51 protein-coding genes (2 of these 51 running past the window's edge) are annotated in these 56155 nt (G+C 75.3%); 16 read left to right on the top strand and 35 right to left on the bottom strand.

From position 1 onward, the window contains the following. Positions 1-432, bottom strand: partial view of a serine/threonine-protein kinase gene (locus tag OU787_RS27960; RefSeq protein ID WP_051818022.1) — the start only. It extends 1191 nt beyond the left edge of the window; 432 of the gene's 1623 nt are visible here — the first part of the coding sequence; its start codon is at positions 430-432; its stop codon lies off the left edge, out of view. 411 nt (positions 433-843) lie between these two features. Continuing rightward, positions 844-1767: a helix-turn-helix domain-containing protein gene (locus OU787_RS27955; RefSeq protein WP_107066592.1), complete on the bottom strand. Its 924-nt coding sequence runs from the start codon at positions 1765-1767 to the stop codon at positions 844-846. A 99-nt stretch (positions 1768-1866) separates the two neighbouring features. Here OU787_RS27955 and OU787_RS27950 point away from each other — a divergent pair, with 99 nt between their 5' ends. Further along, on the top strand, positions 1867-2853 hold the full coding sequence (locus OU787_RS27950; protein WP_030461390.1) for a LacI family DNA-binding transcriptional regulator: 987 nt from the start codon (positions 1867-1869) through the stop codon (positions 2851-2853). 52 nt (positions 2854-2905) lie between these two features. Further along, entirely contained in the window at positions 2906-4069 is a 1164-nt protein-coding gene (locus OU787_RS27945; protein WP_030461389.1) for an alpha-hydroxy-acid oxidizing protein, read from the top strand. 162 nt (positions 4070-4231) lie between these two features. Here OU787_RS27945 and OU787_RS27940 read toward each other — a convergent pair whose 3' ends face one another. After that, positions 4232-4669: an ATP-binding protein gene (locus OU787_RS27940; RefSeq protein ID WP_268661010.1), complete on the bottom strand. Its 438-nt coding sequence runs from the start codon at positions 4667-4669 to the stop codon at positions 4232-4234. A 205-nt stretch (positions 4670-4874) separates the two neighbouring features. Here OU787_RS27940 and OU787_RS27935 point away from each other — a divergent pair, with 205 nt between their 5' ends. After that, on the top strand, positions 4875-5837 hold the full coding sequence (locus tag OU787_RS27935) for a TrmB family transcriptional regulator (RefSeq protein WP_030461387.1): 963 nt from the start codon (positions 4875-4877) through the stop codon (positions 5835-5837). Between the two features lie 17 nt (positions 5838-5854). On the opposite strand, the gene OU787_RS27930 is transcribed toward OU787_RS27935, so the two are convergent. Beyond that, on the bottom strand, positions 5855-6337 hold the full coding sequence (locus OU787_RS27930) for an Lrp/AsnC family transcriptional regulator (RefSeq protein ID WP_030461386.1): 483 nt from the start codon (positions 6335-6337) through the stop codon (positions 5855-5857). A 111-nt stretch (positions 6338-6448) separates the two neighbouring features. Between OU787_RS27930 and OU787_RS27925 the strand changes: the two genes are divergently transcribed. Then, positions 6449-7600 (top strand): trans-sulfuration enzyme family protein, encoded by a 1152-nt coding sequence (locus OU787_RS27925; protein WP_268661009.1) that lies wholly within the window; start codon positions 6449-6451, stop codon positions 7598-7600. 41 nt (positions 7601-7641) lie between these two features. Here the strand turns inward: OU787_RS27925 and OU787_RS27920 are convergent, their stop codons facing one another. The 5 genes from OU787_RS27920 to OU787_RS27900 all read right to left on the bottom strand — a co-directional run bounded on the left by OU787_RS27920 (position 7642) and on the right by OU787_RS27900 (position 11447). Next, entirely contained in the window at positions 7642-8466 is an 825-nt protein-coding gene (locus tag OU787_RS27920; RefSeq protein ID WP_030461383.1) for a DUF1028 domain-containing protein, read from the bottom strand. A gap of 291 nt (positions 8467-8757) precedes the next feature. After that, positions 8758-9069, bottom strand: a complete 312-nt coding sequence (locus tag OU787_RS27915) for a GNAT family N-acetyltransferase (protein ID WP_030461382.1) — start codon at positions 9067-9069, stop codon at positions 8758-8760. A gap of 18 nt (positions 9070-9087) precedes the next feature. Next, complete coding sequence (locus OU787_RS27910; protein ID WP_030461381.1) at positions 9088-9711, bottom strand: FMN reductase; 624 nt, start codon at positions 9709-9711, stop codon at positions 9088-9090. Beyond that, positions 9708-10799: an LLM class flavin-dependent oxidoreductase gene (locus OU787_RS27905; RefSeq protein WP_030461380.1), complete on the bottom strand. Its 1092-nt coding sequence runs from the start codon at positions 10797-10799 to the stop codon at positions 9708-9710. The genes OU787_RS27910 and OU787_RS27905 overlap by 4 nt, the downstream gene beginning before the upstream one ends. A 66-nt stretch (positions 10800-10865) precedes the next feature. Next, positions 10866-11447, bottom strand: a complete 582-nt coding sequence (locus OU787_RS27900; RefSeq protein ID WP_268661008.1) for a PadR family transcriptional regulator — start codon at positions 11445-11447, stop codon at positions 10866-10868. A gap of 306 nt (positions 11448-11753) precedes the next feature. Here OU787_RS27900 and OU787_RS27895 point away from each other — a divergent pair, with 306 nt between their 5' ends. After that, positions 11754-12629, top strand: a complete 876-nt coding sequence (locus tag OU787_RS27895) for a S1 family peptidase (RefSeq protein WP_268661007.1) — start codon at positions 11754-11756, stop codon at positions 12627-12629. Positions 12630-12699: 70 nt separating this feature from the next. On the opposite strand, the gene OU787_RS27890 is transcribed toward OU787_RS27895, so the two are convergent. After that, positions 12700-14706: an NADPH-dependent 2,4-dienoyl-CoA reductase gene (locus OU787_RS27890; RefSeq protein ID WP_030461377.1), complete on the bottom strand. Its 2007-nt coding sequence runs from the start codon at positions 14704-14706 to the stop codon at positions 12700-12702. Between the two features lie 96 nt (positions 14707-14802). Here OU787_RS27890 and OU787_RS27885 point away from each other — a divergent pair, with 96 nt between their 5' ends. Next, a complete protein-coding gene (locus tag OU787_RS27885) occupies positions 14803-15195 on the top strand; it encodes an RNA-binding S4 domain-containing protein (RefSeq protein WP_030461376.1) in 393 nt (130 codons plus the stop codon). Between the two features lie 18 nt (positions 15196-15213). Here OU787_RS27885 and OU787_RS27880 read toward each other — a convergent pair whose 3' ends face one another. After that, on the bottom strand, positions 15214-15708 hold the full coding sequence (locus tag OU787_RS27880) for a hypothetical protein (RefSeq protein ID WP_268661006.1): 495 nt from the start codon (positions 15706-15708) through the stop codon (positions 15214-15216). Between the two features lie 167 nt (positions 15709-15875). Here OU787_RS27880 and OU787_RS27875 point away from each other — a divergent pair, with 167 nt between their 5' ends. Beyond that, positions 15876-16298 (top strand): YchJ family protein, encoded by a 423-nt coding sequence (locus tag OU787_RS27875; protein WP_035955949.1) that lies wholly within the window; start codon positions 15876-15878, stop codon positions 16296-16298. Positions 16299-16355: 57 nt separating this feature from the next. Here OU787_RS27875 and OU787_RS27870 read toward each other — a convergent pair whose 3' ends face one another. The 5 genes from OU787_RS27870 to OU787_RS27850 form a co-directional block, all read right to left on the bottom strand. Next, a complete protein-coding gene (locus OU787_RS27870) occupies positions 16356-17375 on the bottom strand; it encodes an NADPH:quinone reductase (protein ID WP_268661005.1) in 1020 nt (339 codons plus the stop codon). 55 nt (positions 17376-17430) lie between these two features. Continuing rightward, a complete protein-coding gene (locus OU787_RS27865) occupies positions 17431-18324 on the bottom strand; it encodes an aldo/keto reductase (RefSeq protein WP_268661004.1) in 894 nt (297 codons plus the stop codon). Next, positions 18321-18878, bottom strand: a complete 558-nt coding sequence (locus tag OU787_RS27860) for a TetR/AcrR family transcriptional regulator (RefSeq protein ID WP_051817167.1) — start codon at positions 18876-18878, stop codon at positions 18321-18323. The genes OU787_RS27865 and OU787_RS27860 overlap by 4 nt, the downstream gene beginning before the upstream one ends. A 119-nt stretch (positions 18879-18997) precedes the next feature. Next, on the bottom strand, positions 18998-19879 hold the full coding sequence (locus tag OU787_RS34915; protein ID WP_442788571.1) for a GNAT family N-acetyltransferase: 882 nt from the start codon (positions 19877-19879) through the stop codon (positions 18998-19000). A 191-nt stretch (positions 19880-20070) separates the two neighbouring features. Further along, complete coding sequence (locus OU787_RS27850; protein ID WP_268661002.1) at positions 20071-21009, bottom strand: polysaccharide deacetylase family protein; 939 nt, start codon at positions 21007-21009, stop codon at positions 20071-20073. 235 nt (positions 21010-21244) lie between these two features. Between OU787_RS27850 and OU787_RS27845 the strand changes: the two genes are divergently transcribed. Continuing rightward, a complete protein-coding gene (locus OU787_RS27845; RefSeq protein ID WP_268661001.1) occupies positions 21245-23734 on the top strand; it encodes an ATP-dependent Clp protease ATP-binding subunit in 2490 nt (829 codons plus the stop codon). A 39-nt stretch (positions 23735-23773) separates the two neighbouring features. Next, positions 23774-25090 (top strand): NAD(P)/FAD-dependent oxidoreductase, encoded by a 1317-nt coding sequence (locus tag OU787_RS27840; protein ID WP_030461367.1) that lies wholly within the window; start codon positions 23774-23776, stop codon positions 25088-25090. A gap of 52 nt (positions 25091-25142) precedes the next feature. On the opposite strand, the gene OU787_RS27835 is transcribed toward OU787_RS27840, so the two are convergent. The 9 genes from OU787_RS27835 to OU787_RS27795 all read right to left on the bottom strand — a co-directional run bounded on the left by OU787_RS27835 (position 25143) and on the right by OU787_RS27795 (position 38544). Then, positions 25143-26252 carry a PRC and DUF2382 domain-containing protein gene (locus tag OU787_RS27835; RefSeq protein WP_268661000.1) on the bottom strand — a complete coding sequence of 370 codons (1110 nt, stop codon included), beginning with the start codon at positions 26250-26252 and terminating at the stop codon, positions 25143-25145. A 190-nt stretch (positions 26253-26442) separates the two neighbouring features. Beyond that, the gene (locus OU787_RS27830; protein ID WP_035955946.1) at positions 26443-26637 is read right to left on the bottom strand and encodes a hypothetical protein; all 195 of its coding nucleotides are present in this window, start codon (positions 26635-26637) and stop codon (positions 26443-26445) included. 79 nt (positions 26638-26716) lie between these two features. Then, positions 26717-28069, bottom strand: a complete 1353-nt coding sequence (locus OU787_RS27825) for a DUF2252 domain-containing protein (protein WP_030461365.1) — start codon at positions 28067-28069, stop codon at positions 26717-26719. 105 nt (positions 28070-28174) lie between these two features. Then, positions 28175-29581: a dihydrolipoyl dehydrogenase gene (gene lpdA / locus OU787_RS27820; RefSeq protein ID WP_030461364.1), complete on the bottom strand. Its 1407-nt coding sequence runs from the start codon at positions 29579-29581 to the stop codon at positions 28175-28177. Further along, positions 29578-30987, bottom strand: coding sequence for a M1 family metallopeptidase (locus OU787_RS27815; protein ID WP_268660999.1), 1410 nt, complete (start codon positions 30985-30987; stop codon positions 29578-29580). The genes lpdA and OU787_RS27815 overlap by 4 nt, the downstream gene beginning before the upstream one ends. A 34-nt stretch (positions 30988-31021) precedes the next feature. Beyond that, positions 31022-34840, bottom strand: coding sequence for a Pls/PosA family non-ribosomal peptide synthetase (locus tag OU787_RS27810; protein WP_268660998.1), 3819 nt, complete (start codon positions 34838-34840; stop codon positions 31022-31024). A 310-nt stretch (positions 34841-35150) separates the two neighbouring features. Continuing rightward, the gene (locus OU787_RS27805; RefSeq protein ID WP_268661938.1) at positions 35151-37109 is read right to left on the bottom strand and encodes an APC family permease; all 1959 of its coding nucleotides are present in this window, start codon (positions 37107-37109) and stop codon (positions 35151-35153) included. 190 nt (positions 37110-37299) lie between these two features. Next, positions 37300-37869 carry a DUF421 domain-containing protein gene (locus OU787_RS27800; protein ID WP_030461360.1) on the bottom strand — a complete coding sequence of 190 codons (570 nt, stop codon included), beginning with the start codon at positions 37867-37869 and terminating at the stop codon, positions 37300-37302. A 96-nt stretch (positions 37870-37965) separates the two neighbouring features. Next, complete coding sequence (locus tag OU787_RS27795; RefSeq protein ID WP_030461359.1) at positions 37966-38544, bottom strand: O-methyltransferase; 579 nt, start codon at positions 38542-38544, stop codon at positions 37966-37968. 269 nt (positions 38545-38813) lie between these two features. On the opposite strand from OU787_RS27795, the gene OU787_RS27790 reads away from it, so the two are divergent. Continuing rightward, complete coding sequence (locus tag OU787_RS27790) at positions 38814-41075, top strand: PP2C family protein-serine/threonine phosphatase (protein ID WP_268660997.1); 2262 nt, start codon at positions 38814-38816, stop codon at positions 41073-41075. Between the two features lie 151 nt (positions 41076-41226). Beyond that, positions 41227-42009 (top strand): VOC family protein, encoded by a 783-nt coding sequence (locus OU787_RS27785; RefSeq protein WP_030461357.1) that lies wholly within the window; start codon positions 41227-41229, stop codon positions 42007-42009. Positions 42010-42172: 163 nt separating this feature from the next. Here the strand turns inward: OU787_RS27785 and OU787_RS27780 are convergent, their stop codons facing one another. Beyond that, positions 42173-43075, bottom strand: a complete 903-nt coding sequence (locus OU787_RS27780; protein WP_268660996.1) for a M56 family metallopeptidase — start codon at positions 43073-43075, stop codon at positions 42173-42175. Next, complete coding sequence (locus OU787_RS27775; RefSeq protein WP_030464520.1) at positions 43072-43452, bottom strand: BlaI/MecI/CopY family transcriptional regulator; 381 nt, start codon at positions 43450-43452, stop codon at positions 43072-43074. Before OU787_RS27775 ends, OU787_RS27780 begins: the two co-directional genes overlap by 4 nt. Positions 43453-43606: 154 nt before the next feature. Between OU787_RS27775 and OU787_RS27770 the strand changes: the two genes are divergently transcribed. Together OU787_RS27770 and OU787_RS27765 are read left to right on the top strand one after the other, a co-directional pair. Next, positions 43607-44629, top strand: coding sequence for a C40 family peptidase (locus tag OU787_RS27770; RefSeq protein ID WP_030464521.1), 1023 nt, complete (start codon positions 43607-43609; stop codon positions 44627-44629). 125 nt (positions 44630-44754) lie between these two features. Then, positions 44755-45966, top strand: a complete 1212-nt coding sequence (locus tag OU787_RS27765; RefSeq protein ID WP_268660995.1) for an aminotransferase class V-fold PLP-dependent enzyme — start codon at positions 44755-44757, stop codon at positions 45964-45966. Positions 45967-45980: 14 nt separating this feature from the next. Here OU787_RS27765 and OU787_RS27760 read toward each other — a convergent pair whose 3' ends face one another. The 6 genes from OU787_RS27760 to OU787_RS27735 all read right to left on the bottom strand — a co-directional run bounded on the left by OU787_RS27760 (position 45981) and on the right by OU787_RS27735 (position 51370). Further along, positions 45981-46391, bottom strand: a complete 411-nt coding sequence (locus tag OU787_RS27760) for a DUF3224 domain-containing protein (protein WP_268660994.1) — start codon at positions 46389-46391, stop codon at positions 45981-45983. Positions 46392-46449: 58 nt separating this feature from the next. Next, positions 46450-47115 (bottom strand): signal peptidase I, encoded by a 666-nt coding sequence (lepB, locus tag OU787_RS27755; RefSeq protein ID WP_268660993.1) that lies wholly within the window; start codon positions 47113-47115, stop codon positions 46450-46452. Between the two features lie 159 nt (positions 47116-47274). After that, entirely contained in the window at positions 47275-48087 is an 813-nt protein-coding gene (locus tag OU787_RS27750) for a hypothetical protein (RefSeq protein ID WP_327059429.1), read from the bottom strand. 545 nt (positions 48088-48632) lie between these two features. After that, positions 48633-49037, bottom strand: a complete 405-nt coding sequence (cutA, locus tag OU787_RS27745; protein ID WP_268660992.1) for a divalent-cation tolerance protein CutA — start codon at positions 49035-49037, stop codon at positions 48633-48635. Positions 49038-49306: 269 nt separating this feature from the next. Then, entirely contained in the window at positions 49307-50185 is an 879-nt protein-coding gene (locus OU787_RS27740) for a dioxygenase family protein (RefSeq protein ID WP_030464711.1), read from the bottom strand. Positions 50186-50509: 324 nt separating this feature from the next. After that, on the bottom strand, positions 50510-51370 hold the full coding sequence (locus OU787_RS27735) for a helix-turn-helix domain-containing protein (RefSeq protein WP_030464710.1): 861 nt from the start codon (positions 51368-51370) through the stop codon (positions 50510-50512). 381 nt (positions 51371-51751) lie between these two features. Here OU787_RS27735 and OU787_RS27730 point away from each other — a divergent pair, with 381 nt between their 5' ends. From OU787_RS27730 to OU787_RS27720, 3 genes are all read left to right on the top strand, one after another. Then, the gene (locus tag OU787_RS27730; protein ID WP_268660991.1) at positions 51752-52417 is read left to right on the top strand and encodes a hypothetical protein; all 666 of its coding nucleotides are present in this window, start codon (positions 51752-51754) and stop codon (positions 52415-52417) included. Next, a complete protein-coding gene (locus OU787_RS27725; RefSeq protein ID WP_268660990.1) occupies positions 52351-52977 on the top strand; it encodes a hypothetical protein in 627 nt (208 codons plus the stop codon). Before OU787_RS27730 ends, OU787_RS27725 begins: the two co-directional genes overlap by 67 nt. 268 nt (positions 52978-53245) lie before the next feature. Beyond that, the gene (locus OU787_RS27720) at positions 53246-54388 is read left to right on the top strand and encodes a glycosyltransferase family 4 protein (RefSeq protein WP_030464339.1); all 1143 of its coding nucleotides are present in this window, start codon (positions 53246-53248) and stop codon (positions 54386-54388) included. Between the two features lie 19 nt (positions 54389-54407). Here OU787_RS27720 and OU787_RS27715 read toward each other — a convergent pair whose 3' ends face one another. Beyond that, on the bottom strand, positions 54408-55079 hold the full coding sequence (locus OU787_RS27715) for a response regulator (RefSeq protein WP_030464338.1): 672 nt from the start codon (positions 55077-55079) through the stop codon (positions 54408-54410). Continuing rightward, a protein-coding gene (locus OU787_RS27710) for a sensor histidine kinase (RefSeq protein WP_268660989.1) crosses the window boundary here: on the bottom strand, positions 55073-56155 show its 3' portion. It continues 174 nt past the right edge of the window; only the last 1083 of its 1257 coding nucleotides appear in the window; its start codon lies beyond the right edge, outside the window; its stop codon occupies positions 55073-55075. Before OU787_RS27710 ends, OU787_RS27715 begins: the two co-directional genes overlap by 7 nt.

Genomic DNA, 56155 nt, shown 5'->3' with positions numbered 1-56155 from the left:
GAAGTCGATCAGCCGCGGCCCGTCCAGCGCCAGCAGCACGTTCGACGGCTTGACGTCCCGGTGGACCAGCCCCAGCCCGTGCACGGCTTCCAACGCGTCGGCCAGGCCCGCGCCCAGCGCCCGCACCGTGTCCGGCGGCAGCGCGCCGAACCGCCGCACCGCCTCCGCCAGCGAGGGCCCCGCGACGTAGCCGGTGGCCACCCACGGCTGCGGCCCCTCCGTGTCGGCGTCCAGCACCGGCGCGGTCCACCGCCCGCCGACCCGCCGCGCCGCGGCCACCTCCTGCCGGAACCGCTGCCGGAACTCCCGGTCCGCGGCGAACTCCTGACGGACCGTCTTCACCGCCACCGTCCGCCCGCCCGCCGTCCGACCGAGGAACACCTCCCCCATCCCGCCGGCCCCCAGCCGCCCGAGCAGCCGGTACGGCCCCACGGCATGCGGATCGCCATCGCCGAGAGTCTCCAACGTTCCGCGCTCCTAGGCCACGTGCCGAACCATCAGGAAGCCCCCGGCACCACACACGGGATCTTCACGACGCACCCTAGGGCCTCCGCCACCCCCGCCGACACACCTCCCCCACTTCCGGACCGGATCGGAACCTCCCGGTTACTCCCCCACAACACACCCCGCCCCCGAGGAACCCCACACCCCACCCACCCCCGCACCGATCCCACCCCCACCGGAAACGCCCTCACCCCACCTGCGACAACTTCCCCTCCCGCCCCCGCACCGCTTCTCCCCCACCTCCCTCACCCCCGCCGGAGGCGCCCTCACTCCGCCAGCGGCAACTCCCCCTCCCGCTCCCCGCACTGCTTCTCCCCCTCGCCCCCGCCGGAGGCACTCTCACCCCACCTGCGGCACCTCCCCTCCCACCCCCCGCACCGCCGTGCGGAAGGCGATCGGGGTGGTGCCGGTGCGTTGGTGGAAGAACTTGGCGAAGTTGGCGGCGTCGGCGAAGCCGAGGTGGTCGGCGATCCGGGCGGCGGAGCTCTCGCTGTGGGCGAGCAGGCGTTTGGCCTCGAGGACGACCCGGCGGTCGACGAACTCCTTGGCGCCGACGCCTGCCGCGGCGATCGTCGCGCGGGAGAGCGTGCGCGGGGAGTAGCCGAGGAGCCTGGCGTAGTCCTCGACCCGGCGGGTGCGGGTGAAGTGGTGTTCGACGGCCTGCCGGAAGCGCCGGTAGGTCTCGCCGGGTTCGGTCGCGGTGCTGCCGCACGGCACGGCCGGGTTGGCGAGGCGCAGCAGGAGCGCGGCGAGCAGGTGGCGCAGCAGGGCGTGGTGGATGTCGGCGGGCAGGTCCGCGCCGGAGGCGTACTCGCGGTGGAGGTGGCGGACGGCGTGCCGGAGCGCTTCCCGGTCGGTGCCGTCGGTGTGCAGGACGGCGGCGGCGAAGGGGTCGTCGAGCCGGGCGGCGGCGACCGTGGCCGGGTCGGGGAAGCCGGGTTCGAAGAGGACCAGGGTGCCGTCCGCGTCGCCGAGTTCGCCCCACTGCTGGACCTGGCCGGGCCGGACCCACAGCCAGCTGCCGGGTTCGACGGTGTGCGCGGTGAAGTCGACGGTGTGGCGCAGGCTGCCGCGTTCGAGGGTGAGCAGGTGGTGGAAGGCGGGGCGCTGGGGGCGGTGGAAGTCGCCGTCGGTGGCGGCGGCCCGGCGGGCGCGCAGTTCGGCGAGGGTCAGGACTTCGACGCCGGCCGGTGCGCCGGGTGGCGCGGTGAACGGGACCTCGGGGATCGCCGTCCCGGACGCCTGGGGTTGGTTCGCTCGCATGGTCACCACATCCGCTGCCAGGCTACCTCCGGTTGATCTTCTTCCGGGAGCCCGGGCGGTACGGTCGGGGCAGCGGAGGAGGGAGTCCGGGTGTCGGGGATGGAGCGTCGGCCGACCTTGCACGACGTGGCGCGCGAGGCGCAGGTGAGTGCGAAGACGGTGTCGCGGGTGCTGAACGGGGAGGGGCCGGTCGCGGCGGCGACCCGGGAGCGGGTGCTGGCGGTGGTGGCGCGGCTGGGGTTCCGGCCGAACCTGATGGCGCGCAGCATCCGGACCGGTGGGCCGGATTCGACGGTGGGGCTGGTGCTGCCGGAGCTGGGCAACCCGTTCTTCGGGGCGCTGGCGGACGGGGTGGAGGAGGCGGTGCGCGGGCGCGGGCTGACGGTGCTGCTGGGGTGTTCGGGCGGGGACCGGGCGCGCGAGGCGGAGGTGGTGGGGGCGTTCCTGGCGCGGCGGACGAGTGCGCTGCTGGTGGTGCCGGCGGGTGGCGGGGGGACGCTGGCGGCGGCGGCCGGGGCGGGGGTGCCGCTGGTGTACCTGGACCGGCCGGGGCCGGGGGCGGACTGCGTGGTGTCGTCGAACCGGGCGGGGGCGCGGGCGGGGGTGGCGCACCTGGTGGCGGCGGGGCACCGGCGGATCGGGTTCCTGGGCGACCTGCCGGCGTCGATGTACACCCGGCGGGAGCGGCTGGCGGGCTGGCGGGAGGCGCTGGCGGCGGCGGGGCTGCCGGCCCCGGACGCCCTGGTGGCGGGGGCGCGGACGGCCGCGGCGGCGGAGCGGGCGGCGCTGGCCCTGCTGGCGCTGCCGGAGCCGCCGACGGCACTGTTCGCGTCGAACGTGAACGCGGCGACGGGCGCGCTGCTGGCGCTGGGGCGCTCGGGGCGGCGGGACGTGGCGCTGCTGTCGTTCGACGACCTGCCGTTGGCGGAGGTGCTGGAGCCGCCGCTGTCGGCGGTCGCGCAGGACCCGGCGCTGCTGGGTGCGACGGCGGCCCGGCTGGCGCTGGCCCGGCTGGACGGGGACGCGACGCCGCCGCGCACGGAGACCGTGGCGACCCGGCTGGTGCTGCGTCCGGCCCGCCCTTGACTACCGGCCGGTAACCGTTGGAACGTGGCCTCCCCCACCCGAAGGAGCGCGGATGTCCCCCCAGTTCGGCGACTACCAGAACGAGGTCTACTTCGAGGCGCTGTTCGGCGTCGCCCCGAAGTTCCCGATGACGTACGAGGGCCTGGCCGAGCGGGCGCGGCACGCGCTGGCGCCGGAGCTGTGGTCGTACGTGGCGGGCGGGGCGGGCGACGAGCACACCCAGCGGGCGAACGTCGCGGCGTTCGAGCGGTGGGGGCTGGTGCCGCGGATGCTGGTCGGCGCGAAGGAGCGGGACCTGCGGGTGGAGCTGTTCGGGCTGGAGCTGGCCTCGCCGCTGTTCCTGGCCCCGGTGGGGGTGGTGGGGCTGTGCGCGCCGGACGGGCACGGGGACCTGGCGACGGCCCGGGCGGCGGCCCGGACGGGGGTGCCGATGGTGGCGTCCACGCTGTCGGTGGACCCGATGGAGGCGGTGGCGGCGGAGCTGGGCGGCACGCCGGGGTTCTTCCAGCTGTACACGCCGACCGACCGGGCGCTGGCCGAGTCGCTGGTGCACCGGGCGGAGGCGGCCGGGTTCAAGGCGATCGTGGTCACCCTGGACACCTGGGTGACCGGCTGGCGGCCGCGCGACCTGGGCAGCGGGAGCTTCCCGCAGCTGCGCGGGCACTGCCTGGCGAACTACACCTCGGACCCGGTGTTCCGGGCCCGGCTGCAGGATCCGGACGGGGATCCGCGCGGCGCGGTGATGGACTGGGTGCAGATCTTCGGCAACCCGCTGACCTGGGACGACCTGCCGTGGCTGCGCTCGCTGACCAGCCTGCCGCTCGTGCTGAAGGGCCTGTGCCACCCGGAGGACGTGCGCCGGGCCAAGGACGGGGGCGTCGACGGGGTGTACTGCTCGAACCACGGCGGGCGGCAGGCGAACGGCGGGCTGCCGGCGCTGGAGTCGCTGGCCGAGGTGGTCGAGGCGGCGGACGGCCTGCCGGTGCTGTTCGACTCGGGCGTGCGCAGCGGCGCGGACGCGGTGAAGGCGCTGGCGCTGGGTGCGACGGCGGTGGGCGTGGGCCGGCCGTACGTGTACGGGCTGGCGCTGGGCGGCGAGGCGGGGGCGGTGCACGTGCTGCGCTCGCTGCTGGCGGAGGCGGACCTGCTGATGGCGGTGGACGGGTACCCGTCGCTGGCGAGCCTGCGCGCGCCGGGCGCGCTGCGGCGCTGCTGAGCGCCCCCGTCCTGCCGCACACTCCGCCTTATTGCGACTTACTTGCAATAACAGAACGCATGCAGGAGAGTGGAGCCGCGGGGTCGTCCGACGATCGTCTTCCCAACCGGCGTCCGCCGGGACACGGCGCCGGCCCCGCGCCGACTTCCCGCCCGGGAGCGCTCAGCGCTCGACCGGGAGCCGCACCAGCATGGTCTTGCCGCCGCCGTCCGGGTCGGCGACGGTCTCCGTCGCGCCGCCGGCCAGCGCGGCCAGCTCGTGCACCAGGCCCAGGCCCCAGCCGCCGCTGCCGTCCTGGTGCGGCACCACGGGGCGCTGCGGACAGTGCGGATGGCGGTCGTGCACCCCGACCGTCAATCCGCCCGCGCAGAAGTCGAGTTGGAGCGTGACCCGGGGTGATCGCGGCGCGGCGTGGCGGACGGCGTTGGTGACCAGTTCGCTGACCACCAGCAGCACGGTGTCGGTCAGCGGGTGGTCCGCGTCCAGTCCGCGGGCGGCCAGTTCGGTGCGCACCGCGCGGCGTGCCTCGGGCACGGACGCGGGCACGGTGGCCAGGCTCAGGCAGTAGCGCACGGTCTGGGGTGGGTCCGCGACAGCCATGGTCGGTCCCTTCACAACGGGGGCGACCGGGTGGGAGCGGAAGAACGCCGTCGTCCGGCCGCGTCGGGGCTCGGCAGCCCTGCCCCGTCCGAACGAACCGGACAGATTACCGATACTCAGTACGGTAAGGCCGAACGGGCCCAACTGCGGCGGCGGATGCTGGACAGTGGCCACAACTCGCCAACGCGCCCATATCCTGGGGATCATGTCCGACGACCTGCTGGAACCCCTCGGCCTCGGCACCCTGGAGAGCGCACTGTACCTGCGGGTGCTGGCCACCCCGCGCGCCACCTCCGCCCGGCTCGCGGAGTCGCTGGACGCCCCGCCCAGCGCGCTGCGCACCGCCCTGCACCGGCTGGTGGCCAGCGGCCTGGTGACCAGGCTGGCCGGCAGCCCGACCAGGTACACCGCCGCCCCGCCCGAGGTCGCGGTGGACGCGCTGGCCACCCGACGCCAGCACGACCTGGACCAACTGCGGGTGAAGGTACGGGAGTTGGCGCTCTCGTACGCCGACCTGGGGCCGTCCGTCTCCAGTGAGCTGGTCGAACTGGTGGAGGGCCAGGACGCCCTGCGCCACCGCGCCGAGCAGCTCCAACTCGGCGCCCAGCAGGAGATCCTGGCGATCGACTGCCCGCCGTACTTCGACTCCGCGACGGACAACCCGATCGAGTTCCAGCTGCTCGCCCGGGGCGTGGAGTGCCGGGTGCTGTACGACGCGCCGGGCCTGGAGAGCTCCGACAAGCGGGAGTTCGTGCTGCGCTGCGTGGACGCCGGGGAGCAGGCCCGCAGCCTGCCCTCGGTGCGGATGAAGATGCTGGTCGCGGACCGGCGGTGCGCGATGATCCCGCTGAGCTTCGAGGCCACCGAGTCGACCGCCGCGCTGTGGATCCGCCCCTCCCCGCTGCTGACCGCCCTGGTCACCTGCTTCGACCTGCTGTGGGAGCGCGCCACCCCGCTCGCCGCCGACCGGCCCGCCAGCGAACTCGACGACAAGGACCGGGAGTTGCTCGCCATGATGGCCGCCGGCGCGAAGGACGCCGCGATCGCCCGCAGCCTCGGCATCACCCAGCGCACCATGACCCGCCGGATCGCCCAGCTGATGGCCGAGCTGAACGCGCAGACCCGCTTCCAGGCCGGACTGCAGGCCGCCAGGCGCGGCTGGCTGTAACGGGAGCAGACGCGGCGTCAGATCGGCGAGCCGGCCCCGGGGATGCGTTCGAAGACCAGGTTGGTGCGGGTCTGCGCGACCGCCGGATGGGTCGTCAGGTGGTCCACCACGAAGCAGCGCAGCTGCTCCGGCCCGGCCACCGCCACGTGCAGCAGGTAGTCGTCGCTGCCCGCCATGTGGAACACCGCCAGCACCCCCGGCAGCCCGGGCGCGGCGGCCCGGAAACTGCTGTTCTGCTCCCGGGTGTGCGCCCGCAGCCGCACCGAGATCATCGCCTGCAGCGGCAGCCCGACCGCCGGCAGGTCCAGCTCCGCGTGGTACCCGGCGATCACCCCGCGCTCGCGCAGCGCCCGCACCCGCGCCAGGCAGGTGGACGGCGCCACCCCGACCTGCTCGGCCAGCGCGTTGTTGGGCGTCCGGGCGTCGGCCAGCAGCACCCGGACGATCGCCCGGTCGACGGCGTCCAGCTCCGCCGCGCGGGCCCGTGGAATGTTCGGCACTCCCCCAGCCTGCCGGGCTGCGCCGAACATCCGCAAGGGTGCCGCCGCCGCGGCCGAATCATCTGCCGTCACTCTGGCCATTCGACGCCCACCCGTTCACCATCGAGCGCCATGAGCCGACTCGACACCCGAGCCGTGCACGCCGGCCGCGACGACCTCGCCGGACTCGGCACGCACGTCCCCCCGCTCGACCTGTCCACCACCTACCCCGTGCCGGACCTCACCACCGGTGGCGACGCCTACCAGGCGCTGGCCACCGGCGGACGCCCGCCCGCCGAGGGCGGCCTGGTCTACCAGCGGCTGTGGAACCCCACCGTCGCCCGCTTCGAACAGGCGCTGGCCGAACTCGAGGGCTGCGCCGAGGCGGTGGCCTTCTCCTCCGGCATGGCCGCGCTCTCCGCCTGCCTGCTCGCCGCCGCCGCCGAGGGCCGCCGGCACGTGGTGGCGCTGCGCCCGCTGTACGGCGGCTCCGACCACCTGCTCGACTCCGGCCTGCTCGGCACCGAGGTCACCTGGGCCGCCCCCGACACCCTGGCCGCCGCCCTGCGCCCCGACACCGGACTCGTCCTGGTCGAGACCCCCGGCAACCCCACCCTGGACCTGCTCGACCTGACCGCGATCGCCGAACGCTGCGGCGACGTGCCGCTGCTGGTCGACAACACCTTCGCCACCCCGGTGCTCCAGCAGCCCGCCCGGCACGGCGCCACCCTCGTCCTGCACTCCGCCACCAAGTCGATCGGCGGCCACGGCGACGTGCTGGCCGGGGCCGTCGCCTGCACCGCCGACTGGGCGGCCCGGCTGCGCCGGGTCCGGGCCGTCACCGGCGCGATCCTGCACCCGCTGGCCGGCTACCTGCTGCACCGCGGCCTGCAGACCCTCCCGCTGCGGGTGCGCGCCGCCTCCGCCACCGCCGCCCGGCTCGCCGACTGGCTGGCCGAACAGCCCGAGGTCGCCGCCGTGCACTACCCCGGCCGCTCCGGCTCGCCCCTGCTCGGACGCCAACTCCTGGGCGGCGGAAGCACCCTGGCCTTCGAGGTGGTTGGTGGCTTCGCGCACGCCGCGGCGATCGCCGAACGCTGCGAACTGATCACCCACGCGGTCTCGCTCGGCGGCGTCGACACCCTGATCCAGCACCCCGCCTCGCTCACCCACCGCCCGGTCGCCGCCGCCCACAAGCCCGCCGAGGCCGTCCTGCGGCTGTCCGTCGGCCTGGAGGACCCGGACGACCTGATCGCCGACCTCGCCAAGGCCCTCCCCCGCTGACCCCGCCGGGCCACCGCCGGGACGTCCCGGAGCCGGGAGCGCTACCCGGCCGCCCGGCGCGCCTCGGCGGTGGTCCGCAGGTGGGCCAGCACCAGCGGGTCCACCTTCCCCTCCACCAGACGGCCCTCCAGGTTCTCCACGCCCGCCCAGCGGTCCAGCGAGCCGTAGCCGAGCACCGCCAGCAACTGCCGCACCTCCTCGGCCAGTTCCCCCTCCAACGGGAGCAGCTCGGCCGGGTCGGGCGTCCCGTGCAGCACCTCGTGGACGCCCAGCAGGCGGCGCAGCTCGGCCACCGGGTCCGGGTGGTCGTCCACCCGCAGGTCGTACGCCAGGTCGCCCCAGCCGCCGACGCCCCGCCCCGGGTCCACCACGTACAGCGCGGCACTCTGCCGGCCCCGGGCGTCCCCGCCCGCCGCGTCCCCGGCCGCGAGCGCGGCCACCAGCCGGTCGGCGAGCGGCAGCCCGGCGGAGGACAGCCAGGCGTCCGCCATGTCCCGCACCACCTCGGGCCCGGTCAGGATGTTCCCCTGCACCGCGTACCCGTCCCCGGCCAGCCCCCCGGCCCAGGGCAGGCACTCCTCCCCCGTGTACGTCTCCGCCCGCCCGTCCGGCCCGACCACCCCCACCTGCCGGTGCGCCCGCCGCCCGTCGGCGGCCAGCAGCGCCGCCACTGCCTCCCCCGGCGAGGCCCCGCTGCGCAACATCGCCATCCCCTGCGGCCGGAACGCCAGATTGGCCCACGCCTGCGTGGCGAGCGCACCGACACCGACCTCGGCCGCGGGCACCAGCGCACCGACCGAAAGGAACTTGCTCGCCACAGCCACACCGAGAGCGGTGCCCTGCCGAGCCACGATGGAGAACGTCACGACCCGCGACGATAGCCCGCCCCCGGCAGTTCGTCCACGCCCCGCCCCCACCCGGCAAACTCCGTCAAACCCCCGGACGAAACCGCTGCGCGCCCACCCGGGCGAAAGCAGGGGCGCGGGAAGAACTGCCGCGCCAGGCCCTGCACAAGCAGGGGCGCGGGGAACTGCGCGGCCAAGCAAGCACCCACAGCCAGATCGCCTCGCAGGACAGCCACTTGCACTGTCCCGCGACCGCACCGACGTGCGACTCCCGCCGCGCGCAGTTCCCCGCGCCCCTGGCTTTCGCTCCGCTCAGAGCTCGAACTTCGCCCGCTTCTCCTCCGGCACCAGCGCCACGTACTCCGGGTGCTTGGCGATCCACCCGCGGATGAACGGGCAGTACGGCAGGACCGCGGCGCCCCGCTCGCGGACGGCGTCCAGCGCGGCGCGGGCCAGCTTGCCGCCCAGCCCCTGGCCCTCGAACGCGGGGTCGATGACGGTGTGCACGAAGGCGACCGTCCGGCCCTCGTCGCGGAGCTGGTACTCGGCGAAGCCGGCGAGTCCGGCGTCGGTGCTGATCTCGAAGCGGGACTCTTCGGTGTTGTCGCGGACCTGGGGTTCCATGGTGGTGACTCCTGGGTGTCAGTGGGCGCGGAGCGCCGCGAGCTGCTGGGCGAAGGGGACGACCTGCTCGGCCGCCCGGGCCCGAGGGGTGGCGGGCCGGCCGGCGAGGCTCTCGGTGAGTTCGCCGGCCGCGCGGGCGATCCGTCCGGCGAGCGAGCCGTCGGTGCCGTTGGCGCCCCAGTCCTCGGAGGCGGCGAAGACGGCGGTGGGGACGACGACGGCGCGCAGGTAGGCGAACAGCGGCCGCACGGCGTGTTCGAGGGCGAGGCTGTGCCGGGCGGTGCCGCCGGTGGCGGCGATCAGTACGGGCTTGCCGGTGAGCGCGTCCTTGTCGAGCACGTCCACGAAGGACTTGAACAGCCCGCTGTAGGACGCGGAGAAGATCGGCGTGACGGCGATCAGCCCGTCCGCCTCCTCCACCGCCCGCACGGCGTCGCGCAGGGCGGGCGGCGGGAAGCCGGTGACCAGGTTGTCGGCGATGTCCCGGGCGAGGCCGCGCAGTTCGACGACCCGGACGTCCACGTCCCGTCCCGCCTCGCGCAGGTCGCGGGCGGTGGCTTCGGCGAGGCGGTCGGCGAGCAGCCGGGTGGAGGACGGGACGCTGAGCCCGGCCGTCACCACGACGAGCTTGAGGGTGCTCACTTGGACGCCACCTCCGTCTCCCGGAGGGCCACCCGGGCCGCGTGCGTGGGCCCGTCGGGGACGTCCGCCGGGCGGTTCTTGGCGAACTCGGCGCGCAGCACGGGGACGACCTCCTCGCCGAGCAGGTCGAGCTGCTCAAGGACGGTCTTGAGCGGGAGTCCGGCGTGGTCCATCAGGAACAGCTGGCGCTGGTAGTCGCCGAAGGTGTCGCGGAAGGCGAGGGTCTTCTCGATGACCTCCTGCGGGCTGCCGACGGTGAGCGGGGTCTGCTCGGTGAACTCCTCCAGCGAGGGGCCGTGGCCGTAGACGGGGGCGTTGTCGAAGTACGGGCGGAACTCGCGGACGGCGTCCTGGGAGTTCTTGCGCATGAAGACCTGCCCGCCGAGGCCGACGATCGCCTGCTCGGGGGTGCCGTGGCCGTAGTGGGCGTAGCGCTCCCGGTAGAGGTTGATCAGCTGCTGGAAGTGCTCCTTGGGCCAGAAGATGTTGTTGGCGAAGAAGCCGTCGCCGTAGTAGGCGGCCTGCTCGGCGATCTCGGGGCTGCGGATGGAGCCGTGCCAGACGAACGGCGGCGTTCCGTCGAGCGGGCGCGGGGTGGAGGTGAAGGACTGCAGGGGGGTGCGGAAGCGGCCCTGCCAGTCGACGTTCTCCTCGCGCCAGAGCTGGTGCAGCAGCGCGTAGTTCTCGACGGCGAGCGGGATGCCCTGGCGGATGTCCTTGCCGAACCAGGGGTAGACCGGGCCGGTGTTGCCGCGGCCCATCATCACGTCGACCCGGCCCTCGGCGAGGTGCTGGAGCATCGCGAAGTCCTCGGCGATCTTCACCGGGTCGTTGGTGGTGATCAGCGTGGTGGAGGTCGAGAGGATCAGCTTCTCGGTCCGGGCCGCGATGTAGCCGAGCATGGTGGTGGGCGAGGACGGGACGAACGGCGGGTTGTGGTGCTCGCCGGTGGCGAACACGTCCAGCCCGACCTCCTCGGCCTTGAGCGCGATGGCCACCATGGCCTTGATCCGCTCGTGCTCGGTCGGGGTCCGCCCGGTGGTGGGGTCGGTGGTCACGTCGCCGACGCTGAAGATGCCGAACTGCACCGTTCTCAACTCCTTCGAGGTTGATTCAACATTCAACCACCTGCGACAACGGCACGCCACCCCGCCCTATTCCCTGCCCTCCGGGCCGCCCGCCGACCCGCCCGCCGGTCTGCCTTCCGGCCCGCCCCCGACCCCTTCGAGCGCCTCGTCCAGCCAGGCCAGCCAGAACGACTCCAGCTGGATGCCGCCGCGCAGCACCAGGTGCTGCAACCGGTTCTCCCCGGCCGCCGCCTCCGGCGGGAAGTCCCGCCGCTCGATCTCCAGGTACTCCGCCAGCTGCGCCCGGTGCAGCGCCCGGTGCCGGGCCAGCTCCTCCTCCAGCCCGTCCAGACCCAGCACGGCGGCGGCCCGCAGCCGCAGCAGCAGCGGGTCCCGGACCGGCTTGGGGTCCTGCGCCAGGCCGGTCCAACGGGCCAGCTCGGCCCGCCCGTCCGGCAGCACCTCGTACTCCTTGCGCTGCCCGCGCCCCGCCCCCGGCCCGGACGCCCGGACCAGGCCCTCGCGCTCCAGCCGCCCCAGCTCGCGGTAGATCTGCTGGTGGGTGGCCGACCAGAAGAACCCGATCGACCGGTCGAACCGCCGGGTCAACTCCAGCCCCGAGGACGGCTTCTCCAGCAGGGCGGTGAGGATCGCGTGCGGCAGTGACATGCGGCGATCGTACGGGCCGCCCCGCCCGGGCCCCCGCCGACCGGCCCGTCCCGGCCGGGGCGGGCTCCGGTCCGCACGCTCCGCCGGAGTGTCAATTCCCGCTCTTTGCCGTCACTTTGACGATCTATCACCCACACGGAAAGCGCTTACCGGGTCTTGCGCGGCTCCGCCGGGTGTCCGCATACTCCCGAATAGCGCCTGTCAGGACCAGATCAAAACCGGCCCATCAGGCCGGCCCGGTCCGTGCCTGCCCGCGCCTCACGGCCCCTACCCCAGGGCCTCTCCCACTCCCCCAGGAGGAGATCTGTGAGGACCACGCGCACCACTTCCCGTCCGCGCCGCGCCGGCGGCCGCCTGCTCGCCGTGGCCGCCGCCCTCGCGGCCGCGACCGCCCTCGCGGTGCCCGCCGCCGGGGCCGCCACCGCGGCGCCCGACGCCGCCACCCTGGCCCGGGTCAGCGACTCGGTCCAGCTCAGCGGCGTCAACGGCATCGCCTGGCACACCGACCCGGCCAGCGGTCGGGTGGTCGTGACGGCCGACAGCACGGTCACCCCGGCCGCGCTCGCCCGGCTCACCAAGGCCGCCGGGGCGGACGCCGCCCGGCTCAAGGTCGAACGCACCTCCGGCGCCTTCACCCCGCTGCTGTCGGCGGGCGCCGCGATCTACGGCGGCGGCTACCGCTGCTCGCTGGGCTTCAACGTGGTCAAGGGCAGCACGTACTACTTCCTGACCGCCGGCCACTGCGGCAACATCGCCAGCACCTGGTACACCAACTCCGGCCAGAGCACGGTGGCCGGCACCACCGCCGGCTCCAGCTTCCCCGGCAACGACTACGCCCTGGTCCGCTACACCAACACCTCGCTCAGCCACCCGGGCGGCTACACGGCCGCCAACGCGTACGTCGGCGAGGCGGTCAAGCGCACCGGCTCCACCACCGGCACCCACAGCGGCAAGGTCACCGCCCTGAACGCCACCGTCCGCTACTCCGACGGCGGCACCGTCAGCGGCCTGATCCAGACCACCGTCTGCGCCGAGGGCGGCGACTCCGGCGGCCCGCTCTACGACGGCACCAAGGCCCTCGGCCTGACCTCCGGCGGCAGCGGCAACTGCACCACCGGCGGCACCACCTTCTTCCAGCCCGTCACCGAGGCCCTCTCCGCCTACGGGGTCTCGATCTACTGACCCGCCCCGCCCCCACAGGTGCCCACCGGAGCCCCCCGACCACGGCCCCGGTGGGCACCGGCGCGCCCGCTCAGAGCGCCGCGGCCAGCCGGGTGCCCTGGTCGATGGCGCGCTTGGCGTCGAGTTCGGCGGCCACGTCGGCGCCGCCGATCAGGTGCGGTTCGACGCCGCGTTCGCGCAGCGCGTCGAGCAGGTCGCGGCGCGGCTCCTGCCCGGCGCACAGCACCACGGTGTCGACGGGCAGGACCTGCTCCTGGCCGTCGACGGTGACGTGCAGGCCGGCGTCGTCGATCCGGCGGTACTCGACGCCGGGGACCATCAGCACGCCGCGGTGGCGCAGTTCGGTGCGGTGGATCCAGCCGGTGGTCTTGCCGAGCCCGGCGCCGACCTTGCCGGCCTTGCGCTGGAGCAGGAAGACCTGGCGCGGGCCGGCGGGCCGCTCGGGGGCGGCCAGGCCGCCGGGGGCGGTGTGCTCGCGGTCGACGCCCCACCGGGCGAGGAAGTCGGGGGCGCCCGCGCCCGGGTCGGTGAGGTACTCGGCGACGTCGAAGCCGATGCCGCCCGCGCCGATCACCGCGACCTTCTCGCCGACCTTCGCGCCGTCGCGCAGCACGTCCAGGTAGCCGAGCACGCTGGGGTGGTCGACGCCGTCGATCTGCGGGGTGCGCGGGGTGACGCCGGTGGCCAGCACGACCTCGTCCCAGCCGGTCAGCTCGTCCGCGCCGACCACCGCGCCCAGGCGCAACTCGACGCCGGTGCGGGCGAGTTCGTGCCGGTAGTAGCGCAGCGTCTCGTCGAACTCCTGCTTGCCGGGCACCTGCCGGGCGACGTTCAGCTGCCCGCCGACCTCGGCCGCGGCGTCGAACAGGGTGACGCGGTGGCCACGGTCGGCGGCGGAGACGGCGAAGGCGAGGCCGGCCGGTCCGGCGCCGACCACGGCGATCCGCTTGGCCCGGCGGGTGGGGGCGAGGACGAGTTCGGTCTCGTGGCAGGCCCGCGGGTTGACCAGGCAGGAGGTGATCTTCGCGTTGAAGGTGTGGTCGAGGCAGGCCTGGTTGCAGCCGATGCAGGTGTTGATCGCCTCGGGGGTGCCGGCCGCGGCCTTGTTGACGAAGGCGGGGTCGGCGAGCATCGGCCGGGCCAGCGAGACCAGGTCGGCGTGCCCGGTGGCGAGCAGTTCCTCCGCCAGGTCGGGGGTGTTGATCCGGTTGGTGGTGACCAGCGGGACGCCGACCTTGCCCATCAGCTTCCTGGTCACCCAGGCGAAGGCGCCGCGCGGCACCGAGGTGGCGATGGTGGGGATCCGGGCCTCGTGCCAGCCGATGCCGGTGTTGATGATGGTCGCCCCGGCCGCCTCGACCTCCCGCGCGAGCCGGACCACCTCGTCGAAGGTGGACCCGCCGGGGACGAGGTCGAGCATGGACAGCCGGTAGATCAGGATGAAGTCCGGCCCGACCCGCTCGCGCACCCGCCGGACGATCTCGACCGGGAAGCGCATCCGGTTCTCGTAGGAGCCGCCCCACTCGTCGGTGCGGTGGTTGGTCTGCGCGGCGGTGAACTCGTTGATCAGGTAGCCCTCGGAGCCCATCACCTCCACGCCGTCGTACCCGGCGGAGCGGGCGAGTTCGGCGCAGCGCGCGAAGTCCTCGATGGTCCGCTCGATCTGCTCGGCGGTCAGCTCGTGCGGGACGTACGGGCTGATCGGGGCCTGCAGGGCGGACGGGGCGACCAGGTCCTCGTGGTAGGCGTACCGGCCGAAGTGCAGGATCTGCAGGGCGATCTTCCCGCCCGCGGCGTGCACGGCGTCGGTGACGGCGCGGTGCTCGGCGGCCTCGTCCTCGGTGGTGAGCTTGGCGCCGCCGCCCCAGGGCCGGCCGGCCTCGTTGGGGGCGATGCCGCCGGTGACGATCAGGCCGACGCCGCCGCGGGCGCGCTCCGCGTAGAAGGCCGCCATCCGCTCGAAGCCGTGCTCCGCCTCCTCCAGGCCGACGTGCATGGAGCCCATCACCACCCGGTTCGGCAGGGTGGTGAAGCCCAGGTCGAGCGGGGCCAGCAGGTGGGGGTACGCAGCAGTCATCGACGCCTCCGGTCAGGATTTGTTACCCAACGGTAGGGCGCGGCGGACCAGCTGTGCAACTAGTTGCAAAAACGTGAGCGGGACTACAGTCGTGCCATGAGTACGGACGAGGCGAGCGTGCGGATCGACAGCTGGATCTGGGCGATCCGGCTGATCAAGACCCGCTCGGCGGCGGGCGCGGCCTGCCGGGCCGGGCACGTCAAGGTGAACGGGGCCACCGCGAAGCCCGCGCAGCACGTCAAGCCGGGCGACGACGTCCGGGTGCGGGTCGAGGGCCGGGAGCGGATCGTCCAGGTGGTCCGCCCGATCGCCAAGCGGGTCGGCGCCCCCGTCGCCGAGACCTGCTACGTCGACCACAGCCCCCCGCCGCCGCCCCGCACCGAGCGCCCGGCCGCCGTCGCCCAGCGCGACCGCGGCGCCGGGCGCCCGACCAAGCGCGAGCGGCGCGACCTCGACAAGCTCAAGGACGGCTACCGCCCGTACTTCTGAGCCCCCGTCACCCCGCCCTCATCCCTCCGCCGCCTTCTCCTTGGCGATCCGCACCTGCTCGGCGAACTGCTCGGCGGAGATCCGCTCCACCGGAGCGCCGTACTTCGCGGCCAGTTCGTCGGCGGGCTCGGCCTGGTGCTCGACCAGGTCGACCACCAGCAGCGCCCGGCCGTTGCCGACCCGCGAGGAGAGCACGATCAGGCCCGCGCCGCCGTCGGTGATCTCGGCCTGCTCGGCGGCGTTGCCGATCGCCGCGCCCGCCGCGAAGCCCAGCAGCACGCCGATCGGCCCGCCGAGCAGCCCGACCAGGCCGCCGACCAGGCCGGAGCCGACGGTGGGGACGCCCGCGCCGCGGATGTGGCTCTCCGGGATGTCGACGATGCCCTGCTCGTCGCGCTCCAGCACCGCGACCTGCCGGAGTCCGGGCAGGTGCATCGCGTCCTCGTAGGCCAGGCGGCACTGCGCCCGGTCGTCGAAGCCGAGCAGCAGCACGTTGTGGTGGTGGTCGCTCATCGCGGTTCCCTTCGCCCTCGCCGACGGTCCTCCCGCCCCGGCGCCGCACCGGACGCGGCACGCGCCCATCCTGCCCGCGCCGCCCGGACCCATGCCCGCGCCGCGCCGCGGGGACCGGGCGGAGGCGGTCGGCCGCCCCGCCGGGCCGGGGTGCCGGGCGCGCGATAATGGACCCCATGGCCCGCCGACGCACCCCCGCCCCCGCCGCCCCCGCCGACTGCCCGTGCGGCCTGCCCGCCCGGTACGCCGACTGCTGCGGCCGCCTGCACCGCGGCGAGGCCGCCGCGGGCAGCGCCGAGCAGCTGATGCGCTCCCGGTTCAGCGCCTTCGCGGTGCGCGACGAGCCGTACCTGCTGCGCTCCTGGCACCCGGACACCCGGCCCGCCGAGGTGGACTTCGACCCGGCGCTGCGCTGGGAGCGGCTGGAGATCCTCGGCGCGGGCGAGGGCGGCCCGTTCCACACCGAGGGCACCGTCGAGTTCCGCGCCCACTACCGGGAGGGCGGCCGGGCCGGCTCCCTGCACGAGCACAGCCGGTTCGTCCGCCACCGGGGCGAGTGGGTCTACCTGGACGGCGACGTCAAGTCCTGACGCTCCGTCAACTTCCTTCCCCCGCACGGTGATCGGGATCCGGCGGGCGGCCGGCCGTCAGGGGGCGACGTCCACCAGGACCTTGCCCACCGCGCGGCCCTCGACCGCCCGGTGCGCGTCGGCGGTGCGGTCGAGGGGGAAGCGGACCAGCGGGAGGCCGTGCTCCTCGCCGACCGGCAGGGCGCCGTCGCGCACCGCGGCGGCGACGTCCTCGACGGCCGCGGCCCGCGCCCGGGGTCCGGCCGTGTAGAGCACCAGGAACTGGAGGCGCGCGTTCAGCACCATGGTCCGCGGCACGTCCAACTCGACCGGCCGGCCGCCGTCGTTGGCGTAGGTGGAGATCGTGCCGCGGGTCCGCAGGACGGCCAGGTCCAGCGCGAGGTTCGCGCCCAGGGCCACTTCCGCGACAACGTCGACGCCCTGCGGGGCGATCCGGCGGATCTCGGCGGCCGGGTCGCCCCGGCGGTAGTCGACCACGTGGTGGGCCCCGGCAGCGGTGGCCAGCCGGGCCTTCGCCGGGCTGCTGACCGTGCCGACCACGGTGGCGCCGGCCCATCGGGCGAGCTGGATCACCGCGTGCCCGACCGCTCCGGCCCCGCCCGCGGCGAGCACCACCTTCCCCTCCAGCGCCCCGGGCCGCAGCCGGTCCGGCCCGTCCTCGGCGACGGTGAGCGCGCGGTGCGCGGTCAGCGCGGGGACGCCGAGCGCGGCGCCGAGGTCGAACCCGGCCCCGTCGGGCAGCGGCACGGCCTGTTCGGCGGGCACGACGGTGAACTCGGCGGCGGTCCCGGTGGGGCGCCCGGCGGCGGCCAGGAACAGCCAGACCCGCTGGCCGACCCGGCCGCGGTCGACGCCCTCGCCGACGGCGTCGACCGTGCCGGCCCCGTCGAGGTGCGGAGTGACCTCGGCGAAGCGCTTGGGGTGGCCGAGGCCGGAACGGGCCTGCCAGTCGGTCGGGTTGACCCCGGAGACGGCGATGCGCACCCGGACCTCGCCCGGGCCGGGCTCGGGCCGGTCGCGGTCGACGAGCCGGAGGACGTCGGGGGTACCGGTGTCGCGGTAGACGATGGCTTTCATGATCCGTCCTGGGGAGCTGGTCCAGCGGGGCAGGGGGCGGCCGGGTCGGTTCCGGTCAGCCGATGGGCACGTCGTTGGAGCGGGACGCGATGCCGTCGAGGGCGGCGAGGGCCGCGGCGTCGAGGGTGATCGCGCCGGCCGCGAGGTTGGCCTCCAGGTGGGCGGCGTCGGCGGTGCCGGGGATCAGCAGGACGTTCGGGGCGTGGTGCAGCAGCCAGGCGAGGCCGACCTGGGACGGCGTGACGCCCAGGGACTCGGCCACGGCGTGCACCGCCGGCTCGTCGGTCGCCTTGGGCAGGCCGGGGAAGGACCCGCCGAGGGGGAAGAACGGCACCCAGGCGATGTCCTCGGCCGTGCACAGCCGCAGCAGGTCCTCGTCCTCGCGGGAGACGAGGCTGTAGGCGTTCTGCACGCAGACGACGCCGGCGGGCAGGGCGCGCCGCAGGCCGTCGAGGGTCACGCTGCTCAGGCCGATCGCGCCGATCTTGCCCTCGTCGCGCAGCGCGGTCATCACCGCGAGCTGGTCGTCGAGGTCGACGACCTGGTCCCCGTCGGGGCGCAGTCCGGGGCCGGTGTCCAGCCGGCGCAGGTTGACGACCTCCAGCCGGTCGGCGCCGAGGCTGCGCAGGTTGTCCTCGACGCTGGCGCGCAGCTGCTCGGGCCGCTGCGCCAGGCGCAGCGGCAGGCGCCCGCCCGGGTCGGGGTCGGCCCCCACCTTCGTGACGACCAGGACGCCGTCCTCGGGGCGCAGCGCCTCGCGGATCACCTCGTTGGCGAACCCGAAGCCGTAGAACTCGGCGGTGTCCACGTGGTCGACGCCCAGCTCGACCGCCCGGCGCAGCAGCGCGACGGCCTCGTCGCGGCGGCCGTGCAGGCGCTCCAACTGCAGGGCGCCGTAGCCGATCCGGGAGACGGTGCGGGTGGCGAACCGGGCGGTCCCGATGGTCATGAGGCCGTCTCCTCGTCCGTGGTGCGCAGGGCGGTGTACAGCAGTTCGGCCTGGTAGAGCGCCATGACCCGGTGGGCGATCGGCGCGGCGAGCTCGCCCGCCCGGTCCGGCTCGTGGTGCTCGACCTTGACGAGCCAGGCCGTGACGCAGTCGTGCAGCATCGTGCGCATCCGCTCGGTCGCGTCGACGATGATGTCGCGGACGGCCGGGTCGGTGGTCGCCTCGCTCCAGGTCTGCACGCCGACCCGGGCCTCGGCGGGGTCGATCGCGGCGGTCAGCCGGGCGAGCAGTTCGTCGGGGCCGGGCGGGACGTCGGCCGCGGCGTACTCGCCTATGGTCGCGGCCCGTCTGGAGAGCATCTCGCGGGCGGCGGCCCGGACCAGTTCGGCCTTGTTGCGGTAGTGCGCGTAGATCGAGCCGACCGACAGCCCGGACTCGGCGGTGATGTCGGCGATCGAGGTCCGTTCCAGGCCGTTGCGGCTGAAGCAGCGCACGGCGGCCTCGGCGATCTGGGTACGCCGGAGTTCCTTGCGCGCGTCGGTGAGCCGGGGCACCGCACCTCCCACAAAAAGAATGGCTGTTCTGCTTACGTGGGAGACGCTAGCAGAACCGCCGTTCTTTTTGCACCGGGAACCTCACCCGGACAGGCCCGGACCGCACCACCGCCCTCCCGTCAACCCCCGCCCGCCAGCCGGTGCTTGAGGGCGAGCAGCGCCCCGCCCGGGCCGCGCGGCCGCAGCCAGCCGGTGTCCGTGCGGTCGACCGCCCCGAACCGGTACTTGTACGGTTCGGCGCCGCGCAGGAAGTCGAAGGTGCGCACGCCCTCGGCCGCGCAGTTGCGGACCGCCGCGTCGACCAGTGCGGTGCCCAGCGAGTCGGCGGCGAACCGCGGGTCCCAACCGGTCTGGTAGTAGGCGAACCGGTCGGCCCAGCGGAAGCCGTACAGCACGCCGACCACCTCGCCGCGGCACCGGGCCAGCTGGAAGGCCGGGCCGCGGCCGGGCGCGGCGCCCTGCACCAGCAGCCGGTGCAGCGGCAGCCGGTCGGCCCCGAAGCTGCTGGCCCCGCCCGCGGCGGCCTCCGGCGCAGCCGGTGCAGTCGCAGCAGTTCGTCCAACAACCCGGCCGTCAGGGCGGGTTCGGCACTGCCGGGCGGCAGCCAGTGGAAGTCGACCCCGGCGGCGGCGAGCCGCCGGCGGGCCCGCCGGTTGGCGGCCCGGAAGTCCCGCGAGCCGAGCCGGTCGGGCCCGTCGGCCAGGTCGGCGCGCGGGCAGGCGGACCGGGTGACGGGGCGGGCGCCGGCCGGCGGCAGGTCCGCGTGCGCGGCGTCCAGGTTCGGCAGCCAGAGCGTCTCGCGCCGGGCCCGCCCGGCCAGCCAGGCGGCCACCTCGGCCCGCCGGTGCGGGCGGACGGCGGGCCCGCAGTGGTCGGCGGCCCCGGGCCCGGACCCGAGCAGGGTGAGCACCGGCAGCTCGACCGGCACCCGCCGGTGCACCCGCAGCCGGGCCGTCCCGAGCGGCAGCACCGCCTCGGCCCGCCCGTCCGGGCCCCGCCACACCGCGATCTCCCCGGCCTGCCCGGCCCCCAGCGTCCGCCACCAGGCGAGCACCCAGTCCGGCCCGGCGAACCAGGATCCGTCCGGGTCCTCGGCCACCAGCTCCCGCCAGTCGTGCACGAGTTCGCCGTCCAGTTCGGGCGTGCGACGGATCTCCGGCACTCCCCCGCTCCTCTCTCGTCCCGGTGCCGCTCAGCTGCCGCCGCGCAGCCGGTGCACGGCCGGGTGCAGTCCGGACAGGATGGTGTCGAAGCGGTCCCGGCCGGTGTGCGAGTTGACCCGCAGGCGGCTGATCCGCAGCCGGTGGGCCGGGGCCAGGTCGGCGTGCCGGTGGTCGAAGAGGAAGCCGGTGCGGTAGCCGAGGGTGCGCAGGACCCGGTCGGCGCGCGGGTCGTAGTTGCCGTTCGGGTAGGCGAAGGAGGTCGGCGGGCGGCCGGTCAGTGCGGTCAACCGGTCGTGCGCGCGGACGAGTTGGGTGTCGAGGTCGGCGTCGGTGCAGCGGTCCAGGCAGGGGTGGGAGGCGGTGTGGCTGCCGATCGCCAGCCCGGCGTCGGCCAGGGTGCGCAGTTCGGCGCTGCTCAACTGCCGCTGCCGGGGCGCCTGCCGGGCCGCGGTGGCGCGCAACTCGGCGAGGGCGCGCCGCCGTTCGGGGTCGGGCAGCGACTTGAGGCGGCGGACGGCGGCGGTCGGGCCGAGCCCGCGCAGCGGTTCGGCCCGGGCGCCGTGGGCGACCAGGTGGGCGGCCTCGGTCCACCAGTACGGGTGGTCGCTGTCGATCAGGTCGGTGATCACGTAGACGGCGGCGGGGATGCCGAGCCGGGCCAGGACGGGCAGCGCCTCGGTGAGCACGGTGCGGTCGCCGTCGTCGAAGGTGACCAGCACGCTGCGGGCGGGCAGCGGGCGGCGGTGCTCGGCGGCCCGGGCGACCTCCTCCAGCCCGACCGGGCGGGCGGTGCGGGCCAGGCGCTCCATCTGGGCGCGGAAGGCCACCGGGTCGTCGATGCCGTGGTAGCCGAGGACGGCGAGGCGGCGGGCGGCGCGGGCCCGGAACACCGGCTGGAACGGGGAGCGCCGCAGCAGGGCGTCGAGGTTGCGCCGCCGCCGCGCGGTGGCACGGTCCGTGGTCGGCATGGCCGCTCCCCCTCCGGTGGCGCACGCGGGCGCCGCGCGGGCGGTCGGCCCGGGGTGCCCGCTGGAGTTCCAGGTCATCAGAGTCCCATGAACGGGTAATGGCTGTCCCAAATTCTCCGAAGCCCGCCGGGCCGCGGGCACCACCTGTCCGGATCACACCGCTTAGCGGCTGATATCACGCATTGGCATAGTTCGGGGGGACCGCTGCCCGCCCGCCCATGGGAGTGCCCGCACGATGACCATGCCCGGCTTCGGCTCCTTCGGCTCCGACGACGCCTTCTCGGAGCTGCTCAACCGCTTCTTCGGCCTCAACCCGGCCGCCTCCCCGCCCGCCGTCCAGCGCGTCCCGATCGGACGGCTGCTCACCGAGTCCGCCCGCGACCTGATCGCCCGCGCCGAGCTGCGCGCCCAGGAGGACGGCAGCACCGACCTGGACACCCCGCACCTGCTGTGGGCCGCCACCCAGGTCGACCCGTCCCGCGGCCTGCTCGCCCAGGCCGGCGCCGACCCGGACAAGCTGGCCGCCACGATCGAGCGCAGCCTGCCGGCCGGCGCGGCCGACCCGTCCGTCGACCCCGGCCTCACCCCGGCCGCCAAGCGCGTGCTGATCGGCGCGCACGCCCGCTCGCAGGCCGCCGGCGTCTCCTACATCGGCCCCGAGCACGTCCTGGCCGCCCTGCTGGACGACCCCGACTCGGCGGCCGGCCGCCTGCTCGGCGCGCAGGGCGCCGACGCCTCCCGCCTCCAGCGCGGCGCCGAGGCCGCCGCCCGGGGCGAACGCGGCCAGGCCAAGGCCGAGAGCCGGACCCCGACCCTGGACGAGTACGGCCGCGACCTCACCGAGGACGCCAAGCTCGGCAGGCTGGACCCGGTGGTCGGCCGGGCCGAGGAGATCGAGCAGACCGTCGAGATCCTCTCCCGCCGCTCCAAGAACAACCCGGTGCTGATCGGCGAGCCCGGCGTCGGCAAGACCGCGATCGTCGAGGGCCTGGCCCAGCGGATCGTCTCCGGCGACGTCCCCGCCACCCTGAAGGACCGGCGGGTGGTCTCGCTCGACCTGTCCGGGCTGGTCGCGGGCTCCAAGTACCGCGGCGAGTTCGAGGAGCGGCTGAAGAACGTCATCGACGAGGTCCGCGAGGCCGCCGACTCCACCGTCCTGTTCATCGACGAGCTGCACACCGTGGTCGGCGCGGGCGCCGGCGGCGAGGGCGCGATGGACGCCGGCAACATGCTCAAGCCCGCGCTGGCCCGCGGCGAGCTGCACGTCATCGGCGCCACCACCATCGACGAGTACCGCAAGCACATCGAGAAGGACCCGGCGCTGGAGCGCCGCTTCCAGCCGGTGCTGATCCCCGAGCCCTCGGTCGAGGAGACCGTGCAGATCCTGGAGGGCCTGCGCGACTCCTACGAGGCCCACCACCAGGTCCGCTTCACCGACGAGGCGCTGCGCGCCGCCGCCGACCTCTCCGACCGGTACGTCTCCGACCGCTTCCTGCCGGACAAGGCGATCGACCTGATCGACCAGGCCGGCGCCCGGGTCCGGCTGCGCGGCCTGGGCCGCTCCACCGAGGTGATCGGCCGCGAGGACGAACTCGCCAAGCTGCGCCGCGAGAAGGACGAGGCGGTGGCCGCCGAGGACTTCTCCCGCGCCTCCGAGCTGAAGACCCGGATCGCCGACCTGGAGGCGCAGAGCGCCGAGATCGAGGAGCGCCGCGAGGGCGTGGTCTCGGTGACCGTCGACGACGTCGCCGACGTGCTCTCCCGGCAGACCGGCATCCCGGTCTCCCAGCTCACCGAGGACGAGAAGGCCCGGCTGCTCAAGCTGGAGGACGAGCTGCACGCCCGGGTGATCGGCCAGGACAAGGCGGTGGTCGCGGTCTCCGAGGCGGTCCGCCGCAGCCGGGCCGGCATGGCCGACCCGAACCGCCCGGTCGGCTCCTTCCTGTTCCTCGGCCCGACCGGCGTCGGCAAGACCGAACTCGCCAAGGCCCTGGCCGAGTTGATCTTCGGTGACGAGGACCGGCTGGTCCGCTTCGACATGAGCGAGTTCCAGGAGAAGCACACCGTCTCCCGCCTGGTCGGCGCCCCGCCCGGCTACGTCGGCTACGACGAGGCCGGGCAGCTCACCGAGGCGGTCCGCCGCCGCCCGTACAGCGTGCTGCTGTTCGACGAGGTCGAGAAGGCCCACCCGGACGTCTTCAACGCGCTGCTGCAGGTCCTCGACGACGGGCGGCTGACCGACGCGCAGGGCCGCACCGTCGACTTCCGCAACACCGTGGTGATCATGACCTCCAACATCGGCTCGCAGCTGATCCTGAGCCACAAGGGCGAGACCGAGGAGATCCGCGACCGGCTGATGGAGGAGCTGCGCGGGCGCTTCCTGCCCGAGTTCCTCAACCGGATCGACGACATCATCGTCTTCGACGCGCTGGACGCCGACGACCTGCTGCGGATCGTCGACCTGATGCTCGCCAACTCCGAGCGCCGGGTGAAGGCCCAGGGGATGGAGCTGGAGGTCACCGCCGCCGCCAAGGACTGGCTGGTCGGCAAGGGCCACCAGCCCGAGTTCGGCGCCCGCCCGCTGCGCCGCACCATCCAGACCCAGCTCGACAACCGCCTCGCCACCATGCTGCTCGGCGGCGACCTGCGCCCGGGCGACACCATCGTCGCGGACGCCGAGGACGGCGAGCTGATCTGCTCGATCGGTCGCCCGAACCCCTCCTGACCAGCCCCTTCTCCCCCACCACCGGCCCGGAGCGTGCCCATGCCCCGTCCCCGCGTCCTCGTCATCGGCGCCGGCTTCGCCGGTGTGGAGTGCCTGCACCGGCTGGAGCGGACGCTCAAGCCCGAGGAGGCGGAGCTGGTGGTGGTCTCCCCGCACGACTACCAGCTCTACCTGCCGCTGCTGCCGCACGTGGCGGCGGGCGTCGTCACCCCGCAGTCGGTGGCGGTGTCACTGCGGCGGCGGCTGCGCCGCACCCGCTACGTGCCGGGGTTCGCCCTGGGGGTGGACACCCGGCGGCGGCAGGTGACCGTGCGCACCGTCGAGGGCGCCGAGTGGGAGATCGGCTACGACCACCTGGTGCTGGCCGCGGGCAGCACCACCCGGCTGTTCGACATCCCGGGCGTCACCGAGCACGCGCTCGGGATGAAGACCCTCGCCCAGGCCGCGTACCTGCGCGACCACGTGATCGGCCAGCTGAACGCGGCCGCGGTCACCAACGACCCCGAGGAGCGGGCCGAGCGCCTGTGCTTCGTGGTGGTGGGCGGGGGCTACGCGGGCACCGAGACGGCCGCCTGCCTGGAACTGCTCACCCGGGAGGCGATCCGGCGCTTCCCGCACGTGGACCCGGCCCTGCTCAGCTGGCACCTGGTGGACATCGCGCCGCGGCTGCTGCCGGAGATCGGCGAGCGGCTCGGCGCGGCCGCGATGGCGGTGCTGCGCGGCCGCGGCCTCGAGTTCAGCCTGAACACCAGCGTGACCCGGGTGACCCCCCGGACGGTCGAGCTCACCGACGGCCGGACGCTGCGCACCCGGACCCTGGTGTGGACGGCCGGCGTGGCGGCCAGCCCGCTGGTGCACACCGTCGACACCGACCTGGTGCGGGGCCGGCTGGCGACCACCGCGGAACTGACCGTGCCCGGCGCGGACGGCGTGTTCGCGGTCGGGGACGCCGCCGCCGTCCCGGACCTCGCCAAGGCGGACGGCAGCATCACCCCGCCCACCGCGCAGCACTCGCAGCGCCAGGGCAAGGCGGTGGCCTTCAACGTGGCCGCGCGGCTGCGGGGCACCGCGATGCGGCCGTACTTCCACCGCGACCTGGGGCTGGTGGTGGACCTGGGCGGCGGCTACGCGGTCTCCCGGCCGCTGGGCGTGGAGCTGAGCGGCCTCCCGGGGCAGGCGGTGGCCCGCGGCTACCACCTGATGGCGCTGCCGACCGTCACGGCCCGCACCCGGGTGCTGGTCAACTGGGCGCTGAACGCCACCACCGGCAGCGACTTCGTCAGCACCGGCTTCCAGCACGGCCGCCCGGCCACCCTGCCCGACTTCGAGCACACCGACGTCTACCGCCCGGCCTGACCCGCCCCCGCCCGCGGGGCCCGGCCGGAGGGCCGGGCCCCGCGGGGCGGTGTCACCGGTGGCGCCCCTGGCCGGGGGTGTCCTTGCCGGTGTTCGGCGGCAACTTCGCCTTGCCCTCCGGCAGTTCGGCTTCGATGCGCTCCTTGCGCACCTCGCCGGTGACGGTCCGCTCCTCGACGTGCTCCTCGGTCACCAGCCGCACCCGCTCCACCGGGACGGCCTCGGTGCGCACGACCGGACGCTCCCCGTGCAGGGTCACGTCGTACTCGGCCTCCGAGATCGGCTCGCCGGACAGCGCCTCGTGCCGGTTCGCCTCGGTGATCGGCTCGCGCTCGACCCGGACCTCCTCGTGCCGCACCGGCACGGTCTGCTGCTCCTCCTCCGTGACGACGTACTTGCGCAGCCGGGCGTGCCCGGTCTCGTACCGTTCGATGCCGACGTGCATCCGCTCCTCCGAGCGGGTCATCGCGTCGTCGCCCCGCTCCGGCCGGCCGGTGCCCCGGACGGCGGGGCCGGGCGCGGCGGCCGCGGAGCCGGTGCGGGCGCCCTGCCGGCCGCCCGCCGTGGCGCCGGCGGCTCCGGCCGTACCCGCCAGGCCGGCGGTCCCGGCCATGCCGGCGGTCCCGACCGTGCCGGTGGTTCCGGCGGCCCCGATGTCGGAGGGGCCGGTACCGGCGGAACCGCCCGTCATCGGCCTGGTCCGCGACGTTCCGGCCGCACCCGCGGCGCCCGCCGCCCCGGCGGCACCAGCCGCTCCGGCCGCGCCCGCCGCGGTGCCCGTTCCGCCCTCCCGGTGGGCCCAGCCGCCCTCACCGGGCTGGTTGGCGGCCTTCCAGGCGTCGTCCCAGGCGATGCCGTAGTGGCGGTACAGCCGGCGCTCCTCCTGCTCGGACAGGTGTCCGCCGCTGTCCACGTCCACGTTCGGCGCGTCCTTGACCTTGTCCTTGTCGTAGGGCACCTGGAGGTGCCCGTCGATCACGTGGGCCTCCCGGACCGGGACGAACGACTCACTCGAACCGAACCATCCGGTCTTCACGCTGACCCACTCGGGCTTGCCGGTGGCGTCGTCGAGGAAGAGGTGGTCGGCCTTGCCGATCTTGTTGCCCTGGGCGTCGTGGACAGGGTGGTGCAGCATGGAACGGATCTGTTGTTCGGTGATCATTGCTCACGCCTCCTTCACATTCCGGCACTGGGGCGCGTGGCCAGCTCAGCCGGACTGAAACGCCCTCCGGGGAGACATTCACCCACCGTGACGGAGATCGGCCGAACTCGACGGATCCGCTCACGCTGCGTCCCCGGATCGGCATATGCCACACCGGGGACGCCATGTGACGTGCACACAGGAGAACGGGCTACACCGCGCCGTCCCCGTCCCCGTCGCCGTCCCCGTCGCCTTCGCCCTCGGGGTCCGGGTCCAGGCCGACCTCCGCGCGGTCCTCCTCGGTGCGCTCCTCCAGTTCGCTCTCGTCGGGCCGCCGCGGCAGGCCGCCGCCGTGGCCGGTGTCCGGGTCGCCCTCGACCGCCTTGTTCGACTTGTGGTGGGTCACGGTTGCCTCCGGCAGTGGTGCGGATGTTCGCTGCCTCCATCACCCCCCGGGGCGGGGCGGGGCGCAAACGGGGGGCGGGTCAGGCGTCCTCGGACTGCACCTCGCCGGCGGCGATGGCGGCGGCGAGGCGGGCGTGGTCGGCGGTGTTGAGCCCCGCGTAGTGGTGGGCGAAGGCGGCGACCGCCCGGTCGAAGGTGTCGGTGCGGCCCAGGTAGGCGGCGATGGCGATCCGGTCGCCGGAGCGGGCGTGGGCCCGGGCCAGGGCGGCGCCGCACAGGGCCGCGTAGGCGCGCAGGCCGCGGGTGGTCATCTCGCCGACCTCGGCGGAGCCCTTCATGTCGCGCAGCTGGCGCCAGTAGAAGTGGCGTCCGGCGGGGCCGGTCATCCAGCCGAGGAAGATGTCGCTCGCGGCCTGGGTGAGCCGCTGCCCGGCGACCACCCGCTGCCCGTGGTGGTCGTACCGGCTGGGCCCGGCGTAGGGCTCCAGGACGGACGCCTGGGCCTCCTTGACCTGCAGCACCAGCGGGTCGTCGGCGTCCCGGCCCTGGAGCAGGACGACGAAGCAGCGGGTGCCGACGCTGCCGACGCCGACCACCTTGCGGGCGGTGTCGACGTACCGGTAGCGGTCGAGCAGCCGGCCGCGCTCCTCGGGGAGGGTGGCCCGGTAGTCGGCGAGCAGCGAGCGGACCTCGTCGGTGTCGAAGCCGACGTGCTCGATCAGCGGGGGCTGGTCCTTGAAGCGGCGGCGTCCGCTCGCGGTGGTCTCGGTGAGCTTTCCGGCGGCCTGGAGGCTGTCGCGGCGGCGGGCGGCGGCGAGGTCGGCGGCGATGCGCTGCCGGGGCTTGCCCTTGAGGCTGGTGAGCAGCTCGTCGGCGTCGATCCGCCGGTACCAGACCGGGAGTTCGCCGAGCCCGGCCAGCTGCCGGATCCGCTCCCGGTAGGCGCGGACGGCCTCCAGCACCACCCGGTGGGCGCTCTCCGGGCTCTCGCCGTTCTCCTGCGCGGCCACGGCCAGGCTGGCGGCGAGGCGCTGGACGTCCCACTCGAACGGGCCGGGCAGCGTCTCGTCGAAGTCGTTCAGGTCGAACAGCAGGGCGCGTTCGGGCGAGGCGAACAGCCCGAAGTTGACCAGGTGGGCGTCCCCGCAGAGCTGGACGGTCAGGCCGCTGTCGGGGGCGGTGGCGAGGTCGCCGGCCATCACGGCGGCCGCGCCGCGCAGGAAGGCGAACGGGGAGGCGGCCATCCGGCCGTTGCGGATCGGCACCAGGTCGGGGAGGCGGCTCTCCGCCTGGGCGCGCAGCACCGCGAGCGGGTCGGGGCGGTCGGCGGCGGGCCGCCAGTGCCCGGCGGTGGAGCGCGGGGCGCGCTTGCGGGCGGCGCGGCCCACCTCGGTGCGTTCCGCGACGGTCAGGTAGGGGGCGGGGGTGTCCATCGGGCGGGCTCCTCACGGCGTCGGGGCCGGAAGACGTACCGCCCCGGTGCGCCGCCGTACCAGCGGCGGGCACCGGGGCGGCGGTCGCTCACCCGAAGGGCCGCACTACATGTTGATCATGTGCCCGGCCAGGCCGTGGACGGCCTCCTTGACGGCCTCGCCCAGCGTCGGGTGGGCGTGCACGTTGCGGCCGACCTCGTGCACCGTGAGGTCCCACTGCTGGGCCAGCGTCAGTTCCGGCAGCAGCTCGGTGACCTCGGGGCCGATCAGGTGGGCGCCGAGCAGCTCGCCGTGGGTCTCGTCGCAGATCACCTTGACGAAGCCGACCGGGTGCCCGATGCCGTGCGCCTTGCCGTTCGCGGTGAACGGGAACTTGGCGACCTTGACCGCGTACCCCTTCTCCCGGGCCTGCGCCTCGGTGTACCCGAAGCTGGCGACCTGCGGCTGGCAGTAGGTGGCGCGCGGGACCATCACGAAGTCGATCTCCATGGTCTCGGCCCCGGCGATGGTCTCGGCGGCGATCACGGCCATCGCCTCGGCGGCGTGCGCGAGCATCAGCTTCGCGGTGACGTCGCCGATCGCGAAGATGTGCTCGACGCTGGTGCGGCCCCGCCCGTCCACGGCGATCGCGCCGCGCTCGGTGAGCTGCACGCCGGTGTTCTCCAGGCCGTAGCCCTGCACCCGCGGCACGAAGCCGATCGCCTGGAGCACCTTGTCGGCCTCCAGCACCTCCTGCTTGCCGTCCCGGGTGACGGTGACCTTCACCGGCTTGTTCGGGTCGGAGTCGTCGATCGTGTCGACCCGGGTGGAGGTGAGCACCTGGATGCCCAACTTGCGGTACTGCTTGGCGAGTTCGGCGGACACCTCGGCGTCCTCCAGCGGCACCATCCGGTCCAGGAACTCGACGATGGTGACCTTCACGCCGTAGTTGTGCAGCACGTACGCGAACTCGACGCCGATCGCGCCGGCGCCCGCGATGACGATCGACTCCGGCAGCTGCTCGGTGAGGATCTGCTCCTCGTAGGTGACGACCCGTTCGCTGAGCGAAGTGCCGGGCAGCAGCCGGGTGGTGGCGCCGGCCGCGACGACGCAGTGGTCGAAGGTGACCATCTCGAAGCCGCCCGAGGCGAGCTTGACCTGCAGCGTGTGGTCGTCGACGAAGGTGCCCCAGCCGTCGTACTCGGTGATGCCGTTCTTCTTCATCAGGTAGTGGACGCCCTTGACCCGGCCGTCGGCGACCTGCCGGGAGCGGCTGAACGCCTTGCCGTAGTCGAAGGACACCTTGCCGTCGACCTCGATGCCGTACAGCCCGGCCTCGTTCAGCACGGTGTGCGCGAGCTCGGCGTTGCGCAGCAGGGCCTTCGAGGGGATGCAGCCGACGTTGAGGCAGACGCCGCCCCAGTACTTGCCCTCGATCACGGCGGTGCGCAGGCCGAGCTGGGCGGAGCGGACGGCGGCGGTGTAGCCGCCGGGGCCGGCGCCCAGGACGACCACGTCGTAGTGCGTGCTCATGTGCCTCGATCCTTCAGGAAGCGACGGACGGCCTCGCGGCCCGTGCCTCCCAGTACACCAGGCCGGGGCGCGGGAGAAGGCTCCGGCACCGGCAGGTCGGGCAGCGCGCCCCGGTGCAGCCAGGCGTCGAGCAGCGGGCCGAGCGGGCGGTCGGTGTAGCGGGCGGCGTGTGCGGCGAAGTCGGCGGTGGTGACGACGGCGTGCCGGTAGGCGGTGGCCCAGTCGCGCAGCAGCCGGAAGAACTCGGTGTCGCCGAGGGCGCAGCGCAGCGCGTGCACGGTCAGGCCGCCGCGCTCGTAGACCCGGTCGTCGAACATGTGTCGCTTGCCGGGGTCGCCGATCGCCAGGTCCTGCGGCAGGCCGCGCAGCTGGAGGTGGGCGTCGGCGGCCCTGCGCTGGGCGGTGGGGCCGCCGGTGCGCTCGGACCACAGCCACTCGGCGTACTTGGCCAGGCCCTCGTTGAGCCAGATGTGCCGCCAGTCGGCGACGGTGACGCTGTTGCCGAACCACTGGTGGGCCAGCTCGTGCGCGACCAGGCGTTCCCAGCCGCGCCGCCCGTCGACGTGGTTGCGGCCGAAGGTGGCCATGCCCTGCGCCTCGACCGGCACGTCCAGGTCCTCGTCGACCACGGCGACGGTGTACCCGTCGAACGGGTACGGGCCGAACAGCTCCTCGAACAGGCGCATCATCTGCGGCTGCCGGGCGAAGTCGTGCTCGAACCGGGCGGTCAGCGGCTGCGGCACCCAGCCGCTCTGCGGGACGGTGCCGGGGGCCCGCTCGGTCAGCGGGACCTGGCGCAGCGGGGCGATCGCCAGTCCGACCAGGTAGGGCGCGGTGGGCGCGGGCTGCTCGTACACCCAGGTGGTGGCGGAGGAGCGGGTGGTGCGGCTGAGCAGCCGGCCGCCGGTGACCACGGCGTAGGGGGTCGCGGTGGTGACGGTCAGCTGGTAGGCGGCCTTGTCGGCGGGGCGGTCGTTGCAGGGGAACCAGGACGGGGCGCCGGTGGGCTGGGAGGCGACCAGCGCGCCGTCGGTGATCTCCTCGAAGCCGAGGCCGCCCCAGGGGCTGCGGACCGGGCGCGGGTTGCCGGACCAGTGCACCTCGCAGGTGAACACCGCCCCGGCGGCGGGGGCCTTGGCGGGCTTGATCCGCAGCTTGCCGTCCCGGTGGGCGTAGTGCGCGGGCCGGCCGTCGACCAGCACCTTGCCGATCCGGAAGTCGGCGAGGTCGAGGGTGAACTCGCGCAGCGGCTCGGGCCCGGCGATGGCGGCGATCCGGGCGGAGGCGGCCAGCCGGTTGGGGCCCGGCCGGTAGTCGAGGGCGATCTCGTAGCGGTGGGCGCGGTAGCGCGGGTCCCCGTGCCGGGGGAAGTACGGGTCGGCGGCGGGGGCCTGCTTGGGGCTCACCGGTGGGGTTCCTCCTGGCGCGGGGGCGGACACGTCATTGCTGCCAGGCTTCGATGGGGTTGCCGAGCCAGCGGGTGTCGGCGGGCACCGTCTCGGCGCGCATCACCAGGGAGGCCGGGCCGAGGGTGGAGCGCTCGCCGACGGTGCTGCCGGGCAGCACGATCCCGCCCGGGCCGAGGGTGGCGCCCGCGCGGAGCTCCACAGTATCCAGTCGCATGATCCGGTCGTGGAAGAGGTGGGTCTGCAGCACGCTGCCGCGGTTGACGCTGACGCCGTCGCCGAGGGTGACCAGGTCGGCCTCGGGCAGCCAGTAGCTCTCGCACCACACGCCGCGGCCGATCTTCGCGCCGAGCGCGCGCAGCCACAGGTTCATCAGCGGGGTGCCGGCGGTGCGGCCGACCAGCCAGGGCACGGCGAGGACTTCGGTGAAGGTGTCGGCGAGCTCGTTGCGCCACACGAAGCCGGACCACAGCGGGTGCTCGACGGCCCGGAACCGGCCGACCAGCAGCCACTTGGCGGCGGCCGAGACCAGGCAGGCCGCCAGGCCCGCGCCGAGCAGCACGAAGCCGGACAGCAGCGGCTGCCCGAGCGCGCACAGCGCGGCGGCGGTGAGCACGGCCAGCGCGGCGGAGGCGAACACCGGGACGATCCGGGCCAGTTCGGTCAGGCCGCGGGCCCAGCGCAGCCGGGCGGGCGGCTCGTAGGTGAGCGCGAGGTCGGCGGTGTCGGCGGCCCGGGGCAGCTTGACCGGCGGCATGCCCAGGTAGGAGCTGCCGCGCTTGGCCTTCTTCGGCGTCGCGGACAGCACGCCGACCAGGCCCCGGTCGGGGACGGCCCGGCCGGGCGCGGTCATCCCGGAGTTGCCGAGGAAGGCCCGCTCGCCGATCTCGGCCCGCCCGATCCGCACCCAGCCGCCGCCCAGCTCGTACGGGGCGATCAGGGTGTCGTCGGCGAGGAACGCGCCGTCGCCGACCTTGGTCAGGCTGGGCAGCGCCAGCACGGTGGAGACCTCGGCGCCCTTGCCGATCCGCATGCCGAGCAGCCGCAGCCACACCGGGGTGATCAGTCCGGCGTACAGCGGGAACAGCGTCTCGCGGGCCAGGTCCATCAGCTGGCTGACCGTCCACGCCTGCCAGCCGACCCGGCCGTGCAGCGGGTGGTAGCCGGTGCGCAGGCCGAGCGAGAGCAGCCGGACGCCCGCCAGGACGAGCGCGGCGTAGGCCAGCCCGTAGGCGAGGGTGGCGGGGACGAGGGCGGTCAGGGCGCCGCGCAGGGCCTGGGCGAGGCCGTCGCCGGGGTGGACGAACCGCCCGGCGATCAGCAGCGCGGGCAGGGCGGCGAGCAGCGGCAGCAGGGTGAGGGCGAAGCCGGTGGCGCCGTAGGCGGCGGCCCAGCGGGCGGTGCGCGGCGGGCGCTGCTTGGGCCAGCCGCGTTCGGCCTTGCCGGTCTTGACGGCGGGGGCGCCGGCCCAGCGCTGGCCGGTGGGGACGGAGCCGGTGACGCCGGAGCCGGGGGCGATCTCGGCGCGCTTGCCGATCTTGGCGCCGGGCAGCAGGGTCGAGCGGGTGCCGACCACGGCGCCGGCGCCGATCCGCAGCGCGCCGATCTCCAGCCGGTCGCCGTCCAGCCAGTAGCCGGACAGGTCGACCTCGTTCTCGACGGCGCAGCCCTTGCCCAGGCGCAGCAGGCCGGTGACGGGCGGCAGGGCGTGCAGGTCGACGTCGGGGGCGACCCGGCAGCCGAGCGCCCGGGCGTAGCGGATCAGCCAGGAGCCGGAGAGTCCGGTGGCGCCGGAGGCTTCGGCGAGCCGTTCGGCGGCCCACAGCCGCAGGTGGACGGAGCCGCCGCGCGGGTAGGTGCCGGGGCCGGTGCCGCGCAGCAGCAGCCGGGCGCCGCCCGCGGCGATCGCCAGGCGGCCGGGCGCGGAGTACAGCAGGACGGCGCCGGCGGCCAGCAGCCACCAGGGGGCGGTGGGGGCCCACGGATAGTCGCCGAGCAGGTTGAGCAGGGTGCCGAGGGCGCCGAGGGCGAGGCTCCAGCGCAGGCCGGTGAGGGTGGCCAGCGGCAGCATCAGCAGCAGTTGCAGGGCCTGGGCGCGGCGGGGGGTGGGGGCGACGGTGCGGGCCGGGCCCTCGGCCTGGGCGGACTTCTCCAGCAGCCGGGCGAGCTTGCGCAGGGTGGGCTGCTGGTAGATGTCGAGGACGGAGGCGGCCGGGTAGCGGGTCCGCAGCAGGGTGGTGAGCCGGGCGGCGGCCAGCGAGCCGCCGCCGATCGCGAAGAAGTCGTCGCCCGCGCCGCGGGGCGGGGCGCCGAGGATCTGCGCCCACTGCTCGGCCAGCCACGCCTCGGTGCCGTAGAGCTGCTCGGCGGGGCCGGAGGCCTCCAGGTCGGGCAGCGGCCAGGGCAGCGCGTCCCGGTCGACCTTGCCGGAGGTGCGGGTGGGCAGGTGGTCGACGGTGGCGAGCAGCGGGACGAGGGCGGCGGGCAGTTCGGCGCGCAGCCGGGCGACGGCGGCGTCCCGGTCGAAGCCGTCCTGGGCGACCAGGTAGCCGACCAGCAGCTGGTTGCCGCCGCGGGCGGTGCGGACGGCGGCGGCCGCGCCGGAGACGGCGGGCAGCGCCTGCAGCGCCGCGTCCACCTCGCCGAGCTCGATCCGCCGTCCGCCGAGCTTGATCTGCTCGTCGGCGCGGCCGAGGAAGACCAGGCCCTCGGGTTCGGCGCGGACCAGGTCGCCGGAGCGGTAGGCGCGCTCCCAGCCGAGGGATTCCAGCGGGGCGTACTTCTCGGCGTCCTTGGCGGGGTCGAGGTAGCGGGCCAGGCCGACGCCGCCGATCACCAGCTGGCCGCTGGCGCCCATCGGGACCACCTCGCCGGCCTCGTCGACGACGGCGAGCTCCCAGCCGTCCAGCGGCAGGCCGATCCGGATCGGGGCCTGCCCGGTCAGCAGGGCGCCGCAGGCGACCACGGTGGCCTCGGTGGGGCCGTAGGTGTTCCAGACCTCGCGGCCCTCGGTGACCAGGCGCTCGGCGAGTTCGGGCGGGCAGGCCTCGCCGCCGAAGATCAGCAGCCGGACCTCGTCGAGCGCCTCGGCGGGCCAGAGCGCGGCCAGCGTGGGGACGGTGGAGATCACGGTGATCTCCTGCTCGGCCAGCCACGGGCCGAGGTCGGCGCCGGAGCGGACCTGGGAGCGCGGGACGGGCACCAGGCAGGCGCCGTGCCGCCAGGCCAGCCACATCTCCTCGCAGGAGGCGTCGAAGGCCACCGACAGCCCGGCCATCACCCGGTCGCCGGGCCCGATCGGCTCGTCCTGGAGGAACATCGCGGCCTCGGCGTCGACGAACGCGGCGGCGCTGCGGTGGCTGACGGCGACGCCCTTGGGCTTGCCGGTGGAGCCGGAGGTGAAGATGATCCAGGCGTCCTGCTCCGGGCCGGGCGCCTGCGCCTCGCGGCCGGAGGGCTTGACCCGGTCGAGGGCGTAGTCGGCGCCGATCACCGCGTTGACGTCGGCCTCGCCGAAGACCAGCTCGGCCCGCTCGTCCGGGTCCTCGAAGTCGACCGGCACGTAGGCGGCGCCCGCGGCGAGCACCGCCAGGATCGCCACGTAGAGCTGGTTGCCGCCGGAGGGGACCCGGATGCCGACCCGGTCGCCGAGGCCGACGCCCGCCCTGGCCAGGTGGCGGCGGACCTTCTCGACCTCGGTGAGCAGTTCCGCGTAGCCGAGCGTCTCGCGCCCGTCGTCCAGCGCCGGCTCCTGCGGGTGGGCGGCTGCGGTGGCCGCGAGCACGTCGACCAGGGTGCGCGGTCCGGGCGCGGCCTGGGCGCGGAACAGCGCGGTGGCGGGGGCGGTGATCATGGCTGCAACGGTCCTCGTCCTGGGTTCCCCGGCAGTCAACCGAAGGCGTCGAAAGCGCGACAACCTGGGCAAGTTTACCGGTCAGGGCGGGTGGACGGCCGGAGGCGAGGGCGCCCGGGGCCGCCGGGCGGCCGGTGCGCGAGGGGCGGCGCGAGCCGACGGATCATCAGCTCGCGCCGCTGCGGGGCAGGTTGCGGGGGTCGGCCGGGCGCCCCGACTGACGGCGGGTCAGGTTCCCGACACGCCGGTGTATTCCGGGAGTTCACCCACTGTTCACGCACCCGCCTTCTTCGCGTGGCCGCCCGGTCGGTCAGCGGCCCCGGGTGGGTTCGCCGCGGCGGACGGCGCCGGGGGCCCGGCGGGCCGGGCGGTCGGCGCGCCCGGCCGAAGTCGGCTGCCAGGGCACCGAGATGACCATCACGCCGGGGGTGAACAGCAGGCGGCTCTTGAGCCACAGCGCGGACTGGTTGTGCAGCAGGTTCTCCCACCAGTGGCCGACCACGTACTCGGGGATGAAGACCGCCACCGCGTCGCCGGGCTGAGCGGACGTCAGCTCCCGGACGTGCGCGACGACCGGCTTGGTGATCTCCCGGAACGGCGAGTCGAGCACCCGCAGCGGCACGTCCAGGCCGCTGCCGTCCCACTGGGCGCGCAGGTCGGCGGTGGCCTCGGGCTCGACGTCCGCGGTGACGGCCTCCAGCGTGTCGGGCCGGAACGCCTGCGCGTAGCCGATCGCCCGCAGGGTGGGCCGGTGCAGCTTGGAGACCAGCACCACGGCGTGCACCTGCCGGGGGCGGGGCGCCGGCTCCTCGTCCTCCGCCGCCAGTTCGGCGGCGACGGCGTCGTAGTGACGGCGGATGCCGCGCATGGTCAGCCAGAGCAGCAGGGCGGCGACCACGGCCAGCCACGCTCCTTGGGTGAACTTGGTGATCAGCACGATGACCAGCACCAGCGCGGTGGTGACGGCGCCCAGCCCGTTGATGATCCGGGAGCGCCGGGCAGCGGAGCGGGCGGCCGGGTCGCTCTCGGTGGCGAGGGCGCGGTTCCAGTGCCGGACCATGCCGATCTGGGAGAGCGTGAAGGAGGTGAACACGCCCAGGATGTACAGGTGGATCAGGCTGGTGACGTCCGCCTCGTAGAACCACAGCAGCGCCCCGGCCACCACGGCGAGCGCGACGATGCCGTTGGAGAACGCCAGCCGGTCGCCGCGGGTGTGCAGCTGCCGGGGCAGGTAGCGGTGCTGGGCGAGGATCGAGGAGAGCAGCGGGAAGCCGTTGAAGGCGGTGTTCGCGGCCAGGATCAGCACCAGCGCGGTGACCGCCTGGACGAAGTAGAACAGCACGCTGTCGGAGCCGCCGAAGACGCTCGCGGCGAGCTGGGCGATCACGGTCTGCTGGGTGTAGGAGTGGCAGTCCCCGGCCAGGCCGGTCAACTGGCAGGCGTCCTCGACGTAGTGGACGTGCGAGGTGAGCGCGAGCAGCGTGACGCCGGCGAACATCACCACCGCGACGACGCCCATCACCGCCATGGTGGCGGCCGCGTTGCGGGACTTCGGGGCCCGGAACGCGGGCACCCCGTTGGAGATCGCCTCGACGCCGGTCAGCGCGGTGCAGCCGGAGGCGAAGGCGCGCAGGCCCAGCATCAGCAGGCCCAGGCCCTGCAGGGCGTCCTTGCCGTGCTCGGCGGCGACGCCCAGGTGCGCGGTCGGCGCCTGCGGGCCGTCGCCGAACGCGAGCCGGACCAGGCCGGTGACCACCATCAGCAGGATGCCGCCGATGAACAGGTACGTCGGCGCGGCGAACGCCCGCCCCGACTCGCGCACGCCGCGCAGGTTGACCGCGGTCAGCAGCGCCACGAAGCCGAGCGCCAGCGCCACCCGGTGGTCGGCCAGCGAGCCGAACGCGGAGATGATGTTGTCCACCCCGGAGGCGACCGAGACCGCCACCGTCATCACGTAGTCGACCAGCAGCGAGGCGGCCACCACCAGCCCCGGGTTGGCCCCGAGGTTGCGCGAGACCACCTCGTACGAGCCGCCGCCGCTCGGGTAGGCGTGCACCACCTGCCGGTAGGACAGCACCACCACGGCCATCAGGGCGACCACGCCCAGCCCGATCCACGGCGTCAGGTACAGGAACGCGGTGCCGCCGACGGTGAGCACCAGCAGGATCTCGCCGGTCGCGTACGCCACCGAGGAGAGCGGGTCGGAGGCGAAGATCGGCAGCGCCAGCCGCTTGGGCAGCAGCGTCTCGCCGAGTTCCTCGCTGCGCATGGCGCGGCCGATCACGAGGCGCTTGAGCGCCTGGGGGAGGTTGAACACAGCACGGCAGCGTATGCGCCGCCGCCGATCGGCCAATCAGCCTGTCAGACTGTCGGATTTCTTGCGTTCTCGCAGGTCAAAGGTGGTTTTGGTGATCGAATCGAAGGCTTGGGCCCGGAACGGGCCTGCCGTTAAGGATTCGTCAATATCCGCGCGGCCCGGCGGGCAGCCGGGCCTCGATCGCCGCCAGCGCGGCCCGGAGCGCCGCCACGTCGGCCTTGTCCGCGACCTGGTCGCCGTCCTTGAGCTTCACCAGCAGCGTCCCGCCGGGCTCCAGCACGATCAGCGAGGTCTCCCCGATCGCGTCACCGCCCTGGTGCCGGACCGCCACGTCCAGGTCGGCCACCCGGATGCCCTGCCGGGCGATCGTCCGCCGGTCGTACACCCCGTCCCGGGCCAGCACCGTCGGCGTCCCGTCCAGCAGCCGGTTGAACCAGTCCCAGCGCGCCGCCTGCCGCACCAGCACCCAGTCGGTGGCCAGCAGCACCAGCGCCCCGTACAGGCCGCCGGTCACCGAGTCGTCGTTCCCGATCACCGCGTTCTGCACCACGTTGGACAGCAGCAGCATGACCACCAGGTCGAAGGTGTTCAGCTGGGCCAGCCCGCGCTTGCCGATCACCCGCAGCAGCACCAGCAGCGCCAGGTAGACCAGCACCGTGCGGAGGGTCTTCTCGCCGTACGAGATGCCCGCGTCGAACATGTCCTGCCACATGGCGGCCACCGTAGGCGCCGGTGCGACCACCGCACCGGCACCCACGCCAGCGGTCACCCGGGCGGCCCACCGGGCCCCGGGCCCGCCCGGGGGCGGCTACGGGCGGCGGGTGGCCAGCAGCAGGCCGGAGGAGCAGTCCAGGCGGGTGGCGTGCAGCCGGGGGTCGGTGGTCAGGCGCTCGACCAGGGCGGCGACCGCCGGGGCGTGGCCGTCCGGCCAGGTCGGCTGCGGCAGCAGGTCGTCGACCAGGTACAGGCCGCCCGGGGCCAGCAGCTCCAGCGCCTGGTCGAGGTGGTGGAACTTGCCGGGCCAGGTGTCCGCGAAGACCAGGTCGAAGCTGCCGGGCGCCAGCGCGTCGATCAGCTCCGCCCCGTCCCCCACCACCAGCCGCAGCCGCGGGTCCGCCCCCAGGTGCTCGGCGGCGACGGCCGCGACCGCCGCGTCCTGCTCGACGCTCACCAGCGTCGCCGCCGCGTCCATCCCGCTCAGCAGCCAGCTCGCCCCCGCCCCGGCGCCGGTGCCCAGCTCCAGCACCCGGCCCCCGGGGCGGGCCGCCGCCAGCGTCCGCAGCAGCTGCCCCGTGGTCGCGTCGCAGGACATCGCGAAGCCGAGCGCCGCGCACCCCCGCTCGATCGCGGCCAGCACGGCGGGGTGGGAATCGGTGGTGAGCGTCATGGCGCGGCCTCCGGGAGTGGGTGGGGTCCGTCGGTGAGCGCGACACGCTAGCGGCGGGGCCGGGCAGCGCACCGGGAATTCCGCTCCGCGGACGGGCGGCGCGGGCGGGGCGGGTGCTTGGCGGGCGGGATGGGCGCTTGGCAGGCGGGATGGGTGCTTGGCAGGCGAGGCGTGAGCGATAAATATGACTTAAGTGACCTTTTTCCCTTCTGGGTGGATGTGGGTGTTTGAAAGCCTTGCTCTCATCTGACCTGCCGAAGGAGACCCCCGTGACCGGCACCCCCCGGCGCGCCGTCCGTCTGCTGCTCATGGCTGCCGCCTCGCTGTGCGTGCTGCTGCCGCTGCTGCGCGGCGCCACCACGGTCGGGGCGATCACCGAGTTCGGGGTCGGGCGGGACGCCGCGGTGGCCGCCCAGCTGGGGTCGGCGCTGGCGATGCTGACGGCGCTGCTGGTGTCCGGCCGGCTGGTGGACGCCTGGGGGTGGCCGCGGGTGCTGCGCCGGGCGCTGGGGGCGATGGCGGCCGGGGGCGCCGTCGCGGTCACCGCCGGGCACCCCTGGACGTACCTGGCGGGGCGGGCCGCGGAGGACGCCGGCTCGGCCGGGGTGCTGATCGCCGCGCTGGCCTCCGTCCCCGTGCTGAACCTGCCCGGCCGGATCACCCGGGTCATCGGCGGGGCGGTCGCCGGGGTCGCCGGGGTCTTCGTGCTCGGCGCGAACGTCGCCGTGCGGATCGACACGGCGGCCGGCTGGCGGCTCGGCGAGTCGGTGGTCCCGGCCGCCGCCGCGCTGCTGCTGCTCGCCGCGCTGCGCCTGCTGCCGCGCGACCGGCTGCCCCGTTCCGGCCTCCGCTCCGGCCTCCGCTCCGGCCCCCGGCAGGCCCCCGTCTGCGGCCCCGGCGTCGCGGCGGCCGCCCTGCTGGCCGTCGCGGGCCTGGAGCTGGGCCCGCTGCGCGACTGGTCGGACCCGCTGGTCGGCGGACTGCTGGGCGCCGCTGCGGTGCTGTTCGCGGCCTGCCGGGCCCGGACCGCGCTGCTGGCCCGCCGCCAGCCCGGCCCCGCCCCGCCCGGGGTTCCGGCCCGGGCCGCGGCCGGGGCGATCACCGCGGGCGCGACGCTCGGCTTCACCCAGCTCGCGCTGACCGCCGCCGTCCCCGTGCTGCTGCTCCAGCGCGGCGTGACGGTGGCCCACGTGACGCTGTCGATGTCCGGCTACGGGCTGGGCATGCTGGCGGCCGGGCTGACCGCCCGGCGCTGGCGGCTCACCCCGCTGACCAGTTCCTCGCTCGGCCTGCCGCTGGCCGCCGTCGGCCTGGCCTCGCTGCACTTCCTGCCCGCCGGGGCCGGGCGGGCCGCCCTGGTCGCGGGCGCGGTCGCGGTGCTGGTCGGCTTCGGCCTGGTGGTCGCGCAGATCCCCTACCTGGCCGGTTTCCTGGCCGCGCTCCCCCGGCAGCGGCGGGCGGCCGCCTCCGCGCTCTACCCGGTGGCGGTCCTGTTCGGCGGGGTGCTGGCGCAGACCGTGCCGGGCAGCACCGCGCTGCTGACCGGCGAGGGCGACGCCCGCGCGCTGAGCACCGTGCTCTGGGTGGCCTGCGGGGCGGTCGCCCTGGTGGCGACGGTGCTGGGCCGCCCCGTGGTGTCGCTGACCGTCGCCGCGGCCGCCGGGCTCCAGCACCTGCTGCTGGTCGCGCTGGCCGGCGGGAGCGTCGCCGACCGCCCCGGCGCCGCCACCGCCGCGCTCGCGGTCGGCGCCGCGATGGGGCTGGTCGCCTGGAGCCGCCGCCAGCAGTCGGAGCGGCTGGCCCGCGTCCGGGCCAACGAGATCGCCCTGCAACAGGCCGTGCTGCACCCGATCCCGGCCCGGCTCGGCGACCTGCGGCTGACCGGCCACTACCAGCCCGCGACGGCCGGCACCGGCGTCGGCGGCGACTTCTTCGAGGCGGTGCGCACCCCGCACGGCACCCGGCTGCTGATCGGCGACGTCCGCGGCAAGGGCCTGCAGGCCGTCCAGACCGTCACCGACCTGCTCGGCTGCTTCCGCTCCCAGGCGCACGAGACCGCCGACCTCGGCGAACTCGCGGCCCGGCTGGACCGCCAGCTGGCCCGGCTCGCGGCGGCCCGCGGCGACGAGGAACTGTTCGCCACCGCGCTGCTGCTCCAGCACCGGGACGGCATCGACCAGGTCGAGGTGGTCAACTGCGGGCACCTCGCCCCGCTCCGGGTCGACCCGGACGGCGTCCGCGCCACCCCCGTCCCCGCCCTGCTGCCGCTCGGCCTCGGCGCGCTCGGCCTCGGCCCCGCCCCCACCCCCACCCCGCTGGCCCTGCCTGGCGGCTCGGCCCTGCTGCTGCACACGGACGGGCTCAGCGAGGCCCGCAACTCCTCCGGCGAGTTCTACCCCCTGGGCGAACGCCTCTCCGTCCTGCGCGCCGCCGACCCCGGCCGCCTGATCGCCGGCCTCGCCTCCGACGTCCGCGACTGGACGCACCAGCTCTCGGACGACATCGCCCTGATCGCCCTGACCCGGGCCTAGCCGACGGGGCCGGTCCGGACGGGGCGGCGTGTCCGGTGGCGGATTCGGGGCGGCGTGTCCGGCGGCGTGTCCGGTGGCGGATTCGGGGTGGCGCCGGGAGGGTGGCTGGCGGGGGGGCGCAGCGGATTTCCTGAACCGGAAAGAGCGAGAGATGCCCGAAGTCACCACCCCGTACGCGACCGGCACCCCGTGCTGGGTCGATCTGATGGCGAAGGACCAGCAGGCGGCGCTGGACTTCTACCGCGACCTGCTCGGCTGGCAGGGCAAGGTCGGCCCGGCCGAGTTCGGCGGGTACGCGGTCTGCGAGCTGGACGGCAAGGCCGTCGCCGGGATCGGCCCGGCGATGGCGCCCGAGGGGATGCCGGAGCCGCCGACCGTCTGGACCAGCTACCTGGCCAGCACCGACGCCCAGGCCACCCAGGACGCGATCGTCCAGGCGGGCGGCACGCTGCTCGTCCCGACCATGGACGTCGGCGACCTGGGCCGGATGCTGGTCGCGGCGGACCCGCAGGGCGCGGTGTTCGGCGTGTGGCAGCCCGGCGAGTTCTTCGGCGCGAAGGTCGTCAACGAGCCCGGCGCGCTGACCTGGAACGAGCTGCACACCAGTGACGTGCCGGCCGCCACCGCGTTCTACGGCGAGGCGTTCGGCATCGAGATCGAGCCGCTGGACGGCGCGGACTCGTACTGGGAGCTGCGGGTCGGCGGCCGGGCCGTCGGCGGGGTCACCCTGCTGGCCAACGACCCGCCCGGCACCCCGGCGCACTGGCTGACGTACTTCTCCGTGGACGACGTGGACTCCACCGTGGACGCGCTGGTCAAGCGGGGCGGCACGGTGCTCGCGCCGCCGTTCGACATGATGGCGGGCCGGATGACGGTGGTCGCCGACCCGCAGGGCGCGCCGTTCGCCATGATCAGGCCGCAGCCGATGGCGTAACGCCACGGGTGCCCGCGCACCGCCCGTCCCGGTTCCGTCCGGGGCGGGCGGTGCGGTGCCGTCGGGGGAGGGAGGGGTGCGGGGAAGGGAGGGAAGGAGAGAGGAGAGGAGGAGGTGGGGCCGCGGGCCGCCGGGGTGGGGCGGGCCTGGCGGGGTGAGGGGGTCAGGGGAGGACGGGGCCGCAGGTGACCAGGAGGGGGAGGATCGGGGCGGCGGCCGAGGCGAGGGTGGCGGCGGCGCGGAGGGCGGGGTGGGGGGCGGGGGCGGGGGTGAGGAGGCGGCGGACGCGGAGGAGGGCGGCGGGGCCTCCGGCGGCGAAGGCGGTGCGGGGGACCTGGCCGTCGGCGACCCGGTACATGGCGGCGGCGAGGACGGCGCGCGGGTGGCGGCGGACGGCGCGGTCGTCGGCGGCCATCTCCAGCAGCAGCGGGGTCTCGCGGGCGGCGAGGCGGGCCAGGGGCAGGAACGGGAAGGCGGCGGCGAGGGCGTCCGCGGCGGTGCGAGCCAGGTGGTGGCGGCCGGTGACGTGGGCGCGTTCGTGGGCCAGGACGGCGGCCAGCTGCCGGTCGGTGAGGAGTTCGAGGGCGCCGCGGGTGAGCACGATCCGGGAGCGCCGGCCGGGCAGGCAGTACGCGGCGGGGGTGTCGTGGTCCAGGACGTGCGCGCCGAGGCCGCGGTCGCGGGCGGCGACCAGGTCGAGGACGGCGCGGTGCCGGCGGCGGTGCCGGGCGGTGCGGGCCAGGGCGGCGGCGAACCGTCCGAGCGGCCAGAGCGCGACGGCCGCGGGCAGCAGCAGGCGCCAACTGCCGCCGGCCGCCAGGCCGCCGGGGTGGTCGACGCCGCAGACGTGCATCAGCCCGGCCAGTCCGAGGTGCAGGTGGACGCCCGGCACGGCGAGGTGGTGGACGGCCAGCACCAGGGCGGTGACGAAGGAGAGGGCGAGCGCCTGCCAGAGCGCGACGGCCAGCCGGGGCGCGCGGTGCGTCCAGCCGGCCCGGGCCAGCGGCAGCGGGGCGAGCACGCCGACCAGCAGGGCGTAGCCGAGCAGGGCGAGGGCGGCCGTCACCGGGGGTCCTCCCCGGGTGCTTCGCGGTCGACGGAGTCGATGGCGGTGCGCAGGGCGGCGAGTTCCTCGGGGGTGAGCTGCTCGACCAGGTGGGCCAGGGCGCCGGTGGGGTTGGGGCTCTCGCCGAGCACGTCGCGCATCAGGGCGGCGCTGTACGCCTCGCGGCTGCAGGCGGGGCGGTAGCTCCAGGCCCGGCCGGACTTCTCGCGGCGCAGCAGGCCCTTGCGGTGCAGGATGTCGGCGACCGTCATCACGGTGGTGTAGGCGAGCGGCCGGGTGCGGTTGAGGTCGTCGACGATCTCCCGGACGGTGGCCGGGCGGTCCCAGGTCCACAGGCGGTCCATGATCTCCGCCTCCAGGTCGCCGAGTCTGCGCACCGCCCGTTCCGCCTTCCTTGTCGTCCCGGCGCTCATCGTAGTGGGCGGGGGGTGGGTTGCCCGACTTTCTACTGAACTACTAAGTTGTCTCGTAGTGATGGCCCGGACGTCGCCCGGACGGCGGGTGCCCGACCTTGGGGAGAGAGCGCAGCCGATGGGAACGCACCGACGGCCCCGACCGGCCGGACGCACCAGGACCGCCGTGCTCGGCGCGGCCGCCGGCGCCGCCGTCCTGCTGCCCGCCACCGGCGCCAACGCCGAACCGGCGCCCGGCATCGACCAGGTGAAGGCCCAGGTCGACGGCCTGTACGAGCAGGCCGAGGCCGCCACCGAGCAGTACAACAAGGTCGACGAGCGCTCCAAGCAGCTCCAGGACGAGGCCGGCAAGCTCCAGGACCGGCTGGCCGGGCAGCAGGCCCGGATCATCGCCTACCAGGAGACCCTGGGGGCGCTGGCCGCCGAGCAGTACCGCAGCGGCGGCATCGACCCGAGCGTGCGGCTGATGCTCAGCTCCTCCCCCGACGAGTACCTCCGGCAGGCCGGACTCCAGGACCTGGCGGGCAGCCAGCAGGCCGACGCCCTGCGCGACGCGCTGCGCCTGCAGCAGTCGATCGACCAGGCCCGTTCGGAGACCGCCGCCAAGCTCGCCGAGCTGGAGCAGGCCCGCGCCACCCTGGGCAGCAAGAAGGCCGAGGTGCAGGGCAAGCTCGCCGAGGCCGGCCGGATCCTGGCCGGGCTCAAGGCCGCCGACCGGGCCCGCGTCCTCGGCGACGACACCCCGGCCGCGTCCCGGAGTTCGGCCCGCGGCGGGACCTACAACGGGCCCGCCACCGGCCAGACCAAGGCCGTCCTCGACTACGCCTACGCCCAGCTCGGCAAGCCCTACCGGTGGGGCGGCGCCGGGCCCGACTCCTTCGACTGCTCCGGCCTGACGCAGATGGCCTACCGGGCCGGCGGCGTCAGCCTCCCCCGCGTCACCCAGGACCAGTGGAACGCGGGCAAGCACGTCGCCCGCGCCGACCTCCAGCCCGGCGACCTGGTCTTCTACTACAGCGACCTGCACCACGTCGGCATCTACGTCGGCAACGGCAAGCTGCTGCACGCCCCGCGCACCGGCAAGAACATCCAGATCGTCGACCTGGACGTGATGCCCTACGTCGGAGCGGTCCGCCCCTGACCCCGGGCGCGCGGGGGGCCGCCGGCGAGGGGCGACCCGGTGGTCGGGGGGCGGTGGCGGTTGTGCCAGGATCTGCGCAGGTCACCGGGGTAGCGTCGCCTCGGGCCTGATCGGAGGGAACAGCCGTGGCCGACCTCGTCGCACCCCAGCCCCTGCTGCTGCGGGACGGGCGTCCCGCCGCCGCCGGGTGGTCGCTCGATCCGGGGATGCGGCACCTGAACCACGGCTCGTTCGGGGCGGTGCCGCTGGTCGCGCAGCGCGAGCAGCAGCGGCTGCGCGAGGAGATGGACGCCTCGCCGGTGGTGTGGTTCCCCGGGCTGCCCCGGCGGGTGGCCGCCGCGCGCACCGCGATCGCCGAATTCCTGCGGGTGCCGGCCGAGTTCACCGCGCTGGTGCCGAACGCCAGCGCCGGGGCGAGCGCCGTCTACGGCAGCCTGCCGCACCGGGACGGCGGGGAGGTGCTGGTCACCGACCACGGCTACGGGGCGGTCACCATGGGCGCGGCCCGGCTGGCCCGGCGCTGGGGCGGGGCGGTGCGCACCGTGCACGTGCCGCTGGCGGCGGGGCCGGACGAGGCCGCGGCGGCGGTGACCGGGGCGGTGACGGAGCGGACGGCGCTGATCGTGCTGGACCGGATCACCTCGGCGACCGCCCGCTACCTGCCGGTCGACCTGGTCGGGGCGTTCGCCCGCGAGCGCGGCATCCCGCTGCTGGTCGACGCCGCGCACGTGCCCGGCCTGGACGAGGACCCGCTGGCCGGGGCGGACTGCGACGCCTGGGTCGGCAACCTGCACAAGTTCGGCTGCGCGCCGCGCGGCACCGCCGCGCTCGTCGCCCGCGGCGAACTCCGGCACACCCTCTACCCGTTGATCGACTCCTGGGGCGCGGAGGAGCCGTTCCCGGAGCGCTTCGACACCCAGGGCACGCTGGACGTCACCGGCTACCTGGCCGCGCCCACCGCGCTCGACTTCGTTGCCGAGCAGTGGGGTTGGGCCGAAACCCGCCGCTACATGGGCGAACTCGCGGACTACGCCGAGCAGTTGATCGGCGGTGCGATCGCCGCCGCGACCGGGGAGCCGGCCGCGGCGGACGTCGGCATGCCGGTGAACGCCCTGCGGCTGGTCAAGCTCCCGGCCGGGCTGGGCCGCACCCGGCTGGAGGCCGACGGCCTGCGCGACCGGCTGGCCGCCGAGTTCGGCGTCGAGGCGGCGTTCACCAGCTTCGGCGGGACGGGGTACTTCCGGCTGTCCACGCACGCGTACAACACGGCGGAGGACTACGAGTACTTCGCGGAGCGGTGCGTGCCGGTGCTGTGCGGGTGGGCCCGGGAGCGCTGACCGGGGAACTCGGGCTAGTCGGAGGGGAGTTGGTAGTCGAACCGGATGCGGTGGGTGCCGTCCTCGTCGATGGTGATGGCGCCGGTGCCGGTGATGCCCGCCAGGCCGGCGGTGCCGCTGCCGGGGACGACGACGAAGTACTCGCCGTCGCGGCCGGTGCCCAGGGTGGTGGCGGAGTGCGCGAAGTTGAAGGTGCCCTCGGCGCCGTGCAGGGTGCCGGCGAAGGACTCCATGGCGAGGTAGGTGCCCACGCCGGCGGCCTGGTCGTAGGCGGCGGTGAACAGGGTGTCGGCCCGGCCCTCCACCTCGCCGTGGAACTCCTTGCGCATGGTGGCGACGCCGACCCCCGCGGCGGTCCTGATCCCGCTCTCCGGGACGGGCGCGGGGGTGAACTCGTGGACGGTGAAGGTTCCTGATGCTCGCATGGCGCGATGGTAGGCAGCCGCACCGACAACCGGGCGGCGGCCGGGAGGTGACGCGGGGTCAGGGGGCGCTGTCGAGGACCCAGGCCGGGTAGCCGCCGGTGGGGGCGGCGGGCGGGGCGGTGCGCCGGCGGCGGCGGGCCAGCAGGGCGAGCAGCAGGGAGACCGGGAGGAAGGGCAGACCGGCCAGGAAGAGCGCGCCGACCGTCACCAGCGCGGCGGAGCCCCGGCTGTCGCGGCCGGACACGGTGGCGAGCGGGACGCTGTCCCACTGCCGGGAGTCGACGGAGTCGGCGCGGTGGTCGCCCAGCACGAACATCCTGCCCGCCGGGACGGTGACGTCGAAGCAGCGGAAGCCGTTCGGGGTGCCGCCCCGGAGGTAGGGCTCGTCGAGCGGGGCGCCGTTCAACTGGACCGGCTGGTCGCCGCATTGGGAGACGTGGTCGCCGCCGAGGGCGATCACCCGCTTGAAGTGCGTCCGGTTCGGGTCGCCGGAACCGGTGGCGTACGAGAACACCACGGCGTCGCCGCGCCGGACGTCCTGCGGGGCGACCGCGAAGGTGGTGATCCGCTGGCCGGGGCGGTAGGTCGGGGACATGTCGCCGGCACCCAGGGTGTACACGTGCGGCCTGAGGTACAGCGCGAGGCCGACCCCGGCGGCCGGGAGCAGCAGCCCCAGGACCAGGGTCACCAGCGCGGCCTTGCCGAGCCCGCTCCACCGTCGCATGCCGTCCCGCCTCCGTCCGCCCGTCCGCGCCGCGTGGCCCCGTGGCCGCGGGGTTCGCGCGGGGTGGAGCGGAGTAGACCGGGAGTGTAGCGGACAGCTCGAACGCTTGTCTGACCCGGCCGGGGCGCGCCGCTGCCGCTGCCGCTGCCGCTGCTGCCGTTACCAGTCGAGGTCGTCCGGGTCGAGGTCGTCCGGCTGCGGGTCGGGCGGCTTGGGGTCGGCCACCCAGCCGGCGGCCAGGACCAGGCGGGAGGTGCGGTGGACGGCGAGGAAGGCGAACGGGCGGTCGAAGGCGGCGGTGATCCGGCGGACCGCGTACGGGGGCCGGGTCGCGGCGGCACCGGCGGCGGCGCCGAACGCGGTGACGGCGGCGGCCCGGAAGCCGCGCGGGCCGAAGACGGCGGTGGCGGACTGCCGGGCGGTGGTGACGGCGAGCGGGTCGGGGCTGATGCCGGGGAAGTGGCCGGTGCCGGTGTCGGTGGCGGTGCGCAGGCCGAACAGGTCGGGGCGGTGGAGCAGGTCGTGGTCGTCCGCCAGGTCGAACTCGACCGTCCGGGCCAGGAGCAGGGGCTCGCGGGTGTAGCTGCGCACCCAGCCGGCCTCCAGGCCGGGGCCGGGCGCGCCGTCGGGGAGGGCGGTGCCGGGGCGCAGCCGGGCGAGGTGTTCGGCGGTGCGGACGGCGGCGGCGAGCACCGCGCCGGGGGCGGCGTCCTCGGGGCCCAGGCAGAGGTGGACGTCGACGCCCTGCAGGCCGAGCACCTTGAGCACGGTGAGCGGACCGGCCGCGGTGTCGGCGACGCCGACCCGGTCGAGCAGGCTGGTGACGCGGTACAGGCCGGCGACGGTGCGGCCCTGCCAGGCGCCGGTCCCGGGCCGCGCGTCGTAGGACTGGAAGCGGCGGATCCAGTCGGTGCGGACGGTGAGCGCGCCGGCCAGCACGAGTTCGGTGTCCGGGGTGGTCCCGACGGGCATCCGGGGGATCTGCCCGGCCGTCCGGTCGGCGGCCCAGGCGTCGAGCGCGGCGCGGTCCGCGTCCGGGTCGCCGGTGATCCGGCCGAGGCTGTGCGGGGGCAGGGCGGCGGTCCAGGCCGGTTCGAGCGGGAGCCGGTCCCTGGTCCAGACGCCGAGGGCCGAGCTGACGCCGAGCGTGCGGTCGAGGGCGGCGAGCAGTTCGCGTCCGGCGCCGGCGGCCTCTCCGGTCGGGACGCCGAGGGCGTCGGCGAGTTCGCGGGCGGCGGGGCGGCCGATCCGGCGGCGAGCAGGGCGAGCGGGGCCCAGGCGCCGGGGCCGCTGAAGACGGCGTTCCGCCCGGCGGCCGGGGCCTGCCGCGCCCAGCGGGCGGTCAGGTCGTTGACGGCTCGGACGGTGCGGTACATCGGCACGGCGCGGTTCTCCCCCGGGGTCGGTCCTGGGCCGGAGCGTAGGGGGTCGGCGCGGGCGGGGGCGAGTGGTTAACGAGGGGGCGAGTGCTTGGGAGGGGCGAGTGCTTGGGGAGGGGGCGGGTGGTTGACGGGGGGTCAGGCGGTTCCGGGGGCGTCGGCGGGGGTGGCTCGGGGGGCGTCGGCGGTCTCGGTGTCGAGCCAGGCGAGGTAGTCGGGGGCTCCGGTGGTCACCGGGACGGCGATCGCCTCGGGGGTGTCGTAGCTGTGCAGTTCGCCGATCCGGGCGACGAGGCGGTCGGCGAGGGCGGCCCGGGTCTTGAGGTCGACGCGCCACTCGGGGGCGTCCTGGACCTCGCCGCCCCACCAGTACACCGAGCGGATGGGGTGGACCTGCGCACAGGCGGCGAGGCGTTCGCGGACCAGGGCGGTGGCGAGGGCGCGGGCGGCGGCCTCGTCCTCGTGGGTGGTCGTCACCACCACGTGCTGGTGCGGGTAAGGGTGTTCGGTCGGACGGTCGTGCGGGTGCTGCGGCTCGGTCATGGGCCGAGCGTACGGGGGTCGGGAGCGGCGGGAGGGGAGGTTGGGGAGGTGGGGAGGTGGGGAGGTGGGCGGGGTTCCGGCGGGATCCGGGGGGCGCCATGACGGCCCGGGCACCCCGCGCTCGGGCCGTCATGGCGCTCGGCAGGCGCGGCCCCGGTCTCCCGGTTTTCCCCTCCCGGGGAGTGGGGCCGTGCCGCCGCTTCGGGTGGCTGACGCCGCTGACCGCCCGCGTGGGGGTGGGGTCGGTCAGCGACGGGACCGGGGGACGGTCAGCGGCGCTGCCAGAGGGCCGGGACGTTCGGCGGCTCCCAGCCGGCGTACGCGATGTGGCCCTGGATGCAGACGTAGCTGACGCCGTTGTAGGTGACGACGTCGCCGGCCTTGTAGCTGGCGCCGACCGTCCAGGTGGTGGAGCCGCCGCCCGTGTTGCTCGGGCTGGGGCTCGGCGAGCCCGGGTTGGAGCTGCTCGGGCTGGGGCTGGGCGAGCCGGTGCCGTTGACGTTGAGCACGAAGTCGAAGCTGGCTTCGCTGCCGTTGCCGACCTGGCGGACCGTCATCAGCAGGGCCGGGTCGTAGATGGTGTCGGTGGCGTTGCGCGGCTCGTTCGGGAAGTACAGCTGGGTGGTGAGGATCGGCTGGTTGGGCGCCTGCACCTTGACGTGGATGTGCCGGGTGCGGCCCGGGTAGAGGCCCGGGATGATCGTGGTCAGCGAGTACGCGCCGTTGGCGGCGCTGAACTGGTGGCCGCGGAAGGTGTAGCCGGAGTTGTCGTAGTTGCCGTTGGTGTCGGCCTGCCAGAAGTCCAGCAGGGCACCGGAGATCGGTACGCAGTTCCGGCCGAAGACGTAGCCGCTGACGGTCAGCGGGGTGCCCTGGGTGCCCGGGGTGACCAGGTTGGTGCGCAGCGGGGAGCCCGGCTTGAAGTACGGGCCCTCGATCTGCTCGCCGGTGACGTGCCCGTCGCTGCACTCGGGGGTGAGCGGGGCCGGGACGTCGGCGGCGACCGCGTCGCGGGCCAGCGCGACTCCGCCGCCGATCAGGACCGGCGCGGCGCCGGCCAGGGCGGCGGCCTTGAGCAGGCCCTTGCGGCTGATCTTGCGATCGGCCAGGTCGCCCAGGCCGTCCAGCGGGTTGTGGGGGGTGGACATGGCTCTCCGTTCGACTGCTTCGTGGGTCGCCGCACGCCCGGATTCCGTTGGATGGGACATGACACCTGGAGAGGTCGGGTCTCCCGACACGGCGGCGCGGTGGGGTGCCTCAGACGCTAGGCCCTGCCCGCCCGGGCCGTCGATGGACGGGGGCGGCGGGACGTGGTGCATTCCTCAGGCTCCGCCACGCGGTGTTCGACGGGGCGTCAGCAGGGCTTCGCGCGCGGCTCGCCGGGCGTACGCGCGGGGCGTATCCGCGGGGCGGGGTGGGGTCCGGCGGCGGGGTCCGGCGATGGGGTCCGGCGGCGAGGTCCGGCGGCGGGGTCAGCTCGCCTTCTCGCGGAACTCGCCCGGGGTGCGGCCCACTTCGCGGCGGAAGAAGCGGCAGAAGTAGGCCGGGTCGGAGAAGCCGGCCGCCGCCGAAACCTGACGGATCGTCATGTCCGTGGTGGTGAGCAGGCGTTTGGCCTCCAGGGTCTGCTGCTCGCGGACCAGCCGGGCCGGGGTGCGGCCGGTGGCCTCCTTCACCACCTCGTGCAAGTAGCCTGCGGAGACGCCGAGTTCGCGGGCCAGCGCGAGGACCGAGCGGTCGGTGCGGTCGGCGTCGGTGATCATCCGGACGAACCGGTCGGCCAGCGGGTGACCCGCCGTCCGGGGGGCGGCCGGGGCGTCGCAACCACGCGCCACCCGCAGCGCGCGCACCAGCAGGACGTGCAGCAGCGCCTGCAGCACGCCCAGCGCGCCGTCCAGGCCGCCCTCGTGCTCGGCCACCAACTCCCGCAGCATTCCGGCGATTTCGCGGTGCTCGCGGCGGTCCGGCCGGAGTGCCGGGCCGGTGGCCAGCGAGCGCAGCAGGGCCAGGTCCTCCGGGTGCCGGTGCAGGAAGTCCTCGTTGAACAGCAGCACCCAGCCGTCCAGCCGGCCCGCCCCGCGCCAGCGGTGCACCTGGCCGGGCAGCACCGCGTACAGCGTGGGTGGCTGGATCCGGTGCTCGACCAGGTCGATGACGTGGGTGCCGCTGCCCGCCGTGACGTAGACCAGCTCGTAGAACGAGTGACGGTGCGGGAAGTCCGCCCGGGAGAGCGGCCCGATGGCGTCGAAGCTGCCCGCCGCGAACGGCAGCAGCCCCGGGTCGGGCACGTCCAGATCGTGCAGTTCCAGGCCGGTGGCCGGTCGGAGCCTCATCGCGCCAGTGTGCGCAAACGGGCCCGGCTCCGTCCAGTGGTCCAGACCAAGTGGCACGTACCGGCAAGCGGCGGGGCGAGGGCGGGTGGTGGTGGCTGGTGAGTGGCGGTGGGTGGCGGTGAATGAGGGGCGGGAAGGTGAGTGGAGGGCGGGGAGGTGGATGAGGGGCGGGAAGGTGGGTGGAGGGCGGGGGTGGTGGTGGATGGGGGGCATGGGTGGTGGTAGCCGGTGGGGGACGGTAGGGGAAAGTCGACCATCGGGTCTCCACCTGGGCGTCATGACCGGGTTCGGCTGTCGTACTGGAATGGGGGTGTGATCGACCAATGCCTCCGGTCCGGCTACCGGGTTCCGGAACGACGTCTGTGGTGGTGTGCGGGCTGGGTGGGCTGCGCCGGGTGGGCGGGGCTGTTCCCGCTGGTTTCGGGGCTCGGGCCGCACCGGGGGTGGGGGGCCGTCGCCGCGGTCGGGTACCTGCTGGCCGCGGGTGTGGCGCTGCTGCCGCGCGGGGTCGCTCGTGCGGGTGCGGTCGGGCTGTCCGCGTTGACGGCGTTCGGCGGGGCCGTGCTGGTGCCGGGGGTGCTGCTGGTCGGGCGGGGCAGCGGGCAGAGCGAGGTGGCGGTGCTGGCCCGGGCCGGGGACCTGCTGCTGGCGCACGGTTCGCCGTACCTGGCCGCGCCGGCGGGCCCCGCCGAGGTGACGCCCTACCTGCCCGGGATGGCCCTGTTCGGGCTGCCGCACGCGCTGTTCCGGGGCGGTGGCGGGCCGGCGGCCGATCCGCGGGTCTGGTGCGCGGTCGCGTTCCTGGCCGCCGGGTGGGCCGCGTGGCGGGCGCTGCCCGTGCGGGTCGGGGTGCGGTCGGTGGTGCGGTCGGCGGTGCGGGAGCGGGTGTTGGTCGGGGCGGGGTGGGAGGCCGGGCCGCTGCCGGGGGCGGGGTGGGGGCTGACGTCCCGTCGGGGGCGGCGGACGCGGGGACCGGGGTGGTGGCGCTGGTGGCGTCGCCGCCGGTGGCGCTGGCGTTGGCGGCCAGCGGGGTCGACCTGCCGCTGACCGGGCTGCTCTGCCTGGCCCTGGCGTTCGGCGCGGCCGGGCGGCCGACCGGGGCGGGGCTGGCGCTGGCCGCCGCGGGCGCACTCAAGTGGACGGCCTGGCCCGCCGTCGCCGTGGTGGTGGCGCTGCTCGCGGCAACCACCGGGCGGCGGACGGCGCTGCGCTGCGCCGGGCTCGCGGCGGCCGGGACGGCGCTGCTGGTGCTGCCGTGGCTGCTGTGCGCGCCGGGGCCGATGCTGCGCCAGGTCTTCGCGTTCCCGCTCGGCCGGGGCCCGTGGCCCACCCCGGCGGCCAGCCCGCTGCCGGGCCGGCTGCTCGCGGACCTCGGCCCGGCCGGGTGGGGTGCGGCCGTCGGGCTGCTGCTGCTCGGCGGGGCGGCGGTGGGGCTCTCCCTGCTGCTCCGCCCGCCCCGCTGCGCGGTCGCGGCCGCCGACCGGCTGGCCGCCGGGCTGGCGCTGGCCTTCCTGCTCGCCCCCGCCGGACGCTTCGGCTACCTGGCGCTGCCGCTGTTCCTGTCGGCCTTCGTCCGCCTCGCGGCCCGGCGGCACCCACCCACCTGAACCCCGTCCCGCAGTCCGGCCCTCCGGCCGGGCCCTGCTCTGCGGTCCGGCCGCTCCCCCGTCGGGCGCGCGGCTGTGCTGGCGCTGTTCCTGTCCGCCTTCATCCGCCTCGCGGCCCGACGGCACCCACCCACCTGAACCCCGTCCCACAGTCTGGCCCTCCGACCGGGCCCCCTCGCCGGGCGCGCGGCTGTGCTGCCGCCTGCCCGCAACACCCCGGCCCTGAAGGGAATTTACTGCTTTGTCGACTCTTGGAGAGGACGCCTCCGTGGGCACCACCCTGATCGTCACCAACGACTTCCCGCCCCGGCAGGGCGGCATCGAGACCTTCGTGCACGCGATGGCCGTCCGGCTGGCCGGGCAGGGGGTGGTGGTGCTGACCTCGGCCGAGCCGGGGGCGGCGGCGTTCGACGCGGGGCTGCCGTTCCCGGTGGTGCGGGAGCCGGTGCGGATGCTGCTGCCGACGGCGCGGACGGCCCGGCGGGCGGTGGAGCTGGCGGCCGAGCACGGGTGCGACCGGGTCTGGTTCGGGGCGGCGGCGCCGCTCGCGGCGATGGCCCCGGCGCTGGCCCCGGTACTGCGGCAGGCCGGGGCCGGGCGGCTGGTGGCGACCACGCACGGGCACGAAGTGTGGTGGGCCCGGGCCCCGTTGGCGCGCCGGGTGCTGCGCCGGGTCGGCGCGTCCTGCGACACCGTCACGTACCTCGGCGAGTACACCCGGCGCCGGATCGCGCCCGCGCTGGGGCCGGGGGCGGCGCTGGAGCGGCTGGTGCCGGGGGTGGACCCGGCGGTGTTCCGGCCCTCGGCGGCGGACCGGCGGGCGGTGCGCGAACGGTACGGGCTGGGGCGGCGGCCGGTGGTGCTGTGCGTGGCCCGGCTGGTGCCGCGCAAGGGGCAGGACGTGCTGATCCGGGCGCTGCCGCTGATCCGCCGTCACATACCGGACGCCGTGCTGCTGCTGGTGGGCGACGGGCCGGACGGGGCGCGGCTGCGGCGGCTGGCCCGGCGCTGCCCGCCGGGCGCGGTGGTGTTCGCGGGCGGGCACGGGCACCCGGACACCGCCCGGTTCTACGCGGCGGCGGACGTCTTCGCCATGCCGTGCCGGACCCGGCGGGCGGGGCTGGAGGCGGAGGGCCTGGGCATCGTCTTCCTGGAGGCGTCGGCGAGCGGGCTGCCGGTGGTCGCCGGGCGTTCGGGCGGCGCGCCGGACGCGGTGCTGCCGGGCCGGACCGGGACGGTGGTCGACGGGCGGCAGGTCGGGGAGGTCGCCGAGGCGGTGCTGGAGTTCCTCCAGGACCCTTCCCGGGCGCGGGAGTTCGGGCGGGCCGGGCGGGAGTGGGTGACCCGGGAGTGGTCCTGGGACGCCTCGGCCCGGCGGCTGGCGGGGATGCTGGCGGGGCGGGACGGCTAGGTTCTCGGGTTTCGGCCGGTCAACTGCCGTCCGCAGCAGCATGGTTGAGGTGGGCGAGGACCGCCAGCACCCGGCGGTTGCCCTCGGCCGGGTCCAGGTCGAGCTTCATGAAGATGTTCCCGGCGTGCTTGACCACGGACGCCTCGGTGACGGTCAGCCGCTGGGCGATGGCCTGGTTGTTCCAGCCCTCGGCCATCAGGCCCAGCACCTCCCGTTCGCGCGGGGTGAGGCGGCGCAGCGGGTCGTCGGCGGTGTGCCGGGCGAGCAGGATGCGCACCACCTCGGGGTCGATGACGGTCTGCCCGGCGGCGACCCGTTGCAGTGCGTCGAGGAAGTCGCCGACTTCCAGTACCCGGTCCTTGAGCAGGTAGCCGAGCCCGCCGCGGTCGGCGGAGCCCGCGCCGAGCAGTTGGGTGGCGTACGCGGTGGCCACGTACTGGGAGAGCACCAGGACCGGCAGGCCGGGGTGGCGTCCGCGCAACTCCAGTGCGGCGCGCAGTCCTTCGTCGCGGTGGCCGGGCGGCATCCGGACGTCGGTGACGACCGCGTCGGGGCGTTCGGCGTCGACGGCGCGGACCAGGGCGGTGGCGTCGCCGACGGCGGCCGGCACCCGGTGGCCGACCCGTTCGAGGAGTTCGACCAGGCCGGCCCGGAGCAGGACGGCGTCCTCGGCGATCACGATCCTCAGCACGGAACCTCCAGTTCGAGGCGGGTGGGCCCTCCGGGCGGGCTGGTCACGGTGAGCCGCCCGTCCAGGACGGCGATCCGGTCGGCGAGCCCCTGCAGGCCGGCTCCGGCACCGGGGTCGGCGCCGCCGCGGCCGTTGTCGGTGACGGACAGCCGCAGCGCGCCCGCGTCGTGGGTGCCGCGGACGGTGATCCCGTCCGCGCCGCTGTGCTTGGCGGCGTTGGTGAGCGCCTCGGTGACGGTGAAGTACGCGGCGCTCTCCACCGGGCCGGGCAGCCGCCGCGGCAGGTGCAGGTCGACCAGCACCGGGACGGGGTGCCGGGCCGCCAACTCGGCGACGGCGGCCGGGATTCCGTGGTCGGTGAGGACCTGCGGGTGGATGCCGCGGACCAGGGTGCGCAGCTGCTCCAGGGCGAGCTTCGCCTCGCCGCGGGCCCGGGCGACCAGGGCGGTTGCGGGGGTGTCGTGGCCGCGCAGTTCGAGCTCGACCAGGCCCAACGTCATGCCCAGGGCGACGAGTTGCTGCTGCGCGCCGTCGTGCAGGTCGCGTTCGATCCGGCGGCGCTCGGCCTCGAAGGCGCCCGCCAACCGGGCCCGGGAGCGGGTGAGTTCGACCACCCGGACGCCCAGGTCGGCGTCCCGCAGGCCCAACAGCTGCTGGGCGAGACGCACTTGGGCCCCGGCGAGCAGGGCGCCGCTGTAGGCCAGGACGACCAGGCCGAGCAGACCGGCGGCGCTCGCCGCGAAGCCGTCCAGCGGGCCGGAGACCGGCCGTCCGGGCCACAGCATCACCGTGTCCGGACTGACCGCCAGGATGAACACCGGGGCGGCCAGCAGCAGCAGGCAGAACGCCAGCGCGGCGGCGAACAGCAGCCCGGCGGCGGCGAACACGGTGGACTGGACGAGCGCGTAGGCGAGTTCGCGCCGGCTCGCCCGCTCCCGCAGCCGCCCGCGCAGCCCGCGGGCCGCACTGCGGTGCGGGTCGGGCAGCGGCACCGGTTCGACCAGGCGCAGCCGCCACCGCTCCACCGCGCCGACCGGCACCCCGAGCAGCGCCGTCCACGCCAGCACCAGCACCCC

It is taken from the genome of Kitasatospora sp. YST-16 (assembly GCF_026802215.1).
In the GTDB taxonomy this organism is placed as follows: domain Bacteria; phylum Actinomycetota; class Actinomycetes; order Streptomycetales; family Streptomycetaceae; genus Kitasatospora; species Kitasatospora cineracea.
The sequence above is the reverse complement of the archived record's forward strand: the minus strand, read 5'-3'. Positions and strand labels throughout refer to the sequence as shown.

What these genes read in the sequence shown, in the direction of transcription:
- OU787_RS27840 (WP_030461367.1), top strand. Translation starts at nt 23,774, where the DNA reads ATGCCCCGTCCCCGCGTCCTCGTCATCGGCGCCGGCTTCGCCGGTGTG.
- OU787_RS27735 (WP_030464710.1), bottom strand. Translation starts at nt 51,370, where the DNA reads ATGAGGCTCCGACCGGCCACCGGCCTGGAACTGCACGATCTGGACGTG.
- OU787_RS27900 (WP_268661008.1), bottom strand. Translation starts at nt 11,447, where the DNA reads ATGTCACTGCCGCACGCGATCCTCACCGCCCTGCTGGAGAAGCCGTCC.
- OU787_RS27810 (WP_268660998.1), bottom strand. Translation starts at nt 34,840, where the DNA reads ATGATCACCGCCCCCGCCACCGCGCTGTTCCGCGCCCAGGCCGCGCCC.
- OU787_RS27945 (WP_030461389.1), top strand. Translation starts at nt 2,906, where the DNA reads ATGTCCCCCCAGTTCGGCGACTACCAGAACGAGGTCTACTTCGAGGCG.
- OU787_RS27760 (WP_268660994.1), bottom strand. Translation starts at nt 46,391, where the DNA reads ATGCGAGCATCAGGAACCTTCACCGTCCACGAGTTCACCCCCGCGCCC.
- OU787_RS27750 (WP_327059429.1), bottom strand. Translation starts at nt 48,087, where the DNA reads ATGCCCGTCGGGACCACCCCGGACACCGAACTCGTGCTGGCCGGCGCG.
- OU787_RS27805 (WP_268661938.1), bottom strand. Translation starts at nt 37,109, where the DNA reads ATGCGCAGCGAGGAACTCGGCGAGACGCTGCTGCCCAAGCGGCTGGCG.
- OU787_RS27885 (WP_030461376.1), top strand. Translation starts at nt 14,803, where the DNA reads ATGAGTACGGACGAGGCGAGCGTGCGGATCGACAGCTGGATCTGGGCG.
- OU787_RS27845 (WP_268661001.1), top strand. Translation starts at nt 21,245, where the DNA reads ATGACCATGCCCGGCTTCGGCTCCTTCGGCTCCGACGACGCCTTCTCG.
- lepB (WP_268660993.1), bottom strand. Translation starts at nt 47,115, where the DNA reads ATGCGACGGTGGAGCGGGCTCGGCAAGGCCGCGCTGGTGACCCTGGTC.
- OU787_RS27770 (WP_030464521.1), top strand. Translation starts at nt 43,607, where the DNA reads ATGGGAACGCACCGACGGCCCCGACCGGCCGGACGCACCAGGACCGCC.
- OU787_RS27925 (WP_268661009.1), top strand. Translation starts at nt 6,449, where the DNA reads ATGAGCCGACTCGACACCCGAGCCGTGCACGCCGGCCGCGACGACCTC.
- lpdA (WP_030461364.1), bottom strand. Translation starts at nt 29,581, where the DNA reads ATGAGCACGCACTACGACGTGGTCGTCCTGGGCGCCGGCCCCGGCGGC.
- cutA (WP_268660992.1), bottom strand. Translation starts at nt 49,037, where the DNA reads ATGACCGAGCCGCAGCACCCGCACGACCGTCCGACCGAACACCCTTAC.
- OU787_RS27875 (WP_035955949.1), top strand. Translation starts at nt 15,876, where the DNA reads ATGGACCCCATGGCCCGCCGACGCACCCCCGCCCCCGCCGCCCCCGCC.
- OU787_RS27915 (WP_030461382.1), bottom strand. Translation starts at nt 9,069, where the DNA reads ATGGAACCCCAGGTCCGCGACAACACCGAAGAGTCCCGCTTCGAGATC.
- OU787_RS27800 (WP_030461360.1), bottom strand. Translation starts at nt 37,869, where the DNA reads ATGTGGCAGGACATGTTCGACGCGGGCATCTCGTACGGCGAGAAGACC.
- OU787_RS27785 (WP_030461357.1), top strand. Translation starts at nt 41,227, where the DNA reads ATGCCCGAAGTCACCACCCCGTACGCGACCGGCACCCCGTGCTGGGTC.
- OU787_RS27865 (WP_268661004.1), bottom strand. Translation starts at nt 18,324, where the DNA reads ATGACCATCGGGACCGCCCGGTTCGCCACCCGCACCGTCTCCCGGATC.
- OU787_RS27870 (WP_268661005.1), bottom strand. Translation starts at nt 17,375, where the DNA reads ATGAAAGCCATCGTCTACCGCGACACCGGTACCCCCGACGTCCTCCGG.
- OU787_RS27835 (WP_268661000.1), bottom strand. Translation starts at nt 26,252, where the DNA reads ATGATCACCGAACAACAGATCCGTTCCATGCTGCACCACCCTGTCCAC.
- OU787_RS27950 (WP_030461390.1), top strand. Translation starts at nt 1,867, where the DNA reads ATGGAGCGTCGGCCGACCTTGCACGACGTGGCGCGCGAGGCGCAGGTG.
- OU787_RS27890 (WP_030461377.1), bottom strand. Translation starts at nt 14,706, where the DNA reads ATGACTGCTGCGTACCCCCACCTGCTGGCCCCGCTCGACCTGGGCTTC.
- OU787_RS27880 (WP_268661006.1), bottom strand. Translation starts at nt 15,708, where the DNA reads ATGAGCGACCACCACCACAACGTGCTGCTGCTCGGCTTCGACGACCGG.
- OU787_RS27740 (WP_030464711.1), bottom strand. Translation starts at nt 50,185, where the DNA reads ATGTCCACCCCCCACAACCCGCTGGACGGCCTGGGCGACCTGGCCGAT.
- OU787_RS27795 (WP_030461359.1), bottom strand. Translation starts at nt 38,544, where the DNA reads ATGACGCTCACCACCGATTCCCACCCCGCCGTGCTGGCCGCGATCGAG.
- OU787_RS27850 (WP_268661002.1), bottom strand. Translation starts at nt 21,009, where the DNA reads ATGCCGACCACGGACCGTGCCACCGCGCGGCGGCGGCGCAACCTCGAC.
- OU787_RS27955 (WP_107066592.1), bottom strand. Translation starts at nt 1,767, where the DNA reads ATGCGAGCGAACCAACCCCAGGCGTCCGGGACGGCGATCCCCGAGGTC.
- OU787_RS27940 (WP_268661010.1), bottom strand. Translation starts at nt 4,669, where the DNA reads ATGGCTGTCGCGGACCCACCCCAGACCGTGCGCTACTGCCTGAGCCTG.
- OU787_RS27825 (WP_030461365.1), bottom strand. Translation starts at nt 28,069, where the DNA reads ATGGACACCCCCGCCCCCTACCTGACCGTCGCGGAACGCACCGAGGTG.
- OU787_RS27935 (WP_030461387.1), top strand. Translation starts at nt 4,875, where the DNA reads ATGTCCGACGACCTGCTGGAACCCCTCGGCCTCGGCACCCTGGAGAGC.